We start from the raw sequence: 57671 nt of genomic DNA on the forward strand, positions 1-57671 counted from the left end.
TCTAGACGATGGGGACACATAAATGTGTCACTAGGACAACTGAATTTTTAGACTCGTTTCAGGCGAGCTTTCTTAATAACACTTCACTTCCCTATTGAAAATAAGTAAGTGGCGTCCCCAAGGGGATTCGAACCCCTGTTACCGCCGTGAAAGGGCGGTGTCCTAGGCCTCTAGACGATGGGGACACATAAATGTGTCACTAGGACAGTTGATAAGTTTAACTCACATCATGAGCTTTAAGGTAATTGCGTTTAATACAAGTAAAGACTCGAGCTTTAATTGTGACGCTATTTTCTCGGTAAAACCGCCTTTAACTAATAAAAGTTAAGTGGCGTCCCCAAGGGGATTCGAACCCCTGTTACCGCCGTGAAAGGGCGGTGTCCTAGGCCTCTAGACGATGGGGACACAGAAAACTGCTACCCTAGGACAAAACACTAATTTTTGGTGGAGCCATGCGGGATCGAACCGCAGACCTCTTCACTGCCAGCGAAGCGCTCTCCCAGCTGAGCTATGGCCCCAACTTAATCAATACCCGTCGTGATAAACACATCGTGTATCGCTTAGTGCGGGGCGCATTCTATGCACCACCCAAAATAAAGTCAACAGTTTTTTACCTAGCTTTATTTAAATGGTTTAATTTTCAACAAACTGGCTATCAAGCGTGCTAAAAAATACAATTTGAATAAGATTCTAGCCCTACTGCTTATAATAACATCACTATATCGCAGCGAATACTTAACAACACCCTACTCCCCTATTTAATGCAACAAAATTGCATCAAAGCAAAGGTATACATTTATATGCAAATTGAACTTATCTAAAAACTACCAATTAAGGCCCCGCCAATCGCCTTAATCTTTTAAAAGTTACAATTGCTTATAATAACCAAAACTTAAATGTGGATTTGAGAGTACCCGCAGCCTTTACTTGCTTATTAACCAGCGTCACTCGTACTAAAAACTCGATTATTGTTTGAAGAATATTTTTTAAAGAGCATTGTAGCTTCGTAATGCTATGTACAAAACTTCAGGGCGTGTTGATCTTTGGTGGGTGAATTTACAGCAGTATGTTTGCTTTTTAGGCAAGGCAGAGCCTATTGTAGTTTGATTATTACCCATGAATAGGCGATAACGCCGCATAAAGTCCAAACATGCGCTGCCCTTTGGGTTCAATCCACAAAGGTAAACACGCACTAGTTATGTGTGATCTATTTAGTCTTAATCCGAAGGCTATTAGTGAAGTATGAGTATTTACGATTTGGCTAGGTTGGCTTATAAAAATAAAGTAAGTACAAAAATAGAGTTTAGAATGCTGAAAATAGCATTTGTTTTGGGAAGTTTAGATTAAATTCATTTTTAAAGGACCGCTCTATTCACTAAATAACTAGCCCTAATATTAATCCATCTTGCTCATAATCATAAAAACGACTCCAGTAAAAAAAACAATAAGTATCGTGAAGCTAAATTTAAGATTAATAAAATACAATTCCCTACTCACTTTTAGGAGCTTATTAGGTGCTTAATTGAACTGCAATATCAAATTTGATGATAAAATAGACTTCAACCATATCCTATTGTTTATAAAACCTTCATTCAGCACATTTTTATCATTCAAGTGTTGACACATTTTCAACTCTATCTATAATAGCGCCCCACAACAACGCAGCAATGCAATGTTGTTTAGATGTGGGTGATTAGCTCAGTTGGGAGAGCATCGCCCTTACAAGGCGAGGGTCACTGGTTCAAGTCCAGTATCACCCACCACTTTTTAATTAAAGTGTTCACATCTAAATTCTATACGAGTCCTAAGCTCAATTAGAAAAAAGAGAGCATCACCGCTACTTATAAGCAACAGTGAAGTTCACTGGTTAAAGTCCAGTACTATTTATTTTAATAGTAGCGTTTTAATTTATATGTGGGTGATTAGCTCAGTTGGGAGAGCATCGCCCTTACAAGGCGAGGGTCACTGGTTCAAGTCCAGTATCACCCACCACATATAAAACCTATTATTATATAATAGTCGTGTTTTAAAATTGTAATATGGGTCGTTAGCTCAGTTACAAGAAAAGAGAGCATCACCGCATTTTATAAAAGATGGCGAAGTTCACTGGTTAAAGTCCAGTACTATCTATATAGGTAGTAGCATGTAATATGGGTCGTTAGCTCAGTTGGGAGAGCATCGCCCTTACAAGGCGAGGGTCACTGGTTCAAGTCCAGTACGACCCACCATTCTTAGAATGGTGCATATTACAAGAAAATCTAAATGGGTCGTTAGCTCAGTTAGAAAAAAGAGAACATTACCGCTATTTACAAGTAACGGCGAGGTTCACTGGTTAAAGTCCAGTACTATTTATTTCAATAGTAGCGTTTTAATTTATATGTGGGTGATTAGCTCAGTTGGGAGAGCATCGCCCTTACAAGGCGAGGGTCACTGGTTCAAGTCCAGTATCACCCACCACATATAAACCTATTATTATATCAATAGTCGCGTTTTAAAATTTTAATATGGGTCGTTAGCTCAGTTGGGAGAGCATCGCCCTTACAAGGCGAGGGTCACTGGTTCAAGTCCAGTACGACCCACCATTCCTAGAATGGTGCATATTAAAATGTAATTTGGGTGATTAGCTCAGTTGGGAGAGCATCGCCCTTACAAGGCGAGGGTCACTGGTTCAAGTCCAGTATCACCCACCAAATTACATCAAGCGGTTAATTTGATAATAAAGAATTAAATAACAGGCATACCTATTATATGTGGGTGATTAGCTCAGTTGGGAGAGCATCGCCCTTACAAGGCGAGGGTCACTGGTTCAAGTCCAGTATCACCCACCACATATAAATACCATCAGACAACCTCTCTAGTAATAACTCTTTCTTCGCATATTAAATACATTTAAGAACTTCATAAAAACTCAATATATAATACCAATCTGCTTATATATGGGGTCTATTTAACGTTAAGAAAATTACGCTAGAACTAGGCAAAAGTTTTTGTATCTAGTTGTTCTAAATAAAAAATTTTTAACGACGTTATAGTGCAATTTAATTCGTTAAATTGATCAAAGATTTATGCAGGTTGGTATAAGTCGTATGTAATTAAGTCACTGGTATCAAGCCAAGTAATCACCCACCACATATAAATACCATCAGATAACTCTTTAAATGATAACTTCTCTAGTAATAACTCTTTTCCCATATTGAATACGTTTAACTCCTCTTTTTACCTTAAATACATTTCATATTTTTATTCAAATCTAAGCTTCCATATCAAAGCACTCATCAAATATAGCGTTATCAATTTTACTTATTTAGTTTTTAATTATGTTATTCGGCTCAGTACCTTCGTAGTTAGATAAACGTATTAGGCAAAGTTAAGTACCTAATAAATACAGCTATCATTTAAATTCCCTTGTAAGGAGTTAAACTGTTGATTATAGTCTGTGTTAAATACAATTACGCTTAAGCCAATGCCAACTAAGATCTATTCAAAAGCCAAAATACTTATAGTAGAAGAGCAGCCACTTGCTCAAAGCTATATGAAACAATCGTTAGAAAGGCTTGGCTTTCGGCAGTTGCGCTTTGCTGATCATGCAAATTCTGCAAAAGAGCAGTGTTTAAGTGAAGAATTTGATCTAATCGTTTGCTCATTCAACTTAAATAAACACCAAGATGGCTACCAGCTTTATGAAGAGCTACGTGTAAAGCAACTCATAAAAAGCTCGACTGGCTTTATTTTTATCTCAGCAGAAACAAGTGGCTCACTCGTTCATAGTGTTCTTGAGCTGCAACCTGATGACTTTTTAGTTAAACCTTTTACAGTACAAGAGCTTAAAATACGCATTGAACGAATCCTAAAGCGTAAACACGACTTACAAACAGTGTATTCATTAATTGATGATGGTAACGATTCAAAAGCTATTAAGTTTATTGATACCGCTCTGGATAAAAAAAATAATAATTACAGCCCTATCCTACTTCGCTTAAAAGGTGATGCCTTACTTCGCTTAAAGCGCGCTCAAGATGCGAAAGACTTTTTTAAGTCTGTTCTCGACATTCAAAAATTTGCTTGGGCAAAAGTAGGCTTAGTAGAAGCACTTATAGCGAATAACGAACATATTTTGGCGCAGCGAATGCTCAAAACAATGTTAGAGCGCCAAGAAACTCGTTTAGTAGCCCTTGATTTGTTGGGCAGATTAGAAATAAAGCTAAATCAATTTGAGCTAGCACAAAGCTTTTTAAGCCAAGCTGCAGAAATTGCACCGCGAAATATCACACGCCAAAAATCGCTAAGTAATGTGTCGCTAATTAATCACGACTACGAAAAAAGCTATTTAACTCAAAAAGATATAGCCACCTTTGCAAAACACTCAATACACGACCACCCCGATGTATATTTGAATGCAGCTCGTGCTGGTATCGACTTTGCGTTAACGACGGATCAAACCGACCAAATACAGCGAATTTCAAGGCAAACTAATCAGTACATTAATGATTTAAAAAAACAGTTTCCTAATAATGCGAATCAAGCTCAAATTGATGTACTTAATGCACGACTTCATTATTTAAAAGACGAGCACCAAAAAGCTAAAAAGCTAATTGAGCAGCTTGATGATGACGATACTCATATCCGATCGGTTGATGGCGCACTTGATAAAGCAAAAGCATTTCATGAACTGGGGTTTCATCAAAAGGCGCAAACCTTATTCACACAAATAATTAGCCACTGTGAAAGACACCCCGCAGTTAGCGACACAACTTACTTGCGTTATATTCAGCAGCAACAAAGTGAGCGACGCGATATTAAAATGGGTCCAAAAGAGCTTAACAACCATGCCGTTAGTCAATTTAATAAAGGCCAATTAAATACTGCGTTGGAAGCTTTTACACAAGCGTTTAGAGTCATGCCTCGTAATCAAAGTATCGCACTTAATTTATTACAGTGCCTATTTGATTCAACTAAGCAATCTGGCAGCTCATTTAATGTGGATCTTGCTAGAAGGTGCTACGCCCTTCTTGATAAAACTAAATTACAAGCAGATCAGACGCAGCGTTTAGATAAGATTTTGCACATAGCAAAAGAAATGAATTTAGATATTCAAAGCGCTAGTAAATAAAATATTAGAGCTTTTTCATTGATGCGGCATTAACGCAATAACGTAAACCCGTTGGTAATGGACCATCTGGAAAAATATGACCTAAGTGCGAATCGCACACGTTACAAACCACCTCTATGCGCTCCATACCATGACTTGTATCGCTTACATAGCCAATCGCTTCAATTGTCGCAGGTTGCGTAAATGACGGCCAACCAGTACCACTATCAAACTTCTCATCAGCATCAAACAATAGATTATCACAGCAAATACACACATACTTTCCAGGTTCGAGTAATGTACAACTACCCGAGCTACCTGGGCGCTCTGTTCCCTTTTTACGTGTTACGTAATATTCATCTTCTGATAGTTGCATCCGCCACTGCTCGTCAGTTTTGACTACTTTTTCACTTGGGGTAGGATTGCCATTGGTGGCAAAGTTAATAACATCATTCCACTTCAACATAATAGCCTCATTGAATAGTTGATTAGCTATACTTTATAAAGTCATAAAAAGTACGGCTAATTGTTACGTTATTTAATACACTAAAGATCAGCTAAGGAGTGTTGACCGTTTAAGACTAAAACTCGTTCAATCTTAAAGGTAATTCTTAGCTAAAGGTAATGGTTTGCTTTTCTGAATCGCTAAGTATTCGTTTAATAAAACTATCTAGCTCTGCTTTTTTTACAGGTAAACTAACACTCATTTGGCGCTCGTTATTACTGTAAATTATTAGCTCATCATCCTTTGTCGTTATACGTTCAATACTCTCAATAACTAACCAATCAGGGCCGTGCTTTTTATCAAAAAATCCCATCAAACTAAAAAGTAATAAGTGTTGGGCGTCTCGCTGAATAAAATCCTCTAACCTGTTTCTTGATTTAAATAAAGGCGTTAACCTATAAACGCTTGAGCAAAAAACAAATACCCATAACCCAAATAACGCTTTAAACCACATAAACTCTAAAAGCTCAGTGCTAATCATTAAAATAATAAGCACAAAGCCTATTATCGATATAGCTATCGCTATTTTTTTATTTACGGCGTCCACAACTAATCCCTTTTAAGTCGCTTTTTTTCTTCTGATGCCTTTTCTGTCGGCTCAGGCCAATCATTAAAGAAAACAGTTAAATAGCGGCTTTTCACCAAATACCATAATACCCATAAAACAATCATCATTTGTACTGCTAAAAATGATGAAAATCGATAATGGCTATGCGCTGCTTGAACACTTAACCATGTTAAATCAACAACTGCACATAAAATAAGAGGCCAGCGCATATGTCGCCATATTCTTGCTAACCTGTTGCTTGCACTGTGTGAATCTCGTGGTCTGCGTAAACAAAATAAAATAGTCGGTATTATTGCAATACTTCCAATCGTTATTGCGATAAAAAAATCATTTTTATTTTTAAAAAATAACGACATTAAATCTAGTTCAGGCCTGCGGCTTAAAGCCGCAATAACCCAAATAAAATAACTGCGTAATAGCACAAGCACACTTAAATGAAATGCAATAGGCGTACGGTAACTTCCGTACTTATCCCAGTATTCTGGCCCATATCGGCTCATTGTCATTTTCCTAACCGTTATGCTTTATAAGCAACTCAATTAATTCATCTTCAGTTAGTATGTCTATGCCTAGGTCTTGTGCTTTTGTTAGTTTTGAACCTGCTTTTTCACCCGCCACTAACGCATCTGTTTTAGCCGATACGCTACCAGATACCTTGGCACCAAGTTGTTGTAATCGTGCTTTTGCATCATTGCGATTAAGTGTATTAAGCGTACCTGTAAGTACATATGTAAGCCCAGCGAGCGGCTGTTCTTCCTCAGAAGGTGCGCTCAACGCTGGCCAGTTTACACCTTGATCTATCAGCGCATTAACAACTGCTAAATTATGCTCTTCATCAAAAAAGCCACGAACATGAGCAGCGACTATTTCGCCTACATCACTTACTTGCGTTAAACTATCAATGCTGGCATTTATTACATTTTCAAGGGTTAGAAAGTGATTAGCTAAATTTTGTGCTGTTGCTTCACCAGCTTCACGAATACCCAAAGAGTATAAAAACTTAGCAAGCGTAGTGCCTTTAGCCTCTTCAAGTGCTGTTACTAAGTTTTTAGCTGACTTAGGTCCCATGCGCTCAAGTGATTCAAAATGCCCTTGTTTTAATATAAACAAATCAGCAGGCGTTTTTATAAGTTCTCTATCGACTAACTGATCAACAATCTTATCGCCAAGACCATCTATATCCAGCGCTTTGCGCGAAGCAAAGTGCTTAATAGCTTGCTTACGCTGTGCAGGACATACAAGTCCACCCGTACAACGGGCTACAGCTTCGCCTTCTACTTTTTCAACATGGGAGTCACAAATTGGGCACGTTACAGGAAACTCTATATCGCGTGCATTATCAGGGCGGCGTTCAAGCACAACTTGAGTTATTTGCGGGATCACGTCTCCTGCGCGGCGAATAATAACTGTATCGCCCACTTTTACACCTAAACGAGCAATTTCATCGCCATTATGAAGTGTTGCATTTGATACTGTTACGCCACCTACAAAAACAGGCTCTAAGCGTGCAACCGGTGTAATAGCACCCGTACGCCCAACTTGAAATTCAACATCAAGTAGTTGGGTTATTTCTTCTTGCGCTGGGAATTTATACGCAATAGCCCAGCGAGGAGCACGCGCTACAAAGCCTAAACGCTCTTGTAAGGTCTTTTGATTTATTTTTATTACTACGCCATCAATTTCATATTTAAGCTCACCACGGCGCGTTAAAATATCACTGTAATACTCAAGCGCCGCTTGTGGGCCTTCAACTAGTTTTGTTTCAGGGCAAAGCGGTAATCCCCAATCAGTCAACTTTTCTAATTGCTGATAATGATCCTCAGGAATATTGCCATCAGCAACAAGCCCCGTACTGTAAGCGTAAAACATAAGTGGCCGTTTGGCGGTAATTTTAGAGTCGAGCTGACGTAAGCTACCCGCTGCGGCATTACGTGGGTTAACAAATACTTTATCACCACGTTTCTCAGCTTCGCTGTTTAATTTGTCAAAGCCCGCGCTGTCCATAAACACCTCACCGCGCACTTCTAGTTCTTTTGGATAATCGCCACGTAACTTAAGGGGTACATTACGAATTGTTTTTACATTTTGAGTAATGTTTTCACCAGTAAAACCATCGCCTCGAGTAGCCGCTTGTACAAGCACACCATCGCGATAAATAATTGATACAGCTAAACCATCAAGTTTTGGCTCACAACAAAAAGTAAGCTCATCAGTACTCATTAAACGCTCTTTTATACGGCGATTAAACGCAGTGAATTCTTCTTCACTAAAGGCGTTATCAAGTGAGAGCATGGGTACTTGGTGCGCTACTTGTTCAAATTTACTAAGTGCTGCACCGCCTACTTTTTGTGTAGGTGAGTCGGCGGTTAAAAATTCAGGATGCTCGGTTTCAAGTGCGCTTAGTTCGCGTAATAACCTATCGTATTCAGAATCAGGAATACTGGGGGTGTCGAGCACATAATAATTATAGTTGTGTTGCTCTAATGTAGTACGAAGATGATTAACTTGCTCACTAATGCTGCTAGACATTTAAACCTCAATAAACATAAAAAAAGCCACTTTGACGATTCACCGTCCAGTGGCTTATAAAAATATAATGTATGCGTTATTTACGCTGAAAAAGAACGAACCTGCTCAACATATTGTCTTACGCGATCTACTGTCATTTCATTTCGCTCAGCATCTAAAATTTGTGCACCAAATTCATCCGCTAACTTTTTAGCTGCGCTGTGCAACATATTAAATGCAGCTAGACCATCGCCATCGCACGGTAACGTCATAAATAAGCTTACCCCAGCGGTACTAAACTGTTCCATATTATCAATATCAAACGTACCTGGGTTGTACATATTTACTAATCTAAATAAAACAGGGCCTTGACCAGCCGGATCTAAGTGGCGATTAAAAAAGCCTTCCTCAGAATATTTAAAACCTAAAGTGTTAACTGCCGGCAATAATTTACTGCCCTGCATACTAAGCTCTTCCGGCATTTGAATATGTACAATAACAAAGTCAGACATTTGGGCAGGTGCTTCTTCAGCGCTTTGCTCTTTTGCTTCTAGGTCATCAACTATTTCTAGGTCATCTTCAATCGGCACTTCTGGAACGCTTGTATCTATTTGCGGCTCATTTTCATCAAAGTTAAGCTCACCAAACTGTGGCTCATCACGTTCGTTTTGCATTAGCTCTTTTGGTTCAGCCTCAGTTCGAAACGGTTTAGATGAAGCTGATGCGCTTTCTTGTAATGGTTCAACCCGCTCGTTATCAGATACTTCTGGGCGGTCTTTTTTTCTCACAGACCACAATCCATGTATTAATAAACCACCAATGACAACTACACTGATAATGATTAAAACCCATCTTAATTGTTCGGCCATCCCCTCACCTTTTATTATTTGATATGCCTAAAACCTGTATATTAATTAAAAAATAATACACTTGTTATAAAAATTTATGCATGTGCAAGTTGCACAGCTTGTTCTATATCTACAGCAACCATACGCGATACGCCAGGTTCTGCCATAGTAACACCCGTTAATCTACCTGCCATTTCCATCGCAATTTTATTATGACTAATATAAATAAACTGTACAGATTGTGACATTTCTTCAACCAAACGGCAAAAACGCACAACGTTGGCATCATCTAATGGTGCATCTACTTCGTCCAGCATACAGAAAGGAGCTGGATTGAGCCTGAATATAGAAAACACTAATGATAATGCGGTCAGCGCTTTTTCTCCACCACTTAACAAATGAATTGTTGAATTTTTCTTACCTGGTGGTCGTGCCATTATACTAACACCACTTTCGAGTAAATCGTCACTGGTTAATTCTAAATACGCACTACCACCACCAAAAACTTTAGGAAATAGCTCTGCAAAGTCCTCATTTACCTGATCGAACGTCGCTTTAAAGCGGGTTTTGGTCTCACTATCAATTTTACGAATAGCCCCTTCAAGGGTACTTAACGCTTTTGTTAAGTCATCTAATTGATTATCAAGATAATCACTACGGGCTTTAGCTAAATCAAATTCTTCAATTGCCGCTAAATTTACCGCGCCTAATTTTGCTAACTGATTAGTAAATCCGGCTAACTGATTTTGCGCTGCACTTAAGTTCAATGTTTCAGGTAATTCATCGAGTATTGCTTTTAAACTTTGCTTTAAATCTTCTAATGGTTCGAGCGCAACTTGCGCTTTTATTAGTAAGCTTTGCTCTTCAATTGTTAGCTTTTGATGCTGCTCTTGCAAGCCCACCAGCTCACCTTGTGAATTTTTAAGGCTTATTTGCTTAGTGTTTAAGCTCTCTTTGGCCTGAGCTAATTCTTTTTGTAGCAATACTAATGCCTGCTCGCCTTTTTGATGCTGCGCTAAAAACTGCGTTATTTTATCGCCCAGTTCTTGCTCTGGGATCAGCAGCTCTTCTATTTCACTAAGTAGTTCTTGCGCACCTTCAGATGCACTAACGTGCTCTTGCTCCGCATGGCTCAATTTGGTTTGGCTTAACTGCCATTCACTGCGTGCCTTTTGCTCTGAGAGCGTTGCCTTATGTGCTTTTATTTTATATTGCTCAAGCATGCTTAATGCTTCGCTATAACTTTTATCACTTTGTGAGCGCAGGCTATTTGCAGCGTCTACCTCATTAGTTAAGTTATGTTGCTGCTCATTCAACACTTCAAATTGCGCTACTTGCTCATCAAGCACGGTATTTAATTGTAAAAGCTGATTTGTTAATTGCTGTTTTTGTTGTTGTAGCTTTTCTAGTTGCAGCTTAAAGTGCGCTACTTGCTGTTTGAGCATATCGCTGCGTGTACCGGCTACTGCTATATTTTGCGCAAGCTCATGTATGGCTTCTTTTAGCTCGCTTTGCTCGTTAATTAACTTTATTTGATCAGCTGTATGTTCATCACGAGTGTGTGTTACTTGTTTTAGCTCATCCTCGGCATTGGTTAACTGCTGAGCTTTATCCTGCAATTGCTTATGCTTTAAAAGTAATGAGTTTTCGGCATTGCGATCAGCACTTACATGCCAGTTACGACCATATAAAGCACCGTTTTTATCCATAACGGCTGTATAAAAAGCATCGTTTAACAGCGTTAGATCACCGCTCTCGCTATAAGCAATACGCGATAAATGATCTGGGTACACGCCGCTTGTTATGAATGCCGCTAAGCTATTTTCAGCAATGTGCTTAGTACTAATTGGCCACACACTATTATCAGCTTGCTGCTCACTTACATTTAAGTGCTCTAGCGATTTAAGTGCTTGCTCTATTAAGGGCTCAAAGCCTTCTTCAACACTTAGCTGATTAAACAACACATTAATTTTTTCATTTTCTTCATCAAGCCCTAATGTACTTTTAAGCCCAGTTATACTGGCTTTTAACTCATTTATTGCTTGAGTAAGTGCTGAGTATTGCTTTTGTGAGTTATTAACACGCTCATTTTGTAATTCAAGCTTAGCACTGCACTGTGTATGCGCTGTTTGTTTAGCGGCCAGTTCTTGAGTTAATGTTTGTGTTTGCTGTGTTTGCTGCGTTAATTGTTGTTCTACATCGCTACTTTGTAAGTCAGTAAGCTGCGCATTTAACTGATCAATTTGCTCGTTAACGTGGCTTATTTGCTGCTGAGTTTGTTTAATGTGACTGCTATGCAGTTGCGCATTATTATTGAGTTGTTGCTGTTGCTCACACAAAGCTTGCCAGTGAGTGTTACGGCGCTGCTTAAGTGCTAATAAGTCCTCAAGCTCATGCGTTAACTTCCTAACTTGCTCTTCGCACATTAACGCGTTTTCACTTGCCTCTTGCAGGGCTTCATTTAGTTGCTCGCACACAATTTGCTGCTGCGTTTTAACTTCAGTGCTATGGGTTTGGCGTTGCTGTAATTTAATTAAATTTTGTTTAAGCGTTTGAGTTTGTTGCTTTACATTTATTTGCTGTTGCTCAGCGCGGGTAAGCTCGGTGTGTATTACATGTTGCTGATGCTGTGCATCGCTTAGTTTATCTTGCTTGGCTTGTACTTGCCCTTCTAAGCTTGCAAGTACATCGTCATGCCCTGAGTTAGCAGTTTTAAAAAAAGAAATTTGATCGTTCAGTTTTTTAATTAGAGTACTTTTTTCAAGTTGTTGCTGATGTAACTTTTGCCATTTTAAAACCGCAATTTGCCCTTTTAGCGTTCGCTCTTGCGCTTTTAACTCTCGGTATTTTTTTGCATCAACCGACTGCACAGCCAATTTATCTAACTGGCTTTGCAGCTCTTTACGCACATCTAACAAACGTTCAAGGTTTTCGCGGGTGCTTTTAATGCGTGTTTGTGTTTCGCGGCGGCGCTCTTTGTATTTAGAAACACCAGCGGCTTCTTCTAAAAATACACGTAATTCTTGTGGTTTACTTTCTATTAAGCGCGAGATCATCCCTTGCTCAATAATCGCGTAACTACGCGGACCAAGACCTGTACCTAAAAATATATCGGTAATATCACGCTTACGGCATTTACTGCCATTTAAAAAGTACAGCGATAGCCCGTCGCGCGTTACTAAGCGTTTAATTGCAATTTGGTTTCTGTCGGCAAATGTATTAGAAGGACTACCTTTATCGTTATCAAAAACAAGCTCTACAGAAGCTTGTGATATGGCTTTACGATTAGTTGAGCCATTAAAAATAACGTCGGTCATGGCATCGCCACGCAGGTTTTTAGCAGAGCTTTCACCTAGCACCCATCGTACTGCATCAATAACGTTAGATTTGCCACAGCCATTAGGGCCTACAACACACGTCATTTGATCAGGAAATGGAATTTTAGTGGGCTCTACAAACGATTTAAAGCCCGCTAATTTAATAGTGCTTAAGCGCATCTTATTGTTATTACCAATTTATTATTGTTATTTGTCATAAACAATTTAACCCATAATTTACTAATAGATTAAGCTTGTCGTTTAAAGTTATCTAAAATAATACCGGTCGCCATTGCAACATTAAGTGACTCTGCTCCACCAAAAGCGGGAATGGTGATTTTATTGGTCACTAACTTTGCACATGTCTCGCGTATACCATGCGACTCACTGCCCATTAGCAAAACGCCTGAGCCCGTAAATTGGGTTTTATGTACACTTTGTCCATCTAAAAAAGCACCGTAAACAGGTAAATTTAAAGACTGTAAGTAATCAGGTAAATCTACTTGGCTTACCGATACCCTTACAAATGAGCCCATTGTGGCGCTAATTGTTTTAGGGTTGTAAGCGTCTGCGCTGTCGGTGCTAGTTACTATATGTTTAATACCGTACCAATCAGCTACTCTAATTATTGTGCCTAAGTTACCAGGGTCTGATACGCCATCAAGCGCGAGTATTAAGCCATTTGCTTGTGGTAAAGCTGCCTTTGGCATATCAACAATAGCAATGGCTGCATTATTGCTAACTAGCGTGCTCGCTTTAGTGAGGGTCTCTTCATCCGCTTCAATAAAATTAGCGTGCTGATACTCACCTTGGTACGCATTTATAAATTCGTTTGTAGCAAAAATATTAACCGCATTTAATGGGCTGTTTAATAACTCAAGTACGTTTTTTTCACCCTGTACAAGGTATTGATTATATTGCTTTCGGTACTTTTTTTGGCCAAGTTGGCGAATAAGTTTGAGTTGGTTTTTTGAAATCATAACAGCCCCATAAAATTATCCAGCAAGTATAACAGATTTCGTTATAACATCTGAACTCGAAAAGCAGCGAATAGGGCTAATTTATCTTACTCGCACTTCTTTCAAAGGTCAGATTAATGCGAATAAACATCCCTTTTATTGCCTCTAATTGGTTTGAATCACCAACAGATGCGGCTAATTCGTTATAAAGATTATCAGACGCTTGCTTAAAGTTTTCATCAAACTTACCTTTGGTAGCCAGCATAAATGCATCAGCCAACGTGCGTTGCCACTCATTTAAATATTTTAGCTTTGTGTCACCAGCAAGATTTTCGCAAATTGAGTTTAATCGCACTGAGGCATGTCCTAAGTTTAAACCGGTTAGGGCAAGGTCAGTAATGGCGCGTGAGTGTGAGCCCTGATCGTAATTAGTTAAGCGTATTAACCTATCTGCCATGCGGCGGTTGTACCAAATACTCGGAGTTTGATGGGTATTTATTTCGAGTAAATCTTTATAGGTAGCCTTAAAAACACGATGAACAAGTAACTGAACACTTGGCCCTGTAAATAACTGAAAAATCCAAAATAAAATACTCACGCCAGCAAAAATAGCGATTGCAGAGCTGAGTGTATAATCAATTGAAAACGCAAGGCTCATATCCGTGCTGGGTCTAACCAAAATAGTAAATGGAATACAAAACCCTAAGCCGTATGGCAGCGTTTGTTGATCAGCGAGTAACAGCAAACCCAAAAAATACGGACCAGCTAATACAAGCAACAATATTTCTAATTGCCCACCACTTTGCGACAGTAAATTTAACGCATAAAAAATAGTTACAAAAGTAGCAACAATTATACCTGCCAATAAACGTTTAATTACAACCTGTAAAATAGCCAAGGGTATTCTCGACAGCATTATCGAAAATATGACCGGTAATATCATAATTAATAATGCAGCTGAAGAACCTGTATTAATCCAAATAAATGCGCCGATAGAAAACACCAAAGCAGTTCTAAATCCAACAATAATGCCAGCTAATGGGTCGCGATATGTAAGTATACTGGGTGCATTTAATAATGTTTTATCGCGTTGTTCTAAAGCTCTGTATGCCCGTAGTAAAATTGTTAAGTCGGCTGCCACTTCTAAGCTCACATTGAGCATGTGAGATTCAAATGGCGAATCACACACCGTATTTGCTCTATAGTCGGTTAGCTCTTTACGCAGCGTTTTAACTTGTTCGGCGCAGTAATCAAAATCGTCAGATTCTTTAATTTGCGCGAATACGTGTTTAAGTTTACTTATTAATTTGTCTAATGTGGGAGTAATAAGGTCTGCGTGGTTTCGTTGCAGGCGACCAATTATTTGAATTGAAGCCAGTAAAGAAAGTACTTTTTGCGACAATTGATTTGCAGCACGTGAGCGCCCTGGACCTTTTGGCCCTTCGTACCTTACTGCGCTGGAGTCTTCGTTTATTGATCCTAATGTTGCCATAATGCCATCTATTTGCTGATGGCGATTTTCGTGCGAGCCTTTAGAATCAAGCTCAGTTACTAAATAATCTAACGTTTGGTTTATAACCGACCGCGCTTGTACTTGCAGTAAGTGTTTAACTTTTACAGGCCAAAACAAATGGCTCACAAGGCCTGCACATATTGAGCCTATTACTATTTCACTCACGCGCGCTTGTGCAATATCAAATATGCTTTGGCTGCTCACCATTGCCGGAGTAACCATGACTAAAAGTACAATAATAGCGGCTGTTACACCTGCCATAGCAAACGCATAAACAAAGTTTGCTTGGCGTACCATTGCCGATAACGCAGAGTTTACCCCCAACCATAATGCCAATGCACCGAGCGCTAAATAAGGGTAGAGAATTAACTGAGTTAAAAGCAATATGCCAAATAAACCACCCACTATGGTGCCTATTATTTGGCAAATTGCTTTTTCAATAACCAATCCGCTTTGCGGGCGTAATTGCAAAAATATAGCCGAGACTAACGCCCAATAAGGTCTTTCAAGATTAAGCCACATAGCAATAGTAAGCGCCATTACCATGGCTATAACGCCCTTAGTCGCAAAAATAATTGCCTGTTTTTTAGGAAAAAACAAATTTTGTAATACTACGCCCACTATATTCCCCTTAACGTGTAGCGAGATGTATTGTGGCGGTCATTCCTGCGCTTAACTGTGTATCTTCGGGCAATGAATCTAACTTAATATCAACAGGAATACGTTGCGATAAACGTACCCAATTAAATGTTTGTTGTACTTGTGGTAAAAGCTGCCCGTTACTTTGTGTATTCGTATTTGCAATTGCTTTACCTACACTCACTACATGCCCCGTTAATTGCTTACCACCGCTTAGAAGCGCTATTTTAGCTTTTTGATCAGGATAAATAAGCGGTATTTTACTCTCTTCAAAGTAACCCGTTACGTAAAATGAATCTGACTGCACGATAGCAAACACAGGTGTGCCTTGAGCTACATAGTTACCTTGGCGTAAATTCAGATTAATTATTTGCCCCGATGCAGGCGCAACAACTTTAGTTCTATCAACATTTAATTGCGCAATTGTTTGCTCTGTTTTAGCTAGGTTATAATTTGCCTCAGCAATTTTAGTATTGATACGTGTTGATTCTAGCGTTTCTTCACTTATTGCCTGTTGAGTGTTTAGCTCAACACGTCTTTCGTATTTATGTTTAGCAAGCTCCCATGTATATAGCGTATTTTCTGTATTGGCTTTACTTTTATCAAGCGCTGCTTGGTAACGCTTTTGATCAACATTAAAAAGTACTTCGCCTTTTTGTACGTTTTGACCATCTTTAATGTTTAAAGCAGTCACCCAACCCGACACGTCTGGAGCAACTGTAACTATGTCTGCTCGAATGCGACCGTCGCGCGTCCAAGGAGTATGCATGTAGTCAGTCCATACCCAACGCCCAGCAAAAACCGCAGCTATAACAACCAAGATAGTAAAAGTAATACGCAGATATTTAATCATTCAATTTATCTTCCACTTAGTAAATAGACGGCCAGTGCCAAGTAACAAACAAATAGTGACACTTCAAACCAAGCCACTTTCCAAATACGGTCATGCCAATCTAGTCGATGCAAAGCAAAACGAGTCAGCGCTGTTAAAATAAACGCAATTGGGAAGTAAACAATCAGCGGGCTAAACTCTAATCCCCCTAACACGACTGCTTGAAACATAATAAATATCCTAATGTTATTTAAAGCGGTGATAAAAGCTGTAAAACCTAAATAAATTTACATCCTCACTACTCTTACAATCTATTATTTTGGCATATAAATCAATTAGCTTAATTGTACGTAGGTGTGCTTAATACATAATTAATGCCATTACATTTAAGCAGCATTAACTATGTATAGTAGCTAAATCGCATATTAAAAAGCTAAAGATCCCAGTTACCAGCCAAATAAATAAAACCAGCGAGGTTTATTTATAAAAAAGTATTAGAGTATTTAACTCAATACTTAAAACGCCTATTTATAGCTGTTTACAGAAGGGTGAGATAATTATAAACATTGAATTTTGCACTAAAAATGGGTAAATTAACAAAAAAACAACATGGATATAATTTTAATGGAATCAATACACCCTACCCCATCTGAAACAACCCCACCAATAAATGAGCCTGCTGAACCAATTTTTAGCGGAAAAGTGCAGTTTAGTGGTAAAGGCGGTGAGTTTTTTGGAATTTGGATTGTAAATATATTACTTAGCGTTATTACGCTTGGCATATACTCAGCGTGGGCTAAAGTACGTACGCATCGCTATTTTTACGGCCACACCCGTATAGATGGTCATAGCTTTGACTACCTAGCAACGCCAATACAAATTTTAAAAGGTCGGATTTTAGCGGTTATTGTATTTTTTATTTATACATTTTCTATTAGCTTTATGCCTATTTTAGGCCTGTTTATTGCTCTTGGTTTTATCTTTTTAATGCCATGGATTATTAACCAAGGTTTACGTTTTAATCTGCGTATGACCCGCCATCGTAATGTTCACTTTGCTTTTAAAGGCAGCTATGGCGAAGCCTTTGTTAACTTTATACTTTTACCTATTGCCAGCATATTTACGCTTTATTTATTAATGCCTTACGTTATAAAACGTATTGATAGCTATATCCATAGCAATATTAGTTATGGCGACAAACCGCTTACTGTAAATCTAAAAGGCGAAACCTATTACTTAACAGCGCTTATTTGCTTTGTAGTGAGCTCTATCACCATGGTGGTATTTATGGGGATTTTAGGATTATTTGGCCTCAACTTAGTAGATATTGAAAATCAACAAAATTTAGAAAACTCCCCTGCAATGGTTATGCTACCTATACTTATGATGATTGCCTATGTGCTGATGATTGCCATTGTTTCTGCTGTATGGCATGCCGCTATTAGAAATCATATTTTTGATAACAGCCATTTTGAAGGCGTTGCTACATTTAAATCAGAGCTAAAGCCCATTCCTTTCGCAGTTTTACTACTCACTAATATGTTGGCTATTGTATTTTCTTTAGGGCTTGCATACCCATGGACAAAAGTGCGTACATCAAAAATGCTCGCTGATGTAACTAACGTCACTATTTATCCTGGTGCATTGAATCTGATTGATACCGCGCAGGATCAGCAATCATCATTTGCTGAAGAAGCTGCAAACGTATTCGATATTGACCTTTCTTTAACTTAAGAGCTCACTATGCATGTAAAGGGACATTTTTTTCCCAAAGCATCGAGTAATTATCAGGTGTGTGTTGCAACTATTAGCGACACACACATTGAAGTTATCAACGATGAATATGTTATTGCTCGCCACGCAATCTCAAGTCTTAATTTAAGTTCGGGGATGGCAGGACTTGCTGACGAACTAAACTTTGAAGATGGCAGTCGTTTTATTCCACTAGATGTAAGTTACAGATGGCCATTTAAAGAAAATAACCATCATATAATGGAACGCCTTGAAAAAAGTAAGTGGGCCATTTTAGCCGCCGTAATTTTTACGCCACTATTTATGTGGTTAGTACTTTATAAAGCAGTGCCCGCCATTGCTGTTTATAGTGTTGATACCCTACCGCGTAGTGTTGTAGAGCAAATGGGTGAGCAGAGTTTTACCCTTATTAAAAAAATTGCGCTTGACCCAAGTGAGCTACCGGCAGAGCAGCAAGCTAAAGTACAAGCGCATTTTAAAGATATGCTTAATGCATTATCGCTTGATCAATCAGTTTATAGATTATCGTTTTATAAATCAGACAGCTTTGGCGCTAATGCGTTCGCACTGCCCCATGGTCGTATAGTCGTCACCGATGAGTTAGCTAATTTACTTGCCGATAAACCTAATGCGCTAAAAGCGGTATTGCTACACGAAATGGGCCATGTAGTCCACCAGCATAGCGTACGTATTACAGCACAATCTGCCGCAAGTACGATTGTGCTAGCAGTTGTATTTGGTGATTTAGAAGGGGTTGCAGAGGTTGCATTAGGTACAGGCGCATCATTTGCTCAGCAAGGGTTTTCACGAGATATGGAACGCGAGGCAGATACTTTTGCACTCACCCAATTGGAGTTGTTAGGGTATTCAAGCAATGACTTTGCTGATGCTATAGAAGCACTGCAAGAAAGTCATACTAGCGAAAACGAGCACCTCGAAAAAGTAAATGACTTTTTAGAGTATTTATCTAGCCACCCAAGTGCACAAGAGCGTATTAATAATGCTAGGAAATAATCGCGGTTATATTCAACTTGCTCGTTACATAGTGAGTTTAAGTTGGATATATCATGGCTTTTTTCCAAAGCTTTATCATATTGCACCACTTGAAAAATTAATGACTGGCAGTGCTGGTTTTTCAGCAGAAGTGTCTGACTTAATTACACGTTCGGCGGGTTTTGGCGAAATTATATTTGGATTGTGTTTATTTGTGTTTTATAAAAATAAACACTTAGTAATTTTAAATATTTTAGCATTAATTGGCCTTCTACTCGCTGTAGTTGCAGTGCAGCAACAATTGCTTATTGAAGCATTTAACCCTGTAACTACTAACCTGCCTCTTATTGGGCTAAGCGTTATTTGGTTAAAGGAAATTAAGCTGCTGAATAATCGATACCTCTAAGTAAAAAAAGGGTATGCAAGCGCATACCCTTTTTTGTAGTATTTAATTTGTAAAATTAGTACTTATTTTTATGCGTCCACAAATGCAGTAATTCGCTCGCAATGGTTGCTGCGGCAATTGCGGTAAGCTCACTTTGGTCGTACGAAGGTGATACTTCTACCACATCCATACCTACCATGTTTATGCCTTTTAGCGCACGCAGTACTTTAAGTACTTTATCTGACGTTAAACCACCGCACACAGGAGTGCCTGTACCAGGCGCAAACGCAGGGTCTAAACAATCTATATCAAACGTTAAGTAAACAGGTAGGTCACCTACTCGTTCAAGTATTTGCGCTGCAATATCATTTGCATGTAAATCGTTGGCTTGCATTGCATCAATCACAGCAAACTCATGTTTACTTTGATCAAAGTCGGTACGAATACCTATTTGTATACTGTGCTCAACATCAATCAGCCCTTCCATTGGTGCATGATAAAACATAGTGCCGTGATCAAAACGCGAGCCATTGCTATAGGTATCGGTGTGCGCATCAAAGTGCACTAACGCCATTTTGCCATGTATTTTTGCATGAGCGCGTAATAGCGGAAGCGTCACAAAGTGATCGCCCCCTAAACCTAATAGCGTTTTACCTTGGCGAAGTATTTGCTCAGCAGCCATTTCTAGTTGCGCAGTAAAATACTCAGGATCGCCAACAGGGTAAGTAAAGTCCCCTGCGTCTGCCACTTTTAAACGCTCAAATAACGGGAACGTCCACGGGTACTTAGTGTCTTCCCATGCTAAATGAACCGACGCACGACGAATCGCATCCGGACCTAAACGTGCACCAGGGCGACCCGATGTCGCTAAATCAAACGGTAAGCCTAAAACGACTACGTCTGCATCAATTGCATTAATATTTTGCACCATAGGACGACGCAAAAACGTCATCCCATTTGAGTACAATGAGTGATCTGCGTGACCAAACAAAGTCGACATTGCTTATAACTCTTCTAAATAAGTGTAGCCATCAAGGCCGCTTTGCAACTCGTCTAAAACGCTTTGCTGTTCGTGTTTTTCAATTTTAGTGCTTACTAACTGCTCGTATGATTGCTGAAAACTTTCAACATCTAAATGTACATAGCGCATCATATCGGCAACAGTGTCGCCTTGGTTTATCTCGGTAATACTTGCAACGCCTTGCTCATCCATATTAACAATTGCGCTGTGCGTATCGCCAAACAAGTTATGCATGTCACCTAGAATTTCTTGATAAGCACCCACCAAGAAAAAGCCCATTAAATAAGGTTTATCAGCGCTAAACTCTGGTACAGGTAGTGTGCTTTCAATGCCTTGTCCATCTACGTAATGCTCAAGTGCACCGTCTGAATCACAGGTTATATCAAGTAATACAGCACGTTTTTTTGGTGCTTCAGTTAAGCCACTTAATGGCAATACCGGAAACACTTGATCAATGCCCCATGCATCTGGAAGCGATTGAAATAACGAAAAGTTTACAAAAAACTTATCGGCTAAACGTACGTTTAACTCGTCAATAATAGGACGATGAAAACGGTTTTTGTTATCCATGTGCTTGTTAAGTTCATAACAAATACGAATATTAATTTGTTCAGCCCACGCACGCTGCGCTAAGTCTAATAAACCGAGTGCAAATTGGTTATGCGCTTCAGCTAAATCACCTTGGCTGTCGTGATAAATTTCAATTAATGCACGGTCATCCGTTAAATCAGTTAATTGCACAAACGATGCCCACATGTTTTTTAATAAAAGTGGTGCATCTGCCGCTGGCGCTACTAACTCTTCTGGCGTGTAACTTTCAGTACCAATAACATTAGAAATAAGCACAGCATGATGCGCTGTAAGCGCACGACCCGACTCAGAAATAATAGTCGGCATTGGTTGCTCATATTGCTTACATGTATCACCAATGGTGTACACAATGTTATTTGCATATTCAGCTAAGCTGTAATTCATAGAGTTATGCGATTGGCTACGTGTGCCGTCGTAATCAACAGCTAATCCACCACCTACATCAAGGCAATCAATTTCTGCGCCTAACTTACGTAGCTCACAGTAAAAACGCGCCGCTTCGCTTACACCTAAACGTACGTCACGAATGTTCGCCATTTGTGACCCTAAGTGAAAATGTACTAGCTGAAGTAAATCAAGCTGGTTTGCGTCTTTTAAACGATTAACTACATGCAAAACTTGCGATGCAGATAGACCAAATTTTGATTTTTCGCCGCCACTCGCTTGCCATTTACCTTTACCTTGCGATGCTAAACGTACACGAATACCAATGCGTGGTTTTACGTTAAGCTCTTTTGCTTGGCTAAGTACCATGTCTAGCTCAGAAAGCTTTTCAAGTACGATATACACTTTATGACCTAGCTTTTCGCCAATAAGTGCTAAACGTACGTATTCTTTATCTTTGTAGCCGTTACATACAATAACCGCGCTGGTTTTTTCAGCCAGTGCTAGTACCGTAAGTAGTTCAGGCTTGCTGCCTGCTTCTAAACCAAGTTGCTTTTTTTCTACTTGTGCTTGGCTTGCTACTATTTCTTCAACCACTTCACGTTGTTGGTTTACTTTTATTGGGTAAACTAATAGGTAGTCTTTAGGGTAACCATAGTTTTCAATCGCAGTATTAAATGCGCCGCATAAGCTGTGTACACGATGGTGTAAAATTTGCGGAAAACGAACTAAAGCAGGTAAGCTTAAACCTTTCTCTTGTAGTTGCTTTGCGATATCTGTTAATGCAATGGTTTGCTCTGGTGCATGAGCCTTGGGTGCAACATACACATCACCTTGATCATTAATACCAAAAAAACCTTGGCTCCAATGACGAACATTGTAGCTCGTACGAGCTTGTTCTAGTGATGTTGTTTCTTTCATTTATCTTTCTCTTTTATTTAATTAATGCCGACTCGGCTAGTGGCGCGCATTAAAAGAAAAATAGACATTCAAGTCCAACAAGTATTTTTACTCGTAACGAGTGATTTTTAATATTGATAAAACGACCAATCACGTATTGCTCTCTAGCGTATATAAAATATGGCGTTGATGACTATTAAAGATAAGGAAAGTTGTAAAAGTGACAATTTTAAAATCACTTATTATAAATTTTATTAGCAAAAATGAGCTGCCCGAGTAAATTAAGGACGTGCAACCTCTTCGCCCGATATTTCTGGCTGTTCAGCCAGTTTATTGTGGTTAAGTAATACATATATATTTTTTTTAATATATGGGTAAATTTGTCCCCCTAAAACGTTCAACGTCAATCTAAAAAAACATAACCGTTCATCAATACTTATAGTGAGTATTCATATCAATAAAAATAAATACAATTTCACCTTCAATACATTTTTGCTGCTGGGGTTTTGGTAGCCTATAAATAAAAAACGCAAAAAAAAGATAGCTAGCTGCTATACATGCAAAAATAATCACAAGACATGAAATGTTCATCTTTTTCCTTATTTGAAAAAAGCGCTAGTTAGGTATTCAAATTAAAACTTTAGAGCATCTTATTACAGTAAATAGATAATTAGCGTGCGGGATTTTGTGACGTTTTAATAAGGGTAAGGTAACCATTCTTGCCAATTAAAGCTTTCGTTATACATCTCATCAACTATATCCATATACTCTGACTTTGTAGCTAAGAGGTACGCTTGCCTCTCTTTTGGGCTCATATAGGCAAGCCAATAAGGGAGATAACCTGGGTAGTCTACCCCAAACATATCTTCAAAAAATCGGCTTTCAGGAAGCTCAAGGGTGATTTCATTATGAGTAAGCTTTGGCATGTCTTTGAATCAAATAGACTTTGGGGCGAACATAATTATCGCCATACCTAGCAGTGCTACTAAACCACCGATAATATCCCACATAGTAAGCTTTACGCCATCAACCACCCATAACCATAATAGCGCAACGCAAATATATACGCCGCCATAAGCTGCATATACACGACCAGCTGCATCAGGATGGAGAGATAATAACCAAGCAAATAAAGCTAAACTTAAAGCACCAGGGATTAAAAGTAATATACTTTTATCCTCTTTAAGCCAAAGATAAGGAAGGTAACAGCCAATAATTTCGGCAAGAGCAGTTATGAAAAATAGCGCAATAGTTTTTACTTCAAACATAACGTTCTCACGTAATTTAATTAGCTAAGTAACATACAAATGTTGTTACTTAGCTATTTTACTTATTCAGCTAATGCCATTGCAGCAAGCTTCATTGTACTTTCAAACGACTTAGTACCCGCTATAAATAAACCATTGTGGCAGAACACGGCATCTTCAATACCTGTTTCATCTACAAAAGATTCATCAGATAGGCCTGACCATGCTTTAGGAAGCGATTTTCTATCTTCAAATGAACCTGGCTCAACTGGCACTGTTTGTAATATCCACTGCCCCGAATGCGACGGATAAACCATGTATAACGCATCGCTTGATAAAATATGCACTGTTTTTTTCCATGGGGTGTATTTTTCAAGCACGATTACTCGAGCATCTTCTGCACTTTCAATTGCTTTAGCAACAATCGCTTTTGCATTTACACTACCGTGAGCTGAAGCGATAAAACGCGTTAGCATACGCGCTGCAAATTCAACAGCTTCATCAAAACAGGCATCAAAGTTACTTTCTTCTTCCCATGTAGGGTTAAACATTGAAATTGTTTGGCTCAGTGTTATGCCCTCAACCACACCTTTTACGTAACCGCAGTCAATGGCATCAATAGTCGATACCAGGCCAGAGTCAACTCTATCTGCCACTGCTTGATTATCATTACAAAGCGTTAAACCGTACTTTTTCCAAATTAAACCAAATGATGAATAAGGAGTGCCATTTTCACGCTCACCCGCACCACCGCGTTGATGATGATCAAATCGACCTATATCTGGGTTATATTCGCCGCCTACATCAACAACAATATCAGCACTTTCTATAAGCGCTTTATCGCGAGTACGAACAAGCTTAAACGCTGGCAAAATATGTTTAAGTACCGCAATACTAAAAACGTCGTCTGCATGAAAATTACCATTGTGGGTTACTACTGTTATTTCGCTCATTGGTTTATCGCTACTATTAGAAAAGATAAAAATTCTCGCTTTGTAAGTTAATTACTAATTATCGAGACAGATTTTATACGAAGACAGGTGTTAAAAACAGTGAAGTATTTTTTGCTTAGCTATAAAAGGAGTTTTTATAGTTATTAGTTTTAAGTATAGCGTTTATTGCAAGGTAATAATGGGTGATTGCAGGAAAGGGTATTTACGACACGTTAAACTTTAACATGCCGCAGAGCTAGTTAACTTATTGGCTAAGCCCTAGTTCCATAAATACACTTTGTGGATTATCGACATATGAGCCAAAGCTGCCACAACGTTTAAAGCCTAAATTTTCATATAAACTGATAGATTTTATTTGCTTTGGGCCTGTTTCTAAACGTATTAACGGGATTTGCTTTTCACCAGCTTGATGCAATAAAATTTGCATAATACGTCTCGATAGCCCTTTACCACGATGGCTTGGTTTAACGTATAAACGTCTTATTTCGCCATAAGGTTGAGTATCAAATTTCTCGACAATCGCACCGCAGGCAATAATTCCCTCTTCGGTTTTTAAACCAATAGCATATACATTAGGTGAGGTTAATTCGTCTAACTCAAGAGACTGAGCTGTTGCAACAGGGTACAACGAATTTATAAGTCGGTCTATATCGTCAAATACGTTAACTACATCGGGATCACTTGGATTCAAATCAACTAACTGCATAAAGCTTCCATTCATTGTTATAAGTTTATTAAGCTTTAAATAATATATTTAAGCGGACGTAGCTTAGCACTGTTTAACAAAAAAATCTTTAGGGGAGCCCGCATTGTGAAATTTCATCACTAAGAGCAATAAATAATCCAGTACCAAAATGAGTAGTTAGATTATTGCTATTAAATTGCGTTGAGCTTTAAGTAATGAGATCGTGAGGCTTATTTTTAGCGTTATGCCATTTTAAATAGCGCTCCTTATCCATTGGTTTTGCGATTAAATAACCTTGCATCGAATCAATGTTCATTTTTTTAAGTAAATCATATTGCTCAGCGGTTTCTACACCTTCTGCAACAACGGCCAAATTTAAGCTTTTCCCTAAGCTAATAATTGTTTGCGCGATATTAAAACCAATGTCATTGTCTAAAATTTTATCTATAAAACTTTTATCTATTTTTAATTCTTTAACGGGAAACGCACTTAAGTAAGCTAAGCAAGAATACCCAGTTCCAAAATCATCAATAGAAAATATAAAACCCGCAGCAATAAGCTCTTTCATTTGTTTAATTGTATATTCTATATCGTTTGAGATCATCGACTCGGTTATTTCTAACTTAATTTGTGAAGCTCGAATATCAAACTCACTTATAGTACTAAACAGCTCTTTTTTTAAATTTGATGAATTAAACTGACTTTGGCTAATATTAATTGAAACACTGAACGAATCGTCAATAGCGCTGGCTTCTTTAAGTTCATTAATTAAAATACATATATCGCGTAATACTGCATTTTGTAGTTTTTGTATAAGTCCGTACTGCTCAGCTATAGGTATAAATTCATTTGGCGCTATAAGGCCTCTTTGCGGATGGTTCCATCTAATTAGCGCTTCAGCTCCAATAATATCTCCGCAAGTATTAACTTGTGGCTGAAAATAAGCACAAAACTCATCAGAAGCAATAGCTCTAACAATGTCGGTTTCAAGCTCGGTTTGCTTTTCAAGCATTGTTTGCGACGCTGGATCGTAAAAGCTACTGCTGTTTCCGCCTTTCTTTTTAGAGCGATACATAGCAGTGTCGGCAAACTTTAATATATTGTCAGTTTGTGCGTTTACGCTGTCAATTAGGCAAATACCTATGCTGCAACTTACTTGAAAGGCAAGTTCGCCGACTTCAAAATTATCATGAAACACGCTCTGGATTTTTTTTGCCACGGATTCGCATTCATAAATTGCCTGCTTTGTATTTTCACCTATGTCTTCAAGTAAAATAATAAACTCATCGCCACCGGCTCTAGCTAACGTGTCTGAGCTTTTGATTATGGCGTTTAATCTTTTTGATAGCTCTACAAGCACTTCGTCTCCAGCACTGTGCCCCAACGAATCATTAATACGCTTAAAGTTATCTAGGTCTAAAAATAATAAAGCTCCAATATTTTTTATACTTTTGATGCTCTCTACGCACGTATTTAACCTATCGCTAAGCATTCTTCTATTTGGCAAATTGGTGAGTGGGTCATAAAATGCAAGCTTATGAACTTCTTGCTCTGCTTTTTTCCTTATTGAAATATCCCTGGCCATCCATACAATATGCCGTTTTTTCGGGTTCTCAGGATGGTAATGATCTAAAGCAGCGGCTCGTCCTTCAAAAACTATACTCCCCTTCGGGACATTTAATTCATATTCAAATATTTGCATATCGTTAGTCGACAACGTTTTTGCAATGACTGCCATTATCATTTGCGCATCTTTTTGAGGAAGTAAGTCTTTAACATTTTGACCAATAATATCCATGGTCGAATCAAGCAGTAACTCATTAGAAGTACCATAAACATCGGTATATATGCCGTCTTCACTTAAAATGAGGATGAGATCGGGCATTACTTTGGTAAAGGCTTTAAATTTTTCATTACTGTGCTGTAAATTAGCGACAAGCTGTTTTGCCTTCTCAAATTCGTTACTTTTCTCAAGAGCAATACTTGAAAAGTGTACAAAAAAATCAATTAATTCTAACTCTTGCTCTGATGGGGCTTTAGGGCTGCTGTGATAAATAGCAAAGGTGCCTAACAAATCAGCTTGAGTTGACATAATAGGCGTTGACCAACATGACTTAAGATCAAACTTTAACGCTAAGTCTTTAAAATCCACCCACAGTGGTGAAGTTTCAATATTTTCTACAATTATGCGCGATTTCGAAAATGCAGCAGTACCACATGAACCCACTTTTGGCCCTATGTAAACTCCATTAAGCAAACCACAGTACTCTGGATGAATATTAGGGGCTGCACAATGAAAAAGCTGCTCGCCTTTAGCTGATAAAATGGAACACCTAGCAGATTCATCATCCATAATTTTTTCTATCGATAAACAAATTTCAGTAAGCACCTCATTTAAAGGTGCCCCTAATGCAATTTTAGATAAAATGCCTTGCTGGTGAGATAATAACTTTTTTAACCTGTCCGTACCCATTTTCACTTGCTCGCATTATTTATACATATTGATACAACAAAAGCCTCAAGCAGATGCTTTTTTTACTATGTAGTAAAGTTCAGTATAGTCATGATTAGTAAGTTTATTATTTTATTAATAAAAAACTAATCTGGCCTATTTTGATCAATCATAATTGCATATTACTAAACATCTGTAGTTACCATATAACCAAAATAGCAACATTAAAGCTAACACTTTGTTACCTAAAAATACTGTTTAAAATTACTCAGCTATTTATACAAGTGCAAATGGAAAATATTTTTTGAGGTAGCTGTGCAGATCATACAAGGTATGGAATATTTTTTTCGGGATTTAAATTAATTAGCCAAAAAGGGTTAAAGCGTTTTGTGCTTATCCCGCTTTTAATTAATATTTTACTATTTGGTAGCTCGTTGTTTTTTATTTTTCTGGTCAAGCGACTGTTTTAGCTACATAAATAACATACTACCCGAGTGATTAAGCTGGCTTGAGTGGTTAATGTGGCCAATCGCAGTTTGGTCGTATTATTTGGCTACAGCATGCTATTTACTATAATCACTAATTTTATTATACCAATCTGCTTATATATGGGGTCTATTTAACGTTAAGAAAATTACGCTAGAACTAGGCAAAAATTTTTGTATCTAGTTGTTCTAAATAAAAAATTTTTAACGACGTTGTAGTGCAATTTGATTCGTTAAATTGATCAAAGATTTATGCAGGTTGGTATTACAGCCCCATTCAATGCTTTATTAAGCGAAAAAGTTGAGCTTTATTTAACGGGCCAAAAAATTAGCGATATGGCTTTTCTGAATTAGTTAAAGATGTACCTGGAATGCTTGCCCGTGAGTGTACAAAGCTGTGCTACTACCCTCTATGCACTATTGGATTTTTTATATTACTTTGGGTTTTATTGGTCAAGTATTATGGGGTTTATTTACGTGTTGGATGTGTGCGGTGCAATACGAAGACTATGCGTTTGATAACCATAAAATTGACTTTAAGCAGATGAAAGACGATTTAAAAGCTAAGCAAGGTGTATCGTACGGATTTGGTTTTGCTGTTATGTTATTAACCGCTATACCATTTATAAACTTAATCGTTATGCCTATTTGCTGTGTGATTATGCTCACCGAGCCTTTAATTTTAATCCTTGCTTTAACCCTTATTGCTGGTGCTGCTGCACTGCAAAGTTTACTTGGTTTTGGCTTAGGGGTTATTGCTACGCCAATTTTAGTATTGATTAATCCTGCTTTTATACCCGCCCCTATTTTGCTTCTAGGGCTAGGCTTATCGCTATTAAGTACACTAAATAATAAAAAGAACATACAGATTAGTCGTATTAGCATTACTTTATACGGGCGTTTTAGGTAGACGTTACCCTAGCTATAGCCGCGGTGTAACCAACTTAATAACCTCTGATGACAAGCAAGCGTTAACCATTATTTGTAGTTCAAGGGTCGATTTAATACCAATCTGCTTATATACGGGGTCTATTTAACGTTAAGAAAATTACGCTAGGACTAGGCAAAAATTTTTGTATCTAGTTATTCTAAATAAAAATTTTTTAACAACGTTATAGTGCAATTTAATTCGTTAAATTGATCAAATATTTATGCAGGTTGGTATAACTACCTCACTTAAAAGTGATAACAGTTATATGATTAGCGCTGAAAAATTGAAAAAAACAAAAATTACTCAGTTAATCATGGGATCGGAATTGACGAAGATATTTGGCTAAAAATAAATTATCTCGGTATGGGGGTCTTGGTAGAAAACCCCGACCACTCTAGACTCGATGCAGGGGGCGCTAATCTATAAATAAGATTGATTACCTCACGTTGGGCAATCAATCCTTTATTTAGCTTTAATACCTATTGCTTATAAACCTTGCTCAGTAGCCATTTTTTTCGCAATTTGTGGGGCAGTCCAAAGTGATGGTAACAACACAAATGATACAGGTACGGCGGTTACTACAATAAACGACTGCAGTGCAGAAATACCACCTGAACCTATCGAAATTAATATTGCTGCCATAACCCCCATCATAATGCCCCAAAACACTCTAACGGGTGTTTGCGGATGATCGTTACCCGTCATTACCATAGATACCGAGTAGGTCATGGAGTCACCTGTGGTTGCTACAAATATTGTGGTTAAAATTAAAAACAACACCGATATAACAAAGCCCATAGGCAGCTGCTCAGTAATAGCCAACAGTGCAGCGGGTAAATTTAAGCCCGCAAAGGGTTCTGAAATAACACCCGGGTTTGCTAACTCAAAAAATATACCTGAACCACCCACTATCGTAAACCAAAAACAAGTAATAACAGGAGCAATTATTGAGATAAGCGTGATCATTTCGCGAATAGTACGGCCGCGTGAAATTCGTGCAACAAACATAGCCATTAAAGGTCCATAACCTAAAAACCAGCCCCAAAAGAATACCGTCCACCAGTCTAACCAGGCGGTATCGGCACGAAAAGTGGCCATAGGAATAAAGTTATTAATATAAAGCCCAAACGAATGAATATAGCTATCAAAAATAAAAGCTGTAGGCCCCATCAGCAAAATAAACAGCATTAACGCTACGGCTAAAATTACATTAAAGCGACTGAGTAATTGAATTCCTTTAGTGACGCCACTTACAGCAGATAGAGTATAAATTGCAATTAAACCAAATAAAATAGCCACTTGAGTGGTGTAAGTATCTGGAATACCAAATAGCTTTTCTAAACCAAAACTTACTTGCAACCCTAAAAAACCAATAGGGCCTACCGTGCCTGCTACTACAGCTATAACACAACACGAATCGACAATAGCACCAAATGCGCCTTTCATTACGCGCTCACCAAATACCGGATACAACAAAGTACGTGGCTTAAGCGGTAAACCTTTTTCGTAATGTAAATGCATATAAACTATGCCTGTAAGGCTGCCTAAAATAGCCCAGGCTAAAAACCCCCAATGCATAAAGCTTTGCGCTAAAGCATTAAATGCAGCCTCTTTAATCCCTGACTCACCACCAAAAATTGGCGGCGGCGAAATAAAATGCGCCATGGGCTCAGCAGCAGCCCAAAACACCCCACCACCAGCAAGGAGTGTACACATAATAATGCTGATCCACTTAAAGGTGTTAATCTCTGGTTTTTTTAAACCACCTAATACCACTTTTCCGGTACGTCCAAAGGCTAAAAACAACCCAATTATAAAGGTCGAAAGCAATAATATTTGCCAAAAGGCACCAAACGTTTTAGTAGAAAAAGCAAAAGCGGTATTGATCCAACTCGACATCAAATCAATATCATAAAGTGCTAGCACAGCAAATAGCACAAGAATGCCACCACTGATTAAAAATACCGGTATATCTACCCCTACCAAATACTTTATTGTAGATGAATGCTCATCCTCATGTTGTTTTGTTACTCCAGTAGTGCTCATTTATCGTCTCTTGATGGATTTTTAGTTACCGACAAAGCGACATACCACAACACCCACCCTAAATACGAAATGAAGCGACGCGAATCAAAAGGTTAAATTATCTTTCGATCTTACTTTATTCCGAGTTTAGAAAATGCCATAACAAATATCTTAACTGCCAACTTGTAAATATTTTACCCTTTTCAGCCACCTAATCCAACGGTACTCTAATTATTAATAGTGAATTTACACAATAGTAAAGCCTTGCTTACAGCTATTTTTAATAATAAACAAATATAAAACAACAATTTTGAAGGGGTTAGGAAAACAGAAATAGCAATATAAATAAAGAGATGGAAAATACAGCGATAGAACAAGATACATAAGGCTAAGTATATTAATAGTCAAATGCATAATTAATCTCGCAATATATTTAATATGTATTGATAGTATTTTTGTAAAAATAACTAAGATAATATTTTGGGTAAATTTATTGATAGTTTTTAAATTATTAGCAACGCGTATAACACACATAAAAAAGCGCTTAATAAGCGCCTATTACTTTAATAAATACGATACTTACACTAATACTTGACGCGTGTTTGCTATAAAGTGATGTACTTCGCGCTCAATTTTAGGGTCAACAGGCTCATCTGGTCGACGATCATTCGGGCAAGGCATTTTTGGCGTAGTACCAAATAAGCGACAAATTAATGGGCGCTCGTCATATACAGTGCAGCCATTGGGGCCAAGATGCACACAATTGAACTCGTTTAACGCCGCTTCATGCTCCGCATCTGTTTTTACCGGTAAGCGCGACATTTCCTCTGAAGATGTTGTTACTGGCCCGCAGCAGTCGTGGCATCCTTTTACGCATTCAAACGCTGGAATATTAGCGCGCAATCGTAAAATTACTTCCTGATTTTTGTACATCACTATTTATACCCTTTATTTTTGCAACGCACTGACGCGGCAACTTTACTAATTTCTCCACAATGCATCAAAACGATGCCTAAGCCTAGAGTGGCTAGATCAGCTATAGTACGCTTTGCACTGCCCAAAAATCAAGCTAAGTTAGCGTTTAATTACGCCATAGTGCTAATATATACAGCTTGCAAACTAATTGTCGCTTATTAAGCTGGGAGAAGAAAATAGTAAACTGGCCGTTGTTATTATTTAACTTAAACACTTTGTTACCTAAAAATACTGTTTAAAATTACTCAGCTATTTATACTGTCACTAATGGTGAATATTTTTTGAGGTTACAGTGCAGATCACACAAGGTATGGAATATTTTTTTTCAGGATTTAAATTAATTAGCCAAAAGGGGTTAAAGCGTTTTGTACTTATCCCGCTTTTAATTAATATTTTGCTGTTTGGTAGTTCGTTGTTTTTCTTGTTTGGATGGTTAAGTGATAGCTTTAGCTACATTAGCAACATGCTACCAGAGTGGTTAAGCTGGCTTGAATGGCTAATGTGGCCAATTGCAGTATTAGTCGTGCTATTTAGCTATAGTATGCTCTTTACAGTCATCACTAATTTTATTGCAGCCCCCTTTAATGCTTTATTAAGCGAAAAAGTTGAGCTTTATTTAACGGGTCAAAAAATTAATGATGACGGCTTTGCCGATTTATTAAAAGATGTGCCTAGAATGCTTGGCCGTGAGTGGACAAAATTATGTTATTACCTGCCTCGCGCAATTGGCTTTTTCATACTACTTTGGGTTTTACCTGTCATAGGCCAAATATTATGGGTTTTGTTTACCTGTTGGATGTACGCGGTGCAGTATGAAGACTATGCGTTTGATAACCATAAAATTAGCTTTAAGCAGATGAAAGACGATTTAAAATCTAAGCAAGGTTTATCATACGGGTTTGGTTTTGCTGTTATGTTATTAACGGCTATACCCTTTGTAAACTTAATAGTTATGCCTGTAGCTGTGTGTGGTGCAACACGTTTGTGGGTCGATAATTATCGACCAAAATACCGTAGTTAATTAAGAGGTTGCTGACTTTTCAATATTCAAAGGACACCGCACCCGAGATAAAAAAGCACCTAAGGTGCTTTTTTAATCTATTTTTAAAACAATAAACTCAAGCGATGCACGCCTTGGTAATGCGACGCTTTGTTTATCTACTTCTTCAAATTTTTTAATCAAAATACTAAAGCGCTGATTGTTAAAATTAACGGCTGTAACTTCACCAATTTTTATACTGTAGTTTTGCTGCTGATCAAACAGCTTTAGTGTTCGCCCTTTTATACGCTCTACGAATAAGTAAGGTGTTTGGTCTGGCATCTTTAAACGGATAACATTGATTTTACTTAACTCATGTACCGCCACCCAATTTTGACTCTGCATTAACGTATTATAACTACTAATGCCTTCAGGCTGATAAACAACATCTTGGCTTACAACGCATGCCTTACAGCCCTTTACTGATTCAACTCGCCAGTCAATAGCTGTATTTTTGTAATATAAATTGTCATTTTTTAGTAACCATTCACGTGCATTGTTAGTATCGCTACACGCTATTAGTAAGCTTAAAAAACTACTACCAACAATAAACTTAATACTTAACCCTAGTTTCATATTAATGCTCTTTAATTGCTTTTAACTCAGCAATAATTGCACTACTTGGCTGCGCTTCTTTTATATAACTGGGCAGCGTTTCAATATTAGTAGGTGAGCTTTGTAAATTATACACCTTACTATTATTAGTATTTGGCACGCCAAATCGATTACCTGCACTTTGCATATAAAACTGCAAATTAAGCATGCTCCACTCATCTACATCACTAAGTATTGATATTGTATTATCTTGGTTAGTATCAAAGCTGGTTAAGCTTTCGGTGTTAATTGCATTACAGTTAAAATCAACAGGTAGTGAGCCATTTCGATTTAACCCCTGTGCTTCAAGTATTGTGCTCTCATTTAAATCTGCTGAACTACCACTTGAATAATCAATAATAAAATCATCTGTAGAGCCTAAATGACTATTAGTATTTGGTGTAATATCGCAGCTAGCATTGCCTGGATAAAAACGCTCATAATAACGATCGCCTTCGTTATTACCTATTGTTGATAAACCCGCTAATTGATATAAATAATTCATAGAGCTTAAATGATTAGGCTTAAAGTTAACCTCTTCATCGCCACCATGGTATAAGCCTAAGTTATGGCCTAGCTCATGAAAGATAGTTGATGCTTGATAATTATAAGTTACATTGGTTGATATTTGCGTATCGAGCGTTAAGCCCCAGCCGCCCATAGTTACCATTAAATCATTACCGCTGATCTCAGCAATACCCGACCCACTAATACTGCCATCTTCATTTCCACTACTTGCCATTAATAAGTAATGAAAAATGGGTCTGCGGGTTATATCGGTATATTCCATTTTATAAGCAAACAAATTAGGGCTACTTAAATCGTACTCAAACGGAGTATAACTATTAAAAGGGACAACATTTCCGCCACCTAAATCAAAGTTTTGCGGCGCAATATCGCTATTTTGATCAAATAAGTCACCTACATCAAAATGAACGGTATAGCCTTTACTTGCAAATACACTAACAATTTTTTCAAGTGCATTTCGATGAGGGGTTATTCCAACATCACTACTATCCATATAATCTATTTCAATAAATATATCTTTTTGTGAAGTACGCGCTCCCCATTCATATAAAGGCAGCCCACCAAATGTTGCTCCCTCTACCTCTGCGCAATCTGGAATACCGTCTTCATCATCATCTATTGAGCAAGTTATATCGTTAGGCCCTGCCGGAGTATTGAATACTGAGTAGTTCCAGTCTGTATTTTGGTTGGTATCGGTTGCGCCGAGCGTACGCTTTAAGCTGGCGCCCTGCTCTGGCAGTATTTGTGCAGCATTTTCGCCTTGCCACTGCGAGGCTGTTTCAGGCTCTTGGGTTGAATTTCCAAACTTAACAAAGTCGATAGTTTGTGTACCCGCACTATTAAGTAATTCTGCAAAACCATTTATGTACCAATAAGGCCTAATTTGATCATTCGCGCTACCAACAAGCACAAGCTTAGTGTTATTTAATGACGCACTTGCTAAAAAATCATCGCCAAAGCGGCTTTGTAAAATAATATAGGCGCCATTTAAAAGCTCTTTATTAGGCAGCGTAAATATTTGCTCATCACTCAACGTACTATCAGACATATTAATACTGCGAGCTTTAAGAGAGTAGTCTTGTAAATTTACTGTCGCACCGGTGCCGTTATAAAGTTCAATCCAAGGTAAGTCATTACTAAATTGCACAGATGAAAGCTCTGTTATTTTTATATCTTGGCTAGAAGTTGTAAACGAGGTGGCAGTTTGCGCCAAAATAGTTGTGCTATCAAAATTAGCTAAATCAGCTGTAACACGAACAATATATTGAGTGTCTTCATCAAAGCTTGCGCTTAAATTTACAGTATGAAAATAAGTACTTGTGTCGCTGGTAGTACCCGACAAACTTTCAATAGTTAAGGCCAAGCAAGTAGTAAAATTATCTGCTGACACTTGTACGCTTCCAGTACAAGTACCACTGCTAGAGTTAACGGCTAAAGTACTCACGAGCATAATATCTGAAAATGTAATGCTAACAGGGCTATCTACAAAGACTGGTTCATTACTATTTTGGGGCGTTACATTACTAATTGTAGCGGGCGTTGAATCAACAACGGTAACACTCAGTACAAATTCGGTTGTGTCTTTTGTATCAGTCGCCGTTAACGTATAGCTTTGTGGAGTGATACTGTTTGCAGGAGGTGTGTAACTAAAACGTAAGGCTTGGCCATCAATAACACTGATTTGCGCTCCATTTAAATCATCACCAAAGTCAATCTGTACGCTATCGTTATCAGCGTCGCTAACCACTAAGCTAAATTCTGTGGCTTGGTTATATTGCACATTTATATTTACATCATCGGCAGCCGGTGGATTATTTGGGGCTAATATTACAACTATTTTCTGGGCGCTATTTGTAGCGTTATCGTCATCGGTAACAGTTACTACAAACGTTACATTGGTATTTTGCGCAACAGTGGGCGCATTAAAGCTAATACTTGTTTCTGTTTGGGTAAATTCAACTACAGGGCCACTTGTTTGCTGCCAGGTTATGTTATTAATACTACCATCGCTGTCTTGTGCATCTGCAACTAGGGTTACACTGTCATCTTTTTCAGCTTCTTCTGGGCCTGTAACAATGACTGTTGGCGCGCTATTTACTTGATTAATTAAAACCGTTTTACTCGCTTGAGCGCTTTTACCGGCATTATCTGTTACGGTTACGCTAAAGCCTAGCGTTGTATTTTCAGATACATTGGGGGCAGTAAAACTAAGTACACCATCTGACTGGCTAAAATCAACATTATCTCCCGCAGACTGAATCCAACTAATAGTGCTTATGGTTCCATCTGTATCTTGAGCGTTAGCAACTAAGCTTACTTGTGTGTTAGCAAGTGCACTACTTGGGCCTGTAATATTAACTGTAGGTGCATTATTTTGAGAAGTGATAGTGCCTGAAAATACTTGTTGTGCAGTAGCACCTGAATTATCAGTAACAGTAACTGAAAAGCTAAAGGTCGTATCAGTGGTTACACTCGGTGCAGTGGCTGTAAGCGTATTGCCATTAACAATAAATGTAAATTCAGGACCACTAAGTTGTTGCCATTGATAATTGGCTATTTGCCCGTCACTATCACTTGCAAGCGCAGTAATAGTAAACGATTGGTTAGAGACAATAACGTTACTACTAACAGAGAGCGTAACACTGGGCGCAGCGTTACCAGAGGGCGTAGTTGAATCACTACCTTCTCTGCCGCCGCCACAACCTGTGATTAAAAGTGATAAAAAAAGTAAACTTAACCATTTATTAATATTGTTTTTTACCACTTTTAGCCTCTACATATTAACTATACAAATTTTGTGGCACCTTAGTAACGTTTAAATGAACGGTTATTTCCTCACGATCATGATAGAGATGTTTAGCTTGTAACTCGTAATTAATACTATGTTTCTCAAGCTCTTTTCTTATCATTGAAAGACATTCATAAACACTATCAAAGCGTTTTTTCATAGGTAGTTTTAAGTTAAATATAAACTCTTTTGCGTATGCATTTACTGCCCAGTCAATCATTAGCGTAGTCACTTTGGTTGGTTTTTCCACCATATCGCACACTAACCAAGTAATATTTCTTTTTTCTGGGCGATATTTAAAACCATCTGCTCTAAAATGTTTAACTTGCCCAGTTTGCATTAAATCGTCATTCATTGGGCCGTTATCAATCGCACTTACAAACATACCACGGCGTACAAGCTGATAAGTCCAACCACCCGGGCATGCACCTAAATCAACACTGCGCATACCTGCTGCCACGCGTGATTCACGTTGTTGCTCAGGAATAAATACATTAAACGCTTCGTCGAGTTTTAACGTTGAACGACTCGGTGCATCGCTTGGCATACGAAGGCGTAAAATACCCATGAAAAATGGAGAATTATTAAAGCTATACGAGTAACCAACATAAGCCGTATTGTTTGTTAAAAACATGACATGCATTACTGGGCGGTTTGCTTTTGGCTCACGCAGTACTGTATTTTGTTTTTCGAGGGCTTTTTTAAGCGGCGTTGATATTTTTTTACAGAACGTTAAAAGCTCTTTGCCTTCATTTGTATCTGGCGTTTCTACGCGCAGCTCTGAGCACAATGTAAAATCTTTAGCAGCTTCAACTACTGCACTTACACGGTCCTCTACTGGCATGTTTTCAAGTAATGTACCGGCAAACCATTGGCGTGCGAACACCATATTTTTAAAATCGACTTTTTTGATTATTTCGTCGCTGTGATGCGCTTCAAAACATTCGTAAACAACATAACCTGTATTTGGCTTTGCTTTTACATACCCTGCAAAACCCTGCTCTGCAGCATGAAACGTTATTTCAGCAGCGGCATCGCTTTCAAAACCACTACGACAATAAATCACAACACTAGACATATTAACCCTTAAACTCTTTAAAACTTAAATCGTGCGACTTGCACTAAAATAACAATCCAACCAATAATAAAGCACAATCCACCAAGCGGTGTTATCGGCCCTAGCCACTTCATATCTGTTAGAGCGAGTAAATATAAACTGCCACTAAAAAGTAGTGTGCCCGTTATAAAAAAGCCACCAGCCCAACTCAGATTTATGCCCCATTTAATTAAAATAGCCACCGCAATAAGTGCAAGGCCATGCACCATTTGATACTCAGCAGCTGTTTTAAAAACCCCTAATGAATACTCCGATAAACGGCTTTTTAAACCATGGGCAGCAAATGCACCTAACATAACCGAGAGCATACAAAAAATACTGCCGGCCATTAAAAATAATTTAATCATCTAATCCCCTAATCGAGTCTTAACACATCTCTACTTGTTGCTTAATAAATTCAACGGCACTTAACGCTGCTGTTTCTCTATTTTGCAGTTCAGTTACGCCACTTTTTTTACGTGGTTTTAATGAATGATCGCCATCAGTCAGCCATGTGAGTAAAGGCTGTTTTGGCATTTCCATAGTAAGCAGTTCTTCACGTGTACCAAATGTATCTCGCTCGCCCTGTAATACTAAAAAAGGGCAAACAATATCAGCAAAATGATCGGTGCGTAACTTTTCTGGCTTACCCGGCGGATGAAATGGATAACCAAATGCAATAACACCCGAAAGTCTTTGCTCTGTGCTGCACGCAAGCATTGATGCCATGCGTCCGCCCATCGATTTACCGCCTATAAATAACGGTAAATCTGGCTGCGCCTGACCAAGCACTTGCTCATAATAAGTAAGTAGCTTTGGCGCTCGCTCAGGAGGCCTACGTTTATTAGTTTGTTTAGCAATTTGCATATATTCAAAATCAAATAAACCAACATCAACACCTTGCTCGCTTATTAATTTTGCCATATGTTGCATAAAGTCAGAATCGCTACCGGCACCTGCACCATGCGCAAATATAAACTGTGCAATTGCAGGTTGTGCGGTGCTTTTAAACCATTCAATCATTATTAATACTCATGTTCTTGCTCATGCTCTACTAAGCTCAGCATCCACTCTTTAAACGAAACTATTTTACCAAGCTCGGTTTGCGATTCGCGAAGCACTAAGTAATATGCATTTTTACTTTCTAGACTGTGATTAAACGGAATAACCAAACGCCCTGCATCTATGTCGGGTTTAGCTAATACACTATTACCAATTGCCACACCTTGCCCATGTACTGCAGCTTGTAACACCATTGATGAGTGACTAAATATAGGTCCTTGATTTACCTGAATGTTACGCACGCCTGCAGTTTTCATCCACGTTTTCCAGTTTTTACGTGTGGTGTCATGCAATAAGGTGTGATGCGCTAAATCACTAGGTTGATCAAGCGGCTTTAATCCGCTTAATAACATAGGACTACAAAGTGGTACTAAATATTCGGTATGAAGTTTGTACGCTTGTACGCCATTCCAATGACCTCTTCCATAGTAAATAGCAATATCTACGTCATCAGTCAGTGAGTTTTCATCTTGATCTTGTGCTTTTATTCGCACGTCTATCTCTGGGTGTAACTCATTAAACAAACTCAAACGAGGCACTAACCACTGAATAGCAAAACTTGGTGTTAGACTAACTGTTAATGAGCCCTTAGCACCACGGGCTAATAGCTTTTCAGTTGCATCAATAAGCTGAGTAAAAATCTCTTTTATATCTAAAAAATAGCCTTGGCCTTCTTCAGTTAATAATAATGAGCGGTTTTTACGTAAAAACAACTTTAAACCTAAATGCTCTTCAAGTGTTTTTATTTGATGACTTACTGCCGCCTGCGTTACATAGAGCTCTTCTGCAGCCTTAGTAAAACTTAAATGACGCGCAGCCGCTTCAAAGGCTTTTAATGCGTTTAATGGAGGTACCCGTCTTGACATAATAACCAAGCTTAGAATTAGTTTTTCTTATGCGTGAGATTATATACATCATATAAGTTTGTGTATATTAAAGGCATAAAAAAAGCGACCTGAGTCGCTTTTTAATAAACATCATGCTTAATTATAAATCGCTTGCACTTGTATCAAGTGGGGCAAAGCTTTTAATTAAATCATCAACCGCTTTCATTTGCGTTAAGTATCCTTCTAACTTACTAAGCGCTAGCGCACATGGGCCATCGCATTTAGCTTCATTAGGGTTTGGATGCGCCTCAATAAATAAACCTGCAATACCTAGCGCCATACCGCTGCGTGCAAGCTCTGCTGCTTGTGCACGACGACCATCAGCAGAATCAGCTCGGCCACCAGGGCGCTGAAGTGCATGTGTTGCATCAAAAATAACAGGCGCCATTGCTTTCATGTCATCCATACCCAGCATATCAACCACTAGGTTGTTGTAACCAAAGCTAGAACCACGCTCACAAAGTGCGATGTTATTATTACCCGCTTCATTAAATTTAGTAATGATGTGGCGCATTTCATGTGGCGCTAAAAACTGTGGTTTTTTCACGTTAATAATTGCACCTGTTTTAGCCATCGCCACAACTAAATCTGTTTGACGTGCTAAAAAGGCTGGTAACTGAATTACATCAACAACTTCAGCAACAGGTGCTGCTTGATGCGGTTCATGTACATCAGTAATAAGCGGTATGTTGAAAGTCTTTTTAATCTCTTCAAATATTTTTAAACCTTCTTCCATACCAGGACCACGGTACGAATTGATTGAAGAACGGTTAGCCTTATCAAATGACGCTTTAAATACATAAGGAATATTGAGTTTCGTCGTAACTTCTACGTAATGCTCTGCAACACGCATAGCTAAATCGCGAGATTCTAATACGTTAATACCACCAAACAATACAAACGGTTTGTTGTTTGCTAGTTCAATTTCATTAATTTTAATAATTTGGTCTTTCATTTAAATTCCTTACGGTGCAACTGCTTGCATCATTAATCCACAAATATAAGCCATATAAGTACCCACACCATAGCCCAGTACAGCTAACAGGACACCAACAGGCGCAAGCGAAGGGTGAAATGCTGATGCTACAACAGGTGCAGACGCTGCACCGCCCACATTAGCCTGCGAGCCCACTGCCATATAAAATAACGGTGCTTTAATTAGTTTAGCTACTACTAACATTATGCTTGCATGCACTAACATCCAAATGGCACCAACTAAAAATAACCCTGGGTTATTAAAAATAGCGGTTACATTCATATGCAAACCAATCGATGCAACTAAAATATACAAAAAGCTAGAGGCTACTTTTGAAGCGCCAAACGCTTCTATTTGTCTAACTTTAGTAAACGATAAGCCTATGCCAATCGTTGTTGATATAACAATTAGCCAAAAGAATTTACTGTTTAAGCTGTATTCTTTTGCCCACTCATAAGTCGTGCCAAAGTACGGACCTAAAAAGTCAGCACAAAAATGCGCTAAACCGGTTATACCAAATGCAATTGCAAGCAGCGTCATGTAATCGTTAAGAGTAGGAATACGTGCGTGTTCAGCATGATAGGCTTCAACACGTTTTTTTAAATCTTCAATTGCGCTTGTATCAGCACCCGTAGCTGCATCAATCTTTTTATGGTTTGCTGCCATTAACAATAAAACAGCCATCCAAATATTCGCGACTATTACATCTACTGTAATCATTACAGAAAATATATCACCACCAACTTCAAACATCTCTTTCATTGATGCTTGGTTAGCACCACCGCCAATCCAGCTACCCGCAACGGTTGTCATACCGCGCCATACTGCATCGGGCCCATGACCACCAACAATACTTGGATCAAATGCACTCACGACTAAAATAGCTAATGGCCCACCAATAACAATGCCCAATGTACCCACTAAAAACATAATGAGCGCTTTAGGGCCTAAGTTAATAATAGCTTTTAAATCAATACTAATGGTAAGCAGTATTAAACAAGCAGGCAGTAAGTAGCGCGAAGCCACATAATAAACATTGGATTTATTACCATCTACAATACCAAAGGTATTTAATAACGAAGGTAAAAAGTAACACAGTAGTAAAGCAGGTACGTATTTATAAAATCGTTTTAAAGCTGGACGCTCACTGTTTGAGGTTTTAAAAATAAACCCCAAAATAATAGCAAGCAAACCAAGCACAACGGCATCATTTGTAATTAATGCGCTTTGAGTTTCAACCATAATTATTCCTATTCTTAATGGTGCGTTTTATTATTATCTTCTAGTTCTTCTATTTGGTGTTGAATAATCTCTATTGCAGGATCGTCCGGACACTCATCGACAAAAAACTGTAAATCATCACGTGCCATTTTAGGGCAACCGAGCTGATTTAATAAGTAACCTCTGTCGCGTCTCTCATACGGGTCGTCGCCTATTAGCTCCATTAGCATCTCTACACAGGTCAAAGCATGACCAAATTTGTTTTCGCTAATGAAAGACCATTTTTGCTGAGCTAAAAATAGCTTATATACTTCGTCATCAAAAATTAACTCTAAAGGCTCTTGTTCTTGCCCATCATCTTCATCTGCGTTTTCAGGGATGATATACCAGCTTTGTTGCCCGCTGCTTGGCTCAATTATGTAGCCCTCTTCATCACTTATCGCCACATGAACACCAACATCACCCAGCGTAAGACTAAGATTTGCATCAAAGTTAGCTTGTTGTAAAAAGTGACAAAGTATAATTGCAAGCGTTGTTGGTGAGCCACTACGCATAGAAAGCGTATAGCTTAATGTATTTAATTTGTATTCTGGCACTTTTAAGCCTGAGGCACTAAATAGCCAATCGCTGTAAAACATATCTAATAATTTTTCGAAGCGATCGTGCTCATCACTCACTTTTAAACACAGCGCTGAAATTTGCTGTTCAAAGTCAGTTAAAGTTTCATAACATGGTGTTAAATCTATCTGAGGGTCCCATTTTGACTCTGCTTTAATACAGCGGTAAATCGCTGGAGGTGTAAATTCATCGTAAGCATCATCAAGATAAGATTCATCGTGTTCGTCAAACCCGAGGGTAGTCATTAATACTGCAACATTTTAGAAAACGAAGGCCTAGTTTACCTAACTTTAAAGCTATATACCAATATAGAGATGTTTTTGAATATTTTCTGAGAGAGAGTCGTATTTGAGCTTTATAAAACAACTATAAAGCTCAAATAGTCAGGTATTACTTAAAGCAAAAAAGCTGATTTAGACGTCGCTAAATAACCTATCGCTAAAATAACAGCAGTGTTAACTAAAACGTAAGCAACTTTAGCCGTCATTTTAGTTTGTCTGGCGCTTTTAGCCCCAATACCAATATATATAACCACTAAAACTATTTTTTCTAATAGCCAATATTGTTCAAACGGGTTAATTTTAGCCATAAATATAAGCGTAAGTGCAGACACTAATAACAAAGTATCTATACTATGACTACCAATCATTACCGCTTTATTTTTTGCTAATTTACCACTGCCCATTCGCGAAAATGCGCGAACATAAAATAAAATCACACTCAACATCGCAATTGCCATGTGTGAATGCTTTACTGCTAAATAATCCATATGCCCCTGTACTTCTGTTTTATAAAAATTTAATCAGGAAAACGGTTAAGAACCGCTTCTAACTCATCAAGCTTCTCGTTAAATACTTCAACCAATTTCGGTTCAAAGTGTGTGCCTTTTTGAGCGTTAATTTCATCAACTACGTTTTGCAGTGTCCAAGGTTCTTTATAGCATCGTTTATGGCGAAGTGCATCGTATACATCAGCAAGTGCAACTATACGACCAAATACATTAATTGCGTTTCCGCTTAAACCTTGTGGGTAACCAGAGCCATCCCATTTTTCATGATGCTCTTTTGCAATAATTGCGCCTGCACTAACAATCTCATGCGGCGAGTCTTTTAAAATAGTATAGCCTTTATCAGTATGGGTTTTCATCACTTCCCATTCTTGGGCATCTAACTTTGCTGGTTTATTTAATACCGCATCAGGAATGCCCACTTTGCCTACATCATGAAGAGGCGACGCCAACCTTACTAAATCAGCATCATGCTTAGATAAGCCATACCCTTGTGCCAATATATGACAAATATGTGCTACACGCTTAACATGATTACCCGTTTCTGTTGAGCGTTGCTCTACCGCTTCACTTAACCTGTAAACAAGCTCTTGTTGCGTTGCTTCTATTTCAGACTGAAGTTGTACATTTTCAAACGCAAGTTGCACATTTTGAGAAAAAATCTTAATTAAATGGCGCTGAGTATCCGTTAAATCCTTTGGAATACCTGATATAAATAGCATCGAATTATGATTGTACTCACTGCTACAATACGCAAATAAGTAGTTATCTTTATAAATAATGCTTTTTTCATTAAGCGCCTGATGACATGCACTTAACTGTTCAGCTTGTAATACCTCATCGAGCTCTTTACCTTCACTTTTTTCAAAGTCACCGGTACCCGAGCAAACAATTAATTTTTTATTATTTTGTGCTTCAGGATTTTGCGCAACTAAAGTAGTTGCATACATAGCTTGATCAGCAATACCGAGTAAAGAAGTTAACTGCTGCATAACGCCTTCAATAAAGTGCTCTATTGAATGCGCAGAAAAAATATCACGGGACGCTATAATTATTTTCTCAAGCCCTTCGCGTGACTGCTCAATCGAAATAATATCCCGATACGAACGCAGGCTCGACATAATAACAGTAAATAACTTTTGAGCCGTTAGCTCTGTTTTAGATTTGTAATCGTTAATATCATAATTAATAATTACTTGTCGTTCAGGTGCTTGACCAGGTTGACCCGTTCTTAAAATAATTCGAATATGATTATTTTTAGCTTCTTCACGAATAAACTTAGCAACTTGCAAACCGGCATCATCGGTCTCCATTACTACATCAAGTAGTACAATGGCTGCATCTGGATGCTCTTTCACAAGCTCTTTTGCTTCAGCACCTGAGTACGCACTAATAAATTCTAAGCGTTTATTTTGAAACTCAAAATCACTCAACGCTAGTTTTGTAACAGCATGAACTTCAGGTTCATCATCAACGATTAATACTTTCCAGGTACCGAGTTCAATCTCATTGATTGCTTCTTCTGGCTCATCTGAAAATAAAAAATCACCCATCATAGTCGAAATTCCTTCATGGCATTATTTAACGCACTAGCAGGCAATTATTATTCTTTAGGGCCACTGTGCAAACGTTACACGGTCATTATCACCAAAGTCTTTCACTGTTTTAATATCCACAAATGCCATTTTTTTGAAGAAATGACGAACAGCTTCACCTTGCTCAAAACCGTGTTCTATTAAAAGATAGCCACTAGATAACAAATAGTCACGTGATTGTGTAATTATTTGTTTAATATCAGACATTCCACAATCATCAGCCACTAATGCCGACAAAGGCTCAAAGCGCACATCGCCCTGATTTAAATGTATATCACTGCTTTCAATATAAGGCGGGTTGGTAACAATTAGGTTGAATTTCTCACCATGTAACTCGCTAAACCAGTTGCTTTGCTTAACGTGAACGTTATTAATAGCCAATCGCTGCTGGTTACGTGTAGCCAGTGCAACTGCATCGCTTACTCTATCTACTGCAATAATTTGCCAATTAGGCATTTCACTACCAAGGGCCAGTGCGATTGCACCAGTACCCGTGCCTAAATCAAGCACTTTAGCTGTAGCAGGTACAGCCACTTCAAGTGCTTGTTCTACTAACGTTTCAGTATCTGGTCGAGGTATTAAAGTTGTTGCGTTAACTTCAAGCGATAAGCTCCAAAATTCACGTTGCCCCGTAATATGTGCAACAGGTTCACCGTTTAAACGTCTTTGGCAAAATGTATTAAATTGCTGTTGTTGTTCGGCATTAAGCGCATGCTCTGGCCAAGTAAAAAGGTAACTGTGAGGTTTTTGAAGAATATGTAGAAGTAAAACTTGTGCGTCTAATTTAGCACTTTCGCTGCTAGGTGCTAATAAATTAGCGCCTGCAGCAATAGCTTGTTCAAGAGTGTGGCTCACGATTACTCGTCGCCCATAGCCGCTAATAAGTCAGCTTGATGTTCTTGCATTAATGGGTCAATAACGCAGCTTAAATCACCCGCTACCACTTCATTCAAACGATAAAGTGTTAAGTTAATACGGTGATCGGTAATACGACCTTGTGGGTAGTTATAAGTACGGATACGTTCAGAACGATCGCCACTACCTACTAAGTCACGACGTTCAGATGCTTCTGCCGCATGGCGCTTTTCATCTTCAGCCTGTTGTAAACGTGCTGCAAGTACTGACATCGCTTTAGCACGGTTTTTATGCTGTGAACGTTGATCCTGACACTCAACCACAACACCGGTAGGTATATGTGTAAGTCGAATAGCAGAATCTGTTTTATTAACGTGCTGACCACCTGCGCCTGATGCACGAAATGTATCAACTTTTAAATCTGCGGTATTAATTTGTATCGCTTCTGCCTCTGGTACTTCCGCCATTACCGCAACAGTACACGCAGAGGTATGAACTCGCCCTTGTGACTCAGTTTCTGGCACACGTTGTACGCGGTGTACACCTGATTCAAACTTTAATTGACCGTAAACGCCTTCGCCACTAATATTTGCAATAACTTCTTTGTAACCACCGTGCTCACCTTCATTGGTGCTCACAACTTCTACTTTCCATTTTTTAGTTTCTGCATAGCGGCTGTACATACGGAATAAGTCGCCAGCAAAAATAGCCGCTTCATCACCGCCTGTTCCAGCGCGTACTTCAACAAACACGTTGTTATTATCTCGCGGATCTTTTGGCAACATTAATACTTGAATTTGATCTTCAATTGCCAAAATTTGTGCTTTAGCTTCTTTATATTCTTCTTGCGCCATTTCACGCATTTCAGGGTCAGAATCTTTAAGCATTTCTTCTGCACTGGCTAAATCATCTTGCGTTTCTTTGTAAGTTAAAAACGTTTTTACAATCTCTTCAAGCTCAGAGTATTCTTTTGAAAGCCCACGAAAACGATTTTGATCACTAATGACCGACGGGTCGCTTAGTAGCGCTTGTACTTCTTCGTAACGCTCTACTAAGGTTTCTAATTTATTATAAACAGACTCTTTCATTTAACGGTTATTCCTGATCAATACCTAACATTTTTTTCAACTGGTTTAGCTGCGCCACTTCACCTTTTTTCGCTGCGTCTTGTATTGCACGGGTAGGCGCGTGCATTAAGCGATTGGTTAATTTATTGGCGAGCTCTAATATAATTTTTTCTGCATCTTTACCTGTATTTAGCTGACTAACAGCACGCTCTACAAGTTCTGACTTAATTGTTTGTACATCATTTCGATAATGGCGGATTAAATCTACCGAATCGAGTGAGCGCATCCACATTGCAAATTCTTTGGTGCGTTCAGTAATAATTATTTGCGCTTGCTGTGCAGCTTGCTCACGCGCTGCCATATTCTCGCTTACAATGGTTTGTAAGTCATCAACGGAATATAAATAGGCAGCATCTAGCTCACCTACTTGGCTTTCTATGTCGCGCGGAACCGCAATATCTATAAATAGCATAGGCTTGTGACGGCGCTGCTTAAGCGCTTGCTCAACCACCCCTTTACCAATAATAGGTAAAGTACTGGCGGTAGAACTAATGACTATATCGGCTTCATGTAAACGTTCTGGTAACTGTGCAAGTGCGATAACATCTGCAGACACTTCATCAGCAAGACTGCGAGCACGTTCAATTGTTCTATTCGCGACCGTTATTTTTTTAGGCTCATTTTGATATAAATGTTTAGCAACCAGTTCAATGGTTTCACCAGCACCAATCAATAACACATTGGTTTGATCAAGCTTGCCATAAATATGTTTTGCTAAATTAACAGCCGCAAATGCAACCGACACGGCACTTGCGCCTATATTTGTTTCAGTGCGAACTTGCTTCGCTACCGAAAAGGTTTTTTGAAACAACCTATCAAAAGTAACCCCTATTGCATCGTGGGTTTTAGCACTAAAAAACGATTGCTTTATTTGCCCTAAAATTTGCGGCTCGCCTAACACAAGAGAATCCAACCCACACGCTACGCGCATTAAGTGGTTAATGGCGTCATTACCTTCATGGCAGTATATATTGCTGCTCAGTTCATGTTCATCCAAACCATGGAAACTGGCAAGCCAAGTTAACAGTGTTTGGGAATTTTGCTGAGCGAGGCTACAATAGATCTCGGTTCGATTACAGGTAGACACAATAACCGCTTCATTAAAGTCGGCATGGCCACTTAATTGTTGCAACGCCTCTGAAATTTGCTCAGGCGAAAAAGCCACTTTTTCACGTAATTCTACGGATGCGGTTTTGTGATTTATACCTAGTGCTATTATGGTCATATTTGCCAAATATTGCTGAGCCCTACTTCAAAGGCGGTAATTTTACCAAAAATCAGCGGAATATGGAAAGTAAGGAACAACATTTGATTCGACAATATTTGATTTTATTCATGTTTTTTTTATTATTAGGTGGCTGTGCCCATCAAATTGATACAAAAACAACACTTTATGATGATTGGAAACCACGTTTAGCTGCTCAAAAAACTTGGCAGGTCGAGGGGAAACTCGCGTTTATAAGCCCAGAAGAGCGTCAATCTGCAAACTTAAATTGGCAGCAAACAACAAATTCCAATAATTTAATACTGACTACTTTTATTGGTACTCGTATTTTGTCGCTTAAACAAACAGCAAATGGTGCTGAATTAGAGTTTGACGGCGATGAGTACTTTGATACTAATGCTGCAGAGCTTTTAAAGCGTTTAACGGGTTTTACACTCCCTGTTGATAACGCCGATAACTGGCTTAAGGGCACCATTGACGATCAAAGTTTAGTCGTTGATGAACTAGGCCGTGCAAAGCAAGTATTATGGTTTGATAATACAGGCAAGAAATGGCAAATAGATTACGGCACTTACGTACAAAACGCAGGTTACTGGTTACCAACTAAACTGACGTTAAAGCATCAACAAATAAAAATAAAAATTCAACTCTACGATTGGCAGTTTAAATAAGTATGAATAACAAAACCTCTTTTTCACTTATTGCCCCGGCAAAACTCAATTTATTTTTACATATTAATGCTCGCCGAGAAGATGGCTATCATGAACTAGAAACCTTATTTACTTTTTTAAATTTTGGTGATGAGTTGCATTTTGAGCTAACAACAGACGGTGGTATTTCTGTCGGTGGTGATACTAAAGACATACCCCTAAATGATAATCTCATCTATAAAGCGGCTTTATTATTACAAACACACTGTAAAACCTCTTTAGGTGTAAAAATAAATTTAATTAAACGCTTACCCATGGGCGGAGGTGTTGGAGGTGGTTCATCCGACGCCGCAAGTACTTTATTAGCGCTAAATAAATTATGGAAATTAGAACTAAATTTAGAAACTCTAGCCCAATTAGGACTTAAATTAGGGGCTGATGTTCCGGTGTTCATACAAGGGCAAAGCGCCATAGCGCATGGTATTGGTGAGAAATTACACCAGGTAAAACTTGAACAAAAATGGTACTGCGTTGTACACCCAAACCAACATGTAAGTACTGCAAAAATATTTACACATCCAGATTTAAAACGCGACACACCAAAAATAATAGGCGATTGGAAACACCATACTTTAACCAATGATTGTGAGCCTTTAGTTAAAAAGCTTTGCCCCGAGGTTGAAAAAACCCTCCAGTGGTTGCTAAAATACGCACCGTCGAAGATGACCGGAACAGGTTCATGTTGTTTTGTCGAATTTGCTAGTCAAGTTCAAGCACAAGATGTACTTGAAAATCTCCCCCATACTTGGCAGGGTTTTGTGGCTTCAAGCGCAAATGTCTCACCTGCTCATACGGAGTTAACCGCCATATTCGATCAATGAAGTAACGTACAAGTAATCATAAGTTAACTCGCAGTGGTATTTATCATTGCCCGTTAGTCCAAATATTCAGTGCCTGAGGAACCCTACCGTGCCTGACATGAAGCTCTTCGCTGGTAACGCAACACCTGAGTTAGCTCAAAAAGTTGCAAAACGTTTATATATTGAATTAGGCGATGCTGTTGTTGGCCGTTTTAGCGACGGTGAGATCAGTGTTCAAATAAATGAAAATGTTCGTGGCTCGGACGTTTTTATCTTGCAATCAACCTGTGCCCCTACAAACGATAACCTAATGGAACTTATCGTTATGGTTGATGCTCTACGTCGTGCATCTGCAGGTCGTATTACTGCCGTCATTCCTTATTTTGGTTATGCGCGCCAAGACCGTCGTGTACGTTCTGCCCGTGTTCCAATTACCGCTAAAGTCGTTGCCGATTTCTTATCAAGCGTTGGTGTTGACCGTGTTCTTACGGTTGATTTACACGCTGAACAAATCCAAGGCTTCTTTGATGTACCAGTAGACAACGTATTTGGCAGCCCTGTATTACTTGAAGATATGAAAGAACGCGACTTTGAAGACGTCGTTGTTGTATCTCCAGATATTGGTGGTGTTGTACGCGCACGTGCAATTGCAAAACTACTAAACGATACCGATTTAGCAATCATTGACAAACGCCGCCCTCAAGCAAACGTTTCTCAAGTAATGCACATTATTGGTGACGTTGAAGGTCGTGATTGTATTATCGTAGATGATATGATTGATACCGGTGGTACGTTATGTAAAGCCGCAGAAGCACTTAAAGAACATGGCGCTAAACGCGTATTTGCATACGCAACGCACCCTATTCTTTCAGGTAAAGCAGCAGAAAACTTACGTGACTCGATGATTGACGAAGTAATTGTAACTGACTCAATTCCGCTATCTGACGAGCTTAAAGCCCTTGATAAAATTAAGGTACTTACGCTTGCTGACATGTTAGCAGAGACTATTCGTCGTATTAGTAACGAAGAATCTATCTCAGCGATGTTTGAACACTAAAATTAAACATTCCTGAGTATAAAAGCGCCTTTTGGCGCTTTTTTTGTAAGCGATGTTTATTTTGTCTGGGCGTGGTGGTATGATAGCGCGCCTTTTGGCTAGGGACCTTGGTCGCAAAGGCCCTACACATTTTAATAACTGGAGACATCATGTCTAACAAAACTTATACATATAACGCTGAACTTCGCGTAGAAACTGGTACTGGTGCGAGCCGCCGCCTACGTCGCGAAGACAAAGTTCCTGCAATCCTTTACGGAGCTGACAAAGAAGCTTTATCTCTTACTTTTGCTCATAAAGATATGATCAAAGCACAAGAAGACGAAGGTTTTTACACGCATATCCTTACGCTTAACGTAGATGGCGAAGCTGTTGAAGTAATCTTAAAAGATATCCAACGTCACCCATTCAAGCCTAAGCTTACTCACCTTGATTTCCAACGTGTAGATGCTACTCATAAATTTCAAACTAAAGTTCCTCTTCACTTCATCGGTGAAGATATTGTAACTAAAGCTGGCGCAACTGTTGTTCACCAGTTAACTGAAGTTGAAATTACGTGTCTTCCAAAAGCACTTCCAGAATTCATTGAAGTAGATGTTTCTAAGTTTGTTGTTGGCGATTCTGTTCATATTTCTGACCTTACTTTCCCTAAAGGCGTTAGCTCTGTAGATTTAGGTAAAGGCGAAGGCCATGATCAGTCTATCCTGACTATCAAAGCAAACAAAGCAGCTCCAGTTGAAGACGACGCTGCAGCAGCAGAATAATTTTTAAGGTCTCGCAACCTTGAATTCTATTCAAATGCTTGTGGGCCTGGCTAATCCAGGCCCCGAATACGCAAACACACGCCACAATGCAGGTGCTTGGTTCATCGAGCAAATCGCTGCACGCTACAACTGCACCCTAAAATACGATCCTAAATATCACGGCCTTACAGGCAAAGTGATCATTCAAGGCCAAGAATTCAAATTATTGATCCCCACTACTTACATGAATTTAAGTGGTAAAGCGGTCGGTAGTTTAGCTAATTTTTTCAAAATCCCTGTCGAGGACATTTTAGTTGCCCATGACGAATTGGATTTAGACCCAGGCGTTGCCAAGTTAAAAAAAGGCGGCGGGCATGGCGGTCATAATGGTTTAAAAGACATTATTGCAAAAATGGCAAATCAAAAAGACTTTATGCGCTTGCGCATTGGTGTAGGTCATCCGGGGCATCGTGAAATGGTTACTGGTTGGGTGCTTGGAAAAGCGGCCAAAGCAGACCAAGAAAAAATGGATGCTGCTGTTGATGAAGCAGTTCGTTGCATGGAAATACTTGCAAAAGATGGTGTGTTAAAAGCACAAAACAGACTACATTCGTTTAAACCCTAGTAACTTGGGTCCAAGTACACCGTTTAAACGAATTCTAAACAAGGTATCTTACTATGGGTTTTAAATGTGGCATCGTTGGCTTGCCTAACGTTGGTAAATCAACGCTTTTCAATGCACTAACTAAAGCGGGTATTGAAGCCGCTAACTTTCCTTTTTGTACCATTGAGCCTAATACAGGTGTGGTACCTGTACCAGATCCTCGTCTAGACGAACTTGCTAAAATAGTTAATCCTCAACGAGTTCTTACCACCAGTATGGAATTTGTAGACATTGCTGGCTTAGTAAAAGGCGCATCTAAAGGTGAAGGCCTTGGTAACCAGTTTTTAGCTAACATTCGTGAAACCGATGCAATTGGCCACGTAGTTCGCTGTTTTGAAGATGAAAACATCATCCACGTAGCAGGCACTATTGACCCTGCTGACGATATTGACGTAATCAACACTGAGTTAGTACTTGCTGATATGGATAGCGCTGAAAAAGCCCTTTTCCGTAATTCAAAAAAAGCAAAAGGTGGCGATAAAGACGCTAAAGAGCAAAATGCTGTACTTGAAAAAGTAAAAGTGCATCTTGACGAAGGCTTAACTTTACGTGGTCTAGCACTAACTAAAGAAGAAAAAGCAGCAATCAGCTCTATTAACTTCTTAACGATTAAACCAACAATGTATATTGCAAACGTTGCTGAAGATGGTTTTGAAAATAACCCATACCTTGACCGCGTACGCGCTATTGCCGCAGCTGAAGATGCGATTGTTGTTCCTGTATGTGCCGCTATCGAGTCTGAGCTTTCAGAACTAGATGACGAAGACAAGCTAGAGTTTATGGCTGATCTTGGTCTAGAAGAGCCAGGTCTTAACCTTGTTATTCGTGGTGGTTATGAATTACTACAATTACAAACTTATTTCACAGCTGGCGTAAAAGAAGTACGCGCATGGACAATCCCTGTAGGTGCAACAGCACCACAAGCAGCGGGTAAAATCCATACCGACTTCGAGCGTGGCTTTATCCGTGCGCAAACTATTGCTTTTGACGACTTTGTTGCCTTTAAAGGTGAGAGTGGCGCAAAAGAAGCAGGTAAGATGCGTCAAGAAGGTAAAGAGTACATTGTTAAAGATGGCGATGTAATGAACTTCTTGTTCAACGTATAAGTACAAATTAAACCAATTTCACTTGGTAATAATTTTTAAAGGCTCGTTTTTACGAGCCTTTTTTGTATTTAAGCATTATAAAAATAATAATTAGCCTCAACTAGTCTATCTTTGTAATATCGCTTAATTAAAGAAGTACAGGGTTAATTAAGATTCCGCGCCTTAAAGGCAGCTAAAAAAACAGCATTTTTATTAAATTTTAGCCTGTTAGCTTAATTTTCCTGCAAACAAACACAGTTAAGTGTTTTTTTGCAAAAAAGGTGTTGACGAATTTGGGTCATATCAGCATAATACGCCCCGCACTCAGCGATGAAGTGCTAACAAAAAAAGATGGCTAAGTAGCTCAGCTGGTTAGAGCACATCACTCATAATGATGGGGTCACAGGTTCAAATCCCGTCTTAGCCACCATTATTTTTTTGTTGCTCAATGAAGAGTTTAAAATAACTACCTTGTGTGCGGGAGTGGCGGAATTGGTAGACGCGCTGGATTTAGGTTCCAGTATCTTAGGATGTGAGAGTTCAAGTCTCTCCTTCCGCACCATAATTCTTGATAAGAATTAAAACTATCAATTGTTATTGTTGGGATATCGCCAAGCGGTAAGGCACCAGGTTTTGATCCTGGCATTCCCAGGTTCAAATCCTGGTATCCCAGCCAACAATGGCTAAGTAGCTCAGCTGGTTAGAGCACATCACTCATAATGATGGGGTCACAGGTTCAAATCCCGTCTTAGCCACCATTTCTTCTTTTAGAAATGGCTCTGCAAGAGTTAAATTGCAGCTCAATGAAGAGTTTAAAATAACTACCTGTACTTTATTGTACAAACGATGCGGGAGTGGCGGAATTGGTAGACGCGCTGGATTTAGGTTCCAGTAACTTCGGTTGTGAGAGTTCAAGTCTCTCTTTCCGCACCATTTCTTGATAAGAAATAAAATTATCATTAATTCTTTGTTGGGATATCGCCAAGCGGTAAGGCACCAGGTTTTGATCCTGGCATTCCCAGGTTCAAATCCTGGTATCCCAGCCAACTTCTTCTACCAAGGAAAGTTGGATAAAAGAATTGCTCTAGCTTAGAGTTTAAATTGGCAAATTGTTGATGCGGGAGTGGCGGAATTGGTAGACGCGCTGGATTTAGGTTCCAGTAACTTCGGTTGTGAGAGTTCAAGTCTCTCTTTCCGCACCATGTTCTCATAAGAACTAAAATTATAAAGAATTCTTTGTTGGGATATCGCCAAGCGGTAAGGCACCAGGTTTTGATCCTGGCATTCCCAGGTTCAAATCCTGGTATCCCAGCCAACTTCTTCTACCAAGGAAAGTTGGATAAAAGAATTGCTCTAGCTTGGAGTTTAAATTAGCAACTTAGTGATGCGGGAGTGGCGGAATTGGTAGACGCGCTGGATTTAGGTTCCAGTAACTTAGGTTGTGAGAGTTCAAGTCTCTCCTTCCGCACCATGTTCTTATTAAGAACTAAAACTAATTCAAATTTATAGTTGGGATATCGCCAAGCGGTAAGGCACCAGGTTTTGATCCTGGCATTCCCAGGTTCAAATCCTGGTATCCCAGCCAATTTGACTCCCCTATCTAAAACTTCTCAATACTCATTAAATTCAACTTACTTTTTCTGCACCTAAATAAACATTTATAAATTCATCTATATTTATTGGTTTGCTATATAAATACCCTTGTAAATAATCACAGTTAAGACTCAACAACGCCTGTTCTACCTCTTTAGTTTCTATTCCTTCAGCAACTACATCGCAATTTAATCGACTCGCTAAAAACAATGTAGATTCTACAATGGCGTAATCAGGTGAGTTAGTAAGCATATCTTTGACAAACGACTGATCAATTTTTATTTGATTAATTGGCAGCTCTCTTAATAACGACAGTGACGAAAAGCCAGTACCAAAGTCATCAACACTAAATTTAAACCCGCGCATACTCAACTGTTGCATCATTTTTCTAGCAGCCGGTATATTTGTCATCATTGCACCTTCTGTAATTTCAAAAATTAACGAGTCGCTTAATGTAGGGTCGGTTGCGAGTAAACTAATTATAAAATCGTAAAACTCGCTGCTTTCAATATCTTTCGTTGATAAATTGACATGTATAGTACCGGTGAAACCAAATAGCTTGAGCTTTCTAATATGATTAACGGCTTCTTGTACAACCCATTTCGATAAAGGAAAAATAAGCCCTGTACGCTCAGCTACGGTTATAAACTTTTCTGGACTAATAAAGCTACCATCATCTTGCGGCCATCGGATAAGCGCTTCTAGGCCATGTAATTGCAGATCTTTAGAGTCCATTATGGGTTGTAAATAAAGCTCAAACTCATCTTTATGTAATGCCACTTTAATTTTGGCTGATAAATCAAAAAAGTCCTCAGCTCGTTTACCTATTGCAGATGAGTAATTTACCAAAGGTTGAAATGTTTTTTTAGCTTCATGCAGTGCCAAGTCAGCTTTTTTTAATAGCTGATCGGGCAATCGGCTATCATCAGGAAAACGGCTTACGCCTATACTTAATTGTATTTTAACCATTTGCTCATTCGTACAAAACGGACTTTTGACGGCTGAGTTTATAATGTTTACACAATAATTCATGCTTTCATCTGTATCGGTATGCAATAAAAAAGCAAACTCATCGCCACCTATTCGATATAACTTAGCAATGCCGCATAATTCTTTATTTAGTTTATTGGCAAATGCAGCCAAGAGTTGGTCACCACACTGATGCCCAAACGCATCATTAATTTGTTTAAAGTTATTTAAGTCGATATAAAATAGTGAAAATGGGGAAGGATATTCAACTTGTTTACTTAAAGATTTAAAAAATTTATCGCGGTTAGGTAGAGTTGTTAAGTTATCGTGCTCAGTTTGATATTTTTGATACTGCGTTGCTTGCTCTATTTTAAGAATACTTTTTAAGCTCAGTTTAATAACTAAAAAAACAAACCCACCACCGCCAAGTAACAACATAGCCACCATATTCATAACGACGGGTGCAATGTCGTGGTTTGAAAAATAATAGAGTATCCACCAATACCCTATAATAAAAAAAATAATAGCGCATAGCAGTACACTCCATGCTCTTTGCGATGTTTTTTTGCAAACTTTAACGGTTGTTTTTAAGCTAGCAACAAGCAGTAGCGCACCTAAAATAATTATTACTGTAAAAAAATTATCCACACACAGGCTCTTTAAAGTTATTAAATTGCGATTTAGTGATGTAACACCAGTTAAATTAAAACCGTGTTCAATATAGCCGAGTCACTATTTGCTGACTTAAAAACAGACATAAAAAAAGGCTCATAAATGAGCCTTTCTAATATCTACTTTAAATTTAGCCTAAATCACCACTAATTGCGTATTTTAAAACCCAGTTTTTTATTGGCCCCGTATTATTAGCCATTTTTAAAAACTGGCTGCGTGCCCATTTAAGTGGCGTAATTTGATTAGAAAACCCAAAGTAACACGCGTCCATCATGCTCATCATTAATAAATTAGCCCTGCGGCGAGCTCGCTCGTATTCTTTAAGTTTTAGTGGGCAACCTATATCTCCTGCTTCGTTTAAAACCTCAGCAAGTGCCACTACGTCCTGAAAACCTAAATTAACGCCCTGCCCTGCAAGGGGATTAA

Annotated in this window: 47 protein-coding genes, 20 tRNA genes and 2 pseudogenes (1 of these 69 running past the window's edge); 30 read left to right on the top strand and 39 right to left on the bottom strand. The window is 38.7% G+C overall.

Annotated features, from left to right (window positions below; all coding sequences use genetic code 11):
* Positions 1-109: 109 nt before the first annotated feature.
* The 3 genes from GQR52_RS14280 to GQR52_RS14290 form a co-directional block, all read right to left on the bottom strand.
* Positions 110-185: transfer RNA gene (locus GQR52_RS14280), tRNA-Glu, on the bottom strand.
* Positions 186-329: 144 nt separating this feature from the next.
* Positions 330-405, bottom strand: a tRNA-Glu gene (locus GQR52_RS14285).
* A gap of 37 nt (positions 406-442) precedes the next feature.
* Positions 443-518: transfer RNA gene (locus tag GQR52_RS14290), tRNA-Ala, on the bottom strand.
* Between the two features lie 1169 nt (positions 519-1687).
* On the opposite strand from GQR52_RS14290, the gene GQR52_RS14295 reads away from it, so the two are divergent.
* The 7 genes from GQR52_RS14295 to GQR52_RS14325 all read left to right on the top strand — a co-directional run bounded on the left by GQR52_RS14295 (position 1688) and on the right by GQR52_RS14325 (position 2828).
* Positions 1688-1763, top strand: a tRNA-Val gene (locus GQR52_RS14295).
* A gap of 153 nt (positions 1764-1916) precedes the next feature.
* Positions 1917-1992 (top strand) — tRNA-Val (locus GQR52_RS14300).
* 160 nt (positions 1993-2152) lie between these two features.
* A tRNA-Val gene (locus tag GQR52_RS14305) sits at positions 2153-2228 on the top strand.
* A gap of 153 nt (positions 2229-2381) precedes the next feature.
* A tRNA-Val gene (locus GQR52_RS14310) sits at positions 2382-2457 on the top strand.
* Positions 2458-2506: 49 nt separating this feature from the next.
* A tRNA-Val gene (locus GQR52_RS14315) sits at positions 2507-2582 on the top strand.
* Between the two features lie 32 nt (positions 2583-2614).
* Positions 2615-2690 (top strand) — tRNA-Val (locus GQR52_RS14320).
* Positions 2691-2752: 62 nt separating this feature from the next.
* Positions 2753-2828 (top strand) — tRNA-Val (locus GQR52_RS14325).
* Between the two features lie 235 nt (positions 2829-3063).
* Here GQR52_RS14325 and GQR52_RS20650 read toward each other — a convergent pair.
* Complete coding sequence (locus tag GQR52_RS20650) at positions 3064-3192, bottom strand: hypothetical protein (protein ID WP_269435025.1); 129 nt, start codon at positions 3190-3192, stop codon at positions 3064-3066.
* Between the two features lie 271 nt (positions 3193-3463).
* On the opposite strand from GQR52_RS20650, the gene GQR52_RS14330 reads away from it, so the two are divergent.
* Complete coding sequence (locus tag GQR52_RS14330) at positions 3464-5110, top strand: tetratricopeptide repeat-containing response regulator (RefSeq protein WP_165728879.1); 1647 nt, start codon at positions 3464-3466, stop codon at positions 5108-5110.
* A 4-nt stretch (positions 5111-5114) separates the two neighbouring features.
* On the opposite strand, the gene msrB is transcribed toward GQR52_RS14330, so the two are convergent.
* The 10 genes from msrB to GQR52_RS14380 form a co-directional block, all read right to left on the bottom strand.
* A complete protein-coding gene (gene msrB, locus GQR52_RS14335) occupies positions 5115-5555 on the bottom strand; it encodes a peptide-methionine (R)-S-oxide reductase MsrB (protein WP_010555368.1) in 441 nt (146 codons plus the stop codon).
* Between the two features lie 145 nt (positions 5556-5700).
* The gene (locus tag GQR52_RS14340; RefSeq protein ID WP_165728880.1) at positions 5701-6141 is read right to left on the bottom strand and encodes a hypothetical protein; all 441 of its coding nucleotides are present in this window, start codon (positions 6139-6141) and stop codon (positions 5701-5703) included.
* 2 nt (positions 6142-6143) lie between these two features.
* Positions 6144-6662 carry a DUF2919 domain-containing protein gene (locus GQR52_RS14345; RefSeq protein WP_007584017.1) on the bottom strand — a complete coding sequence of 173 codons (519 nt, stop codon included), beginning with the start codon at positions 6660-6662 and terminating at the stop codon, positions 6144-6146.
* A 10-nt stretch (positions 6663-6672) separates the two neighbouring features.
* Positions 6673-8691, bottom strand: coding sequence for an NAD-dependent DNA ligase LigA (ligA, locus tag GQR52_RS14350; protein ID WP_165728881.1), 2019 nt, complete (start codon positions 8689-8691; stop codon positions 6673-6675).
* An 80-nt stretch (positions 8692-8771) separates the two neighbouring features.
* Positions 8772-9539 carry a cell division protein ZipA gene (gene zipA, locus GQR52_RS14355; RefSeq protein ID WP_165728882.1) on the bottom strand — a complete coding sequence of 256 codons (768 nt, stop codon included), beginning with the start codon at positions 9537-9539 and terminating at the stop codon, positions 8772-8774.
* A 74-nt stretch (positions 9540-9613) separates the two neighbouring features.
* Positions 9614-13015, bottom strand: a complete 3402-nt coding sequence (locus GQR52_RS14360) for an AAA family ATPase (protein ID WP_165728883.1) — start codon at positions 13013-13015, stop codon at positions 9614-9616.
* 68 nt (positions 13016-13083) lie between these two features.
* A complete protein-coding gene (locus GQR52_RS14365) occupies positions 13084-13815 on the bottom strand; it encodes an RNA methyltransferase (protein WP_010555372.1) in 732 nt (243 codons plus the stop codon).
* Between the two features lie 76 nt (positions 13816-13891).
* Positions 13892-15928, bottom strand: coding sequence for an FUSC family protein (locus GQR52_RS14370; RefSeq protein ID WP_165728884.1), 2037 nt, complete (start codon positions 15926-15928; stop codon positions 13892-13894).
* Positions 15929-15938: 10 nt separating this feature from the next.
* Positions 15939-16799 carry an HlyD family secretion protein gene (locus GQR52_RS14375; RefSeq protein WP_165728885.1) on the bottom strand — a complete coding sequence of 287 codons (861 nt, stop codon included), beginning with the start codon at positions 16797-16799 and terminating at the stop codon, positions 15939-15941.
* Positions 16800-16804: 5 nt separating this feature from the next.
* The gene (locus tag GQR52_RS14380) at positions 16805-17008 is read right to left on the bottom strand and encodes a DUF1656 domain-containing protein (protein WP_008171772.1); all 204 of its coding nucleotides are present in this window, start codon (positions 17006-17008) and stop codon (positions 16805-16807) included.
* 394 nt (positions 17009-17402) lie between these two features.
* Between GQR52_RS14380 and GQR52_RS14385 the strand changes: the two genes are divergently transcribed.
* The 3 genes from GQR52_RS14385 to GQR52_RS14395 are packed head-to-tail and all read left to right on the top strand — an operon-like array spanning position 17403 to position 19929.
* Positions 17403-18512: a YjgN family protein gene (locus GQR52_RS14385; protein WP_165728886.1), complete on the top strand. Its 1110-nt coding sequence runs from the start codon at positions 17403-17405 to the stop codon at positions 18510-18512.
* Between the two features lie 9 nt (positions 18513-18521).
* A complete protein-coding gene (locus GQR52_RS14390) occupies positions 18522-19544 on the top strand; it encodes a M48 family metallopeptidase (protein ID WP_165728887.1) in 1023 nt (340 codons plus the stop codon).
* A complete protein-coding gene (locus tag GQR52_RS14395) occupies positions 19531-19929 on the top strand; it encodes a DoxX-like family protein (protein ID WP_165728888.1) in 399 nt (132 codons plus the stop codon). Before GQR52_RS14390 ends, GQR52_RS14395 begins: the two co-directional genes overlap by 14 nt.
* Positions 19930-19984: 55 nt before the next feature.
* On the opposite strand, the gene speB is transcribed toward GQR52_RS14395, so the two are convergent.
* The 7 genes from speB to GQR52_RS14430 all read right to left on the bottom strand — a co-directional run bounded on the left by speB (position 19985) and on the right by GQR52_RS14430 (position 28162).
* Complete coding sequence (gene speB, locus GQR52_RS14400; RefSeq protein WP_007583987.1) at positions 19985-20908, bottom strand: agmatinase; 924 nt, start codon at positions 20906-20908, stop codon at positions 19985-19987.
* Between the two features lie 3 nt (positions 20909-20911).
* On the bottom strand, positions 20912-22825 hold the full coding sequence (gene speA, locus GQR52_RS14405) for a biosynthetic arginine decarboxylase (RefSeq protein WP_165728889.1): 1914 nt from the start codon (positions 22823-22825) through the stop codon (positions 20912-20914).
* 674 nt (positions 22826-23499) lie between these two features.
* Positions 23500-23730, bottom strand: a complete 231-nt coding sequence (locus GQR52_RS14410; RefSeq protein WP_024611212.1) for a hypothetical protein — start codon at positions 23728-23730, stop codon at positions 23500-23502.
* 9 nt (positions 23731-23739) lie between these two features.
* Entirely contained in the window at positions 23740-24072 is a 333-nt protein-coding gene (locus GQR52_RS14415; protein WP_165728890.1) for a YnfA family protein, read from the bottom strand.
* A gap of 62 nt (positions 24073-24134) precedes the next feature.
* A complete protein-coding gene (locus tag GQR52_RS14420; RefSeq protein ID WP_165728891.1) occupies positions 24135-25004 on the bottom strand; it encodes an MYG1 family protein in 870 nt (289 codons plus the stop codon).
* Between the two features lie 244 nt (positions 25005-25248).
* Positions 25249-25710, bottom strand: coding sequence for a GNAT family N-acetyltransferase (locus GQR52_RS14425; protein ID WP_165728892.1), 462 nt, complete (start codon positions 25708-25710; stop codon positions 25249-25251).
* Positions 25711-25897: 187 nt separating this feature from the next.
* A complete protein-coding gene (locus GQR52_RS14430) occupies positions 25898-28162 on the bottom strand; it encodes an EAL domain-containing protein (protein WP_165728937.1) in 2265 nt (754 codons plus the stop codon).
* A 294-nt stretch (positions 28163-28456) separates the two neighbouring features.
* Between GQR52_RS14430 and GQR52_RS20555 the strand changes: the two are divergent.
* A pseudogene (locus tag GQR52_RS20555) lies at positions 28457-28731 on the top strand (EI24 domain-containing protein); the annotation flags it as partial.
* A 159-nt stretch (positions 28732-28890) separates the two neighbouring features.
* Positions 28891-29278 (top strand): annotated as a pseudogene (gene cysZ / locus GQR52_RS14440) (sulfate transporter CysZ); the annotation flags it as partial.
* Between the two features lie 765 nt (positions 29279-30043).
* Here cysZ (GQR52_RS14440) and GQR52_RS14445 read toward each other — a convergent pair.
* Together GQR52_RS14445 and GQR52_RS14450 are read right to left on the bottom strand one after the other, a co-directional pair.
* Entirely contained in the window at positions 30044-31603 is a 1560-nt protein-coding gene (locus GQR52_RS14445) for a BCCT family transporter (protein ID WP_165728893.1), read from the bottom strand.
* Between the two features lie 558 nt (positions 31604-32161).
* Positions 32162-32515 (bottom strand): YkgJ family cysteine cluster protein, encoded by a 354-nt coding sequence (locus tag GQR52_RS14450; RefSeq protein ID WP_165728894.1) that lies wholly within the window; start codon positions 32513-32515, stop codon positions 32162-32164.
* 334 nt (positions 32516-32849) lie between these two features.
* Here GQR52_RS14450 and cysZ (GQR52_RS14455) point away from each other — a divergent pair, with 334 nt between their 5' ends.
* Positions 32850-33578 carry a sulfate transporter CysZ gene (gene cysZ / locus GQR52_RS14455; RefSeq protein WP_165728895.1) on the top strand — a complete coding sequence of 243 codons (729 nt, stop codon included), beginning with the start codon at positions 32850-32852 and terminating at the stop codon, positions 33576-33578.
* Between the two features lie 72 nt (positions 33579-33650).
* Here cysZ (GQR52_RS14455) and GQR52_RS14460 read toward each other — a convergent pair whose 3' ends face one another.
* The 14 genes from GQR52_RS14460 to hemA all read right to left on the bottom strand — a co-directional run bounded on the left by GQR52_RS14460 (position 33651) and on the right by hemA (position 48955).
* Positions 33651-34172 (bottom strand): hypothetical protein, encoded by a 522-nt coding sequence (locus tag GQR52_RS14460; RefSeq protein ID WP_165728896.1) that lies wholly within the window; start codon positions 34170-34172, stop codon positions 33651-33653.
* Position 34173: 1 nt separating this feature from the next.
* Positions 34174-37482, bottom strand: coding sequence for a hypothetical protein (locus tag GQR52_RS14465; protein ID WP_165728897.1), 3309 nt, complete (start codon positions 37480-37482; stop codon positions 34174-34176).
* 16 nt (positions 37483-37498) lie between these two features.
* A complete protein-coding gene (gene rlmM / locus GQR52_RS14470) occupies positions 37499-38584 on the bottom strand; it encodes a 23S rRNA (cytidine(2498)-2'-O)-methyltransferase RlmM (protein ID WP_007583974.1) in 1086 nt (361 codons plus the stop codon).
* A gap of 17 nt (positions 38585-38601) precedes the next feature.
* Positions 38602-38970 carry a DUF423 domain-containing protein gene (locus tag GQR52_RS14475; protein ID WP_007583972.1) on the bottom strand — a complete coding sequence of 123 codons (369 nt, stop codon included), beginning with the start codon at positions 38968-38970 and terminating at the stop codon, positions 38602-38604.
* Between the two features lie 19 nt (positions 38971-38989).
* The gene (locus tag GQR52_RS14480; RefSeq protein WP_165725707.1) at positions 38990-39625 is read right to left on the bottom strand and encodes an alpha/beta family hydrolase; all 636 of its coding nucleotides are present in this window, start codon (positions 39623-39625) and stop codon (positions 38990-38992) included.
* 2 nt (positions 39626-39627) lie between these two features.
* Positions 39628-40530, bottom strand: coding sequence for a transcriptional regulator GcvA (locus tag GQR52_RS14485; protein WP_002958561.1), 903 nt, complete (start codon positions 40528-40530; stop codon positions 39628-39630).
* A gap of 121 nt (positions 40531-40651) precedes the next feature.
* Positions 40652-41506, bottom strand: a complete 855-nt coding sequence (gene kdsA / locus GQR52_RS14490; RefSeq protein WP_007583968.1) for a 3-deoxy-8-phosphooctulonate synthase — start codon at positions 41504-41506, stop codon at positions 40652-40654.
* 9 nt (positions 41507-41515) lie between these two features.
* Positions 41516-42769: a DUF819 family protein gene (locus GQR52_RS14495; protein ID WP_007583967.1), complete on the bottom strand. Its 1254-nt coding sequence runs from the start codon at positions 42767-42769 to the stop codon at positions 41516-41518.
* Between the two features lie 14 nt (positions 42770-42783).
* The gene (locus GQR52_RS14500; RefSeq protein WP_007583966.1) at positions 42784-43611 is read right to left on the bottom strand and encodes a tetratricopeptide repeat protein; all 828 of its coding nucleotides are present in this window, start codon (positions 43609-43611) and stop codon (positions 42784-42786) included.
* Positions 43612-43760: 149 nt separating this feature from the next.
* On the bottom strand, positions 43761-44135 hold the full coding sequence (locus tag GQR52_RS14505; protein ID WP_007583965.1) for a SirB2 family protein: 375 nt from the start codon (positions 44133-44135) through the stop codon (positions 43761-43763).
* Positions 44136-44164: 29 nt separating this feature from the next.
* Positions 44165-45709, bottom strand: coding sequence for a response regulator (locus GQR52_RS14510; RefSeq protein WP_007583964.1), 1545 nt, complete (start codon positions 45707-45709; stop codon positions 44165-44167).
* Between the two features lie 54 nt (positions 45710-45763).
* Positions 45764-46603, bottom strand: coding sequence for a peptide chain release factor N(5)-glutamine methyltransferase (gene prmC / locus GQR52_RS14515; RefSeq protein WP_165728898.1), 840 nt, complete (start codon positions 46601-46603; stop codon positions 45764-45766).
* Between the two features lie 2 nt (positions 46604-46605).
* A complete protein-coding gene (gene prfA / locus GQR52_RS14520) occupies positions 46606-47691 on the bottom strand; it encodes a peptide chain release factor 1 (RefSeq protein ID WP_024593863.1) in 1086 nt (361 codons plus the stop codon).
* Positions 47692-47698: 7 nt separating this feature from the next.
* The gene (hemA, locus tag GQR52_RS14525; RefSeq protein WP_010554718.1) at positions 47699-48955 is read right to left on the bottom strand and encodes a glutamyl-tRNA reductase; all 1257 of its coding nucleotides are present in this window, start codon (positions 48953-48955) and stop codon (positions 47699-47701) included.
* A gap of 83 nt (positions 48956-49038) precedes the next feature.
* Here hemA and lolB point away from each other — a divergent pair, with 83 nt between their 5' ends.
* The 16 genes from lolB to GQR52_RS14605 all read left to right on the top strand — a co-directional run bounded on the left by lolB (position 49039) and on the right by GQR52_RS14605 (position 55596).
* The gene (lolB, locus tag GQR52_RS14530) at positions 49039-49626 is read left to right on the top strand and encodes a lipoprotein insertase outer membrane protein LolB (protein WP_101164113.1); all 588 of its coding nucleotides are present in this window, start codon (positions 49039-49041) and stop codon (positions 49624-49626) included.
* Positions 49627-49628: 2 nt separating this feature from the next.
* Positions 49629-50486, top strand: a complete 858-nt coding sequence (gene ispE, locus GQR52_RS14535) for a 4-(cytidine 5'-diphospho)-2-C-methyl-D-erythritol kinase (RefSeq protein WP_165728899.1) — start codon at positions 49629-49631, stop codon at positions 50484-50486.
* 88 nt (positions 50487-50574) lie between these two features.
* A complete protein-coding gene (locus tag GQR52_RS14540; protein WP_007583957.1) occupies positions 50575-51522 on the top strand; it encodes a ribose-phosphate pyrophosphokinase in 948 nt (315 codons plus the stop codon).
* Between the two features lie 149 nt (positions 51523-51671).
* Complete coding sequence (locus GQR52_RS14545; RefSeq protein WP_008171830.1) at positions 51672-52283, top strand: 50S ribosomal protein L25/general stress protein Ctc; 612 nt, start codon at positions 51672-51674, stop codon at positions 52281-52283.
* 19 nt (positions 52284-52302) lie between these two features.
* Entirely contained in the window at positions 52303-52887 is a 585-nt protein-coding gene (pth, locus tag GQR52_RS14550) for an aminoacyl-tRNA hydrolase (RefSeq protein WP_007583954.1), read from the top strand.
* Between the two features lie 53 nt (positions 52888-52940).
* Positions 52941-54032: a redox-regulated ATPase YchF gene (gene ychF / locus GQR52_RS14555; RefSeq protein WP_007583951.1), complete on the top strand. Its 1092-nt coding sequence runs from the start codon at positions 52941-52943 to the stop codon at positions 54030-54032.
* A 332-nt stretch (positions 54033-54364) separates the two neighbouring features.
* A tRNA-Met gene (locus GQR52_RS14560) sits at positions 54365-54441 on the top strand.
* Positions 54442-54488: 47 nt separating this feature from the next.
* Positions 54489-54573: transfer RNA gene (locus tag GQR52_RS14565), tRNA-Leu, on the top strand.
* 39 nt (positions 54574-54612) lie between these two features.
* Positions 54613-54687: transfer RNA gene (locus GQR52_RS14570), tRNA-Gln, on the top strand.
* A gap of 5 nt (positions 54688-54692) precedes the next feature.
* Positions 54693-54769, top strand: a tRNA-Met gene (locus tag GQR52_RS14575).
* 90 nt (positions 54770-54859) lie between these two features.
* A tRNA-Leu gene (locus GQR52_RS14580) sits at positions 54860-54944 on the top strand.
* 38 nt (positions 54945-54982) lie between these two features.
* A tRNA-Gln gene (locus GQR52_RS14585) sits at positions 54983-55057 on the top strand.
* Between the two features lie 71 nt (positions 55058-55128).
* A tRNA-Leu gene (locus GQR52_RS14590) sits at positions 55129-55213 on the top strand.
* A gap of 38 nt (positions 55214-55251) precedes the next feature.
* Positions 55252-55326: transfer RNA gene (locus GQR52_RS14595), tRNA-Gln, on the top strand.
* 71 nt (positions 55327-55397) lie between these two features.
* Positions 55398-55482: transfer RNA gene (locus GQR52_RS14600), tRNA-Leu, on the top strand.
* A gap of 39 nt (positions 55483-55521) precedes the next feature.
* Positions 55522-55596: transfer RNA gene (locus GQR52_RS14605), tRNA-Gln, on the top strand.
* A 41-nt stretch (positions 55597-55637) separates the two neighbouring features.
* Here the strand turns inward: GQR52_RS14605 and GQR52_RS14610 are convergent.
* Positions 55638-57221 carry a bifunctional diguanylate cyclase/phosphodiesterase gene (locus tag GQR52_RS14610; RefSeq protein ID WP_165728900.1) on the bottom strand — a complete coding sequence of 528 codons (1584 nt, stop codon included), beginning with the start codon at positions 57219-57221 and terminating at the stop codon, positions 55638-55640.
* Positions 57222-57375: 154 nt separating this feature from the next.
* Positions 57376-57671, bottom strand: partial view of an FAD-dependent monooxygenase gene (locus GQR52_RS14615; RefSeq protein ID WP_165728901.1) — the end only. Its footprint extends 961 nt past the window's final position; the window shows 296 of its 1257 coding nt (coding positions 962-1257); its start codon lies beyond the right edge, outside the window; its stop codon occupies positions 57376-57378.

This window comes from Pseudoalteromonas sp. 31A1, assembly GCF_011378815.1.
Classification (GTDB): domain Bacteria; phylum Pseudomonadota; class Gammaproteobacteria; order Enterobacterales; family Alteromonadaceae; genus Pseudoalteromonas; species Pseudoalteromonas arctica.

Bases quoted from the DNA above. Each gene is read 5' to 3' on its own strand.
- GQR52_RS14330 (WP_165728879.1), top strand. From the start codon at position 3,464: ATGCCAACTAAGATCTATTCAAAAGCCAAAATACTTATAGTAGAAGAG.
- speB (WP_007583987.1), bottom strand. From the start codon at position 20,908: ATGTCGACTTTGTTTGGTCACGCAGATCACTCATTGTACTCAAATGGG.
- GQR52_RS14375 (WP_165728885.1), bottom strand. From the start codon at position 16,799: ATGATTAAATATCTGCGTATTACTTTTACTATCTTGGTTGTTATAGCT.
- GQR52_RS14390 (WP_165728887.1), top strand. From the start codon at position 18,522: ATGCATGTAAAGGGACATTTTTTTCCCAAAGCATCGAGTAATTATCAG.
- GQR52_RS20650 (WP_269435025.1), bottom strand. From the start codon at position 3,192: ATGGGAAAAGAGTTATTACTAGAGAAGTTATCATTTAAAGAGTTATCT.
- kdsA (WP_007583968.1), bottom strand. From the start codon at position 41,506: ATGAAAGACCAAATTATTAAAATTAATGAAATTGAACTAGCAAACAAC.
- zipA (WP_165728882.1), bottom strand. From the start codon at position 9,539: ATGGCCGAACAATTAAGATGGGTTTTAATCATTATCAGTGTAGTTGTC.
- GQR52_RS14430 (WP_165728937.1), bottom strand. From the start codon at position 28,162: ATGGGTACGGACAGGTTAAAAAAGTTATTATCTCACCAGCAAGGCATT.
- msrB (WP_010555368.1), bottom strand. From the start codon at position 5,555: ATGTTGAAGTGGAATGATGTTATTAACTTTGCCACCAATGGCAATCCT.
- GQR52_RS14510 (WP_007583964.1), bottom strand. From the start codon at position 45,709: ATGATGGGTGATTTTTTATTTTCAGATGAGCCAGAAGAAGCAATCAAT.
- GQR52_RS14505 (WP_007583965.1), bottom strand. From the start codon at position 44,135: ATGGATTATTTAGCAGTAAAGCATTCACACATGGCAATTGCGATGTTG.
- prfA (WP_024593863.1), bottom strand. From the start codon at position 47,691: ATGAAAGAGTCTGTTTATAATAAATTAGAAACCTTAGTAGAGCGTTAC.
- GQR52_RS14500 (WP_007583966.1), bottom strand. From the start codon at position 43,611: ATGACTACCCTCGGGTTTGACGAACACGATGAATCTTATCTTGATGAT.
- GQR52_RS14495 (WP_007583967.1), bottom strand. From the start codon at position 42,769: ATGGTTGAAACTCAAAGCGCATTAATTACAAATGATGCCGTTGTGCTT.
- GQR52_RS14460 (WP_165728896.1), bottom strand. From the start codon at position 34,172: ATGAAACTAGGGTTAAGTATTAAGTTTATTGTTGGTAGTAGTTTTTTA.
- GQR52_RS14445 (WP_165728893.1), bottom strand. From the start codon at position 31,603: ATGAGCACTACTGGAGTAACAAAACAACATGAGGATGAGCATTCATCT.
- GQR52_RS14480 (WP_165725707.1), bottom strand. From the start codon at position 39,625: ATGATTGAATGGTTTAAAAGCACCGCACAACCTGCAATTGCACAGTTT.
- GQR52_RS14380 (WP_008171772.1), bottom strand. From the start codon at position 17,008: ATGTTTCAAGCAGTCGTGTTAGGGGGATTAGAGTTTAGCCCGCTGATT.
- rlmM (WP_007583974.1), bottom strand. From the start codon at position 38,584: ATGTCTAGTGTTGTGATTTATTGTCGTAGTGGTTTTGAAAGCGATGCC.
- ligA (WP_165728881.1), bottom strand. From the start codon at position 8,691: ATGTCTAGCAGCATTAGTGAGCAAGTTAATCATCTTCGTACTACATTA.
- GQR52_RS14475 (WP_007583972.1), bottom strand. From the start codon at position 38,970: ATGATTAAATTATTTTTAATGGCCGGCAGTATTTTTTGTATGCTCTCG.
- hemA (WP_010554718.1), bottom strand. From the start codon at position 48,955: ATGACCATAATAGCACTAGGTATAAATCACAAAACCGCATCCGTAGAA.
- GQR52_RS14415 (WP_165728890.1), bottom strand. From the start codon at position 24,072: ATGTTTGAAGTAAAAACTATTGCGCTATTTTTCATAACTGCTCTTGCC.
- GQR52_RS14360 (WP_165728883.1), bottom strand. From the start codon at position 13,015: ATGCGCTTAAGCACTATTAAATTAGCGGGCTTTAAATCGTTTGTAGAG.
- GQR52_RS14545 (WP_008171830.1), top strand. From the start codon at position 51,672: ATGTCTAACAAAACTTATACATATAACGCTGAACTTCGCGTAGAAACT.
- GQR52_RS14450 (WP_165728894.1), bottom strand. From the start codon at position 32,515: ATGTACAAAAATCAGGAAGTAATTTTACGATTGCGCGCTAATATTCCA.
- GQR52_RS14420 (WP_165728891.1), bottom strand. From the start codon at position 25,004: ATGAGCGAAATAACAGTAGTAACCCACAATGGTAATTTTCATGCAGAC.
- speA (WP_165728889.1), bottom strand. From the start codon at position 22,825: ATGAAAGAAACAACATCACTAGAACAAGCTCGTACGAGCTACAATGTT.
- GQR52_RS14410 (WP_024611212.1), bottom strand. From the start codon at position 23,730: ATGCCAAAGCTTACTCATAATGAAATCACCCTTGAGCTTCCTGAAAGC.
- GQR52_RS14425 (WP_165728892.1), bottom strand. From the start codon at position 25,710: ATGCAGTTAGTTGATTTGAATCCAAGTGATCCCGATGTAGTTAACGTA.
- ychF (WP_007583951.1), top strand. From the start codon at position 52,941: ATGGGTTTTAAATGTGGCATCGTTGGCTTGCCTAACGTTGGTAAATCA.
- GQR52_RS14395 (WP_165728888.1), top strand. From the start codon at position 19,531: ATGCTAGGAAATAATCGCGGTTATATTCAACTTGCTCGTTACATAGTG.
- GQR52_RS14365 (WP_010555372.1), bottom strand. From the start codon at position 13,815: ATGATTTCAAAAAACCAACTCAAACTTATTCGCCAACTTGGCCAAAAA.
- GQR52_RS14385 (WP_165728886.1), top strand. From the start codon at position 17,403: ATGGAATCAATACACCCTACCCCATCTGAAACAACCCCACCAATAAAT.
- GQR52_RS14345 (WP_007584017.1), bottom strand. From the start codon at position 6,662: ATGAGCCGATATGGGCCAGAATACTGGGATAAGTACGGAAGTTACCGT.
- GQR52_RS14485 (WP_002958561.1), bottom strand. From the start codon at position 40,530: ATGTCAAGACGGGTACCTCCATTAAACGCATTAAAAGCCTTTGAAGCG.
- ispE (WP_165728899.1), top strand. From the start codon at position 49,629: ATGAATAACAAAACCTCTTTTTCACTTATTGCCCCGGCAAAACTCAAT.